Annotated in this window: 54 protein-coding genes and 1 pseudogene (1 of these 55 cut by a window edge); 30 read left to right on the plus strand and 25 right to left on the minus strand. The window is 59.7% G+C overall.

Annotated elements, in window-relative coordinates; translation table 11 throughout:
- Positions 1-8: 8 nt before the first annotated feature.
- From I5L03_RS07170 to rpsF, 4 genes are all read right to left on the minus strand, one after another.
- Entirely contained in the window at positions 9-605 is a 597-nt protein-coding gene (locus I5L03_RS07170; protein WP_197921051.1) for a phosphoribosyl-AMP cyclohydrolase, read from the minus strand.
- A 382-nt stretch (positions 606-987) separates the two neighbouring features.
- On the minus strand, positions 988-1,662 hold the full coding sequence (rplI, locus tag I5L03_RS07175; RefSeq protein WP_197921052.1) for a 50S ribosomal protein L9: 675 nt from the start codon (positions 1,660-1,662) through the stop codon (positions 988-990).
- A gap of 12 nt (positions 1,663-1,674) precedes the next feature.
- Positions 1,675-1,899, minus strand: a complete 225-nt coding sequence (gene rpsR, locus I5L03_RS07180; protein WP_197921053.1) for a 30S ribosomal protein S18 — start codon at positions 1,897-1,899, stop codon at positions 1,675-1,677.
- The gene (gene rpsF, locus I5L03_RS07185; RefSeq protein WP_197921054.1) at positions 1,899-2,261 is read right to left on the minus strand and encodes a 30S ribosomal protein S6; all 363 of its coding nucleotides are present in this window, start codon (positions 2,259-2,261) and stop codon (positions 1,899-1,901) included. The genes rpsR and rpsF overlap by 1 nt, the downstream gene beginning before the upstream one ends.
- Before the next feature lie 207 nt (positions 2,262-2,468).
- Here rpsF and I5L03_RS07190 point away from each other — a divergent pair, with 207 nt between their 5' ends.
- Both I5L03_RS07190 and I5L03_RS07195 read left to right on the plus strand, forming a co-directional pair.
- On the plus strand, positions 2,469-3,056 hold the full coding sequence (locus tag I5L03_RS07190; RefSeq protein WP_197921055.1) for a CbrC family protein: 588 nt from the start codon (positions 2,469-2,471) through the stop codon (positions 3,054-3,056).
- 62 nt (positions 3,057-3,118) lie between these two features.
- Complete coding sequence (locus tag I5L03_RS07195; RefSeq protein WP_197921056.1) at positions 3,119-4,087, plus strand: DUF808 domain-containing protein; 969 nt, start codon at positions 3,119-3,121, stop codon at positions 4,085-4,087.
- 6 nt (positions 4,088-4,093) lie between these two features.
- Here the strand turns inward: I5L03_RS07195 and I5L03_RS07200 are convergent, their stop codons facing one another.
- Positions 4,094-4,393 carry a hypothetical protein gene (locus I5L03_RS07200; RefSeq protein ID WP_197921057.1) on the minus strand — a complete coding sequence of 100 codons (300 nt, stop codon included), beginning with the start codon at positions 4,391-4,393 and terminating at the stop codon, positions 4,094-4,096.
- 78 nt (positions 4,394-4,471) lie between these two features.
- Positions 4,472-5,887 (minus strand): glutamate ligase domain-containing protein, encoded by a 1,416-nt coding sequence (locus I5L03_RS07205; RefSeq protein ID WP_197921058.1) that lies wholly within the window; start codon positions 5,885-5,887, stop codon positions 4,472-4,474.
- A gap of 58 nt (positions 5,888-5,945) precedes the next feature.
- On the opposite strand from I5L03_RS07205, the gene I5L03_RS07210 reads away from it, so the two are divergent.
- The 6 genes from I5L03_RS07210 (at position 5,946) to I5L03_RS07235 (ending at position 12,569) form a co-directional block, all read left to right on the plus strand.
- A complete protein-coding gene (locus I5L03_RS07210) occupies positions 5,946-6,758 on the plus strand; it encodes an LD-carboxypeptidase (protein ID WP_197921059.1) in 813 nt (270 codons plus the stop codon).
- A 52-nt stretch (positions 6,759-6,810) separates the two neighbouring features.
- Positions 6,811-7,743, plus strand: coding sequence for an ACP S-malonyltransferase (fabD, locus tag I5L03_RS07215; protein WP_197921060.1), 933 nt, complete (start codon positions 6,811-6,813; stop codon positions 7,741-7,743).
- 60 nt (positions 7,744-7,803) lie between these two features.
- The gene (locus I5L03_RS07220) at positions 7,804-9,741 is read left to right on the plus strand and encodes a beta-propeller domain-containing protein (protein ID WP_197921061.1); all 1,938 of its coding nucleotides are present in this window, start codon (positions 7,804-7,806) and stop codon (positions 9,739-9,741) included.
- Positions 9,742-9,816: 75 nt separating this feature from the next.
- Complete coding sequence (gene fabG, locus I5L03_RS07225; protein ID WP_197921500.1) at positions 9,817-10,581, plus strand: 3-oxoacyl-[acyl-carrier-protein] reductase; 765 nt, start codon at positions 9,817-9,819, stop codon at positions 10,579-10,581.
- A gap of 407 nt (positions 10,582-10,988) precedes the next feature.
- On the plus strand, positions 10,989-12,116 hold the full coding sequence (gene dnaN / locus I5L03_RS07230; protein ID WP_197921063.1) for a DNA polymerase III subunit beta: 1,128 nt from the start codon (positions 10,989-10,991) through the stop codon (positions 12,114-12,116).
- Between the two features lie 24 nt (positions 12,117-12,140).
- Positions 12,141-12,569 (plus strand): hypothetical protein, encoded by a 429-nt coding sequence (locus I5L03_RS07235; RefSeq protein WP_197921064.1) that lies wholly within the window; start codon positions 12,141-12,143, stop codon positions 12,567-12,569.
- Positions 12,570-12,584: 15 nt separating this feature from the next.
- Here the strand turns inward: I5L03_RS07235 and I5L03_RS07240 are convergent, their stop codons facing one another.
- Positions 12,585-13,901, minus strand: a complete 1,317-nt coding sequence (locus I5L03_RS07240) for an FAD-dependent oxidoreductase (RefSeq protein ID WP_197921065.1) — start codon at positions 13,899-13,901, stop codon at positions 12,585-12,587.
- 413 nt (positions 13,902-14,314) lie between these two features.
- Between I5L03_RS07240 and I5L03_RS07245 the strand changes: the two genes are divergently transcribed.
- The 5 genes from I5L03_RS07245 to I5L03_RS07265 all read left to right on the plus strand — a co-directional run bounded on the left by I5L03_RS07245 (position 14,315) and on the right by I5L03_RS07265 (position 23,202).
- Positions 14,315-16,789 (plus strand): EAL domain-containing protein, encoded by a 2,475-nt coding sequence (locus I5L03_RS07245; RefSeq protein ID WP_325100123.1) that lies wholly within the window; start codon positions 14,315-14,317, stop codon positions 16,787-16,789.
- A 120-nt stretch (positions 16,790-16,909) separates the two neighbouring features.
- Positions 16,910-19,132 (plus strand): EAL domain-containing protein, encoded by a 2,223-nt coding sequence (locus I5L03_RS07250; protein ID WP_197921068.1) that lies wholly within the window; start codon positions 16,910-16,912, stop codon positions 19,130-19,132.
- 118 nt (positions 19,133-19,250) lie between these two features.
- The gene (gene lepA, locus I5L03_RS07255) at positions 19,251-21,068 is read left to right on the plus strand and encodes a translation elongation factor 4 (protein WP_197921070.1); all 1,818 of its coding nucleotides are present in this window, start codon (positions 19,251-19,253) and stop codon (positions 21,066-21,068) included.
- Entirely contained in the window at positions 21,068-22,231 is a 1,164-nt protein-coding gene (locus I5L03_RS07260) for a hypothetical protein (protein ID WP_197921071.1), read from the plus strand. Before lepA ends, I5L03_RS07260 begins: the two co-directional genes overlap by 1 nt.
- A gap of 80 nt (positions 22,232-22,311) precedes the next feature.
- Positions 22,312-23,202 carry a hypothetical protein gene (locus tag I5L03_RS07265; RefSeq protein ID WP_197921072.1) on the plus strand — a complete coding sequence of 297 codons (891 nt, stop codon included), beginning with the start codon at positions 22,312-22,314 and terminating at the stop codon, positions 23,200-23,202.
- A gap of 1 nt (position 23,203) precedes the next feature.
- Here I5L03_RS07265 and I5L03_RS07270 read toward each other — a convergent pair whose 3' ends face one another.
- The 3 genes from I5L03_RS07270 to I5L03_RS07280 all read right to left on the minus strand — a co-directional run bounded on the left by I5L03_RS07270 (position 23,204) and on the right by I5L03_RS07280 (position 25,280).
- Entirely contained in the window at positions 23,204-24,070 is an 867-nt protein-coding gene (locus I5L03_RS07270; protein WP_197921073.1) for a DNA adenine methylase, read from the minus strand.
- Between the two features lie 115 nt (positions 24,071-24,185).
- Positions 24,186-25,013: a hypothetical protein gene (locus tag I5L03_RS07275; protein ID WP_197921074.1), complete on the minus strand. Its 828-nt coding sequence runs from the start codon at positions 25,011-25,013 to the stop codon at positions 24,186-24,188.
- A gap of 72 nt (positions 25,014-25,085) precedes the next feature.
- The gene (locus I5L03_RS07280; RefSeq protein ID WP_197921075.1) at positions 25,086-25,280 is read right to left on the minus strand and encodes a Flp family type IVb pilin; all 195 of its coding nucleotides are present in this window, start codon (positions 25,278-25,280) and stop codon (positions 25,086-25,088) included.
- Between the two features lie 496 nt (positions 25,281-25,776).
- On the opposite strand from I5L03_RS07280, the gene I5L03_RS07285 reads away from it, so the two are divergent.
- Entirely contained in the window at positions 25,777-28,719 is a 2,943-nt protein-coding gene (locus tag I5L03_RS07285; protein WP_197921076.1) for a TonB-dependent receptor domain-containing protein, read from the plus strand.
- A gap of 172 nt (positions 28,720-28,891) precedes the next feature.
- Here the strand turns inward: I5L03_RS07285 and I5L03_RS07290 are convergent, their stop codons facing one another.
- The 3 genes from I5L03_RS07290 to I5L03_RS07300 are packed head-to-tail and all read right to left on the minus strand — an operon-like array spanning position 28,892 to position 32,237.
- On the minus strand, positions 28,892-29,818 hold the full coding sequence (locus tag I5L03_RS07290; protein WP_197921078.1) for a class I SAM-dependent methyltransferase: 927 nt from the start codon (positions 29,816-29,818) through the stop codon (positions 28,892-28,894).
- Positions 29,815-31,521: a tetratricopeptide repeat protein gene (locus tag I5L03_RS07295; protein ID WP_234035133.1), complete on the minus strand. Its 1,707-nt coding sequence runs from the start codon at positions 31,519-31,521 to the stop codon at positions 29,815-29,817. The genes I5L03_RS07290 and I5L03_RS07295 overlap by 4 nt, the downstream gene beginning before the upstream one ends.
- Positions 31,503-32,237: a 2OG-Fe(II) oxygenase gene (locus I5L03_RS07300; protein WP_197921079.1), complete on the minus strand. Its 735-nt coding sequence runs from the start codon at positions 32,235-32,237 to the stop codon at positions 31,503-31,505. The genes I5L03_RS07295 and I5L03_RS07300 overlap by 19 nt, the downstream gene beginning before the upstream one ends.
- A 133-nt stretch (positions 32,238-32,370) precedes the next feature.
- Here I5L03_RS07300 and I5L03_RS07305 point away from each other — a divergent pair, with 133 nt between their 5' ends.
- Entirely contained in the window at positions 32,371-33,171 is an 801-nt protein-coding gene (locus I5L03_RS07305; protein WP_197921081.1) for an outer membrane protein assembly factor BamD, read from the plus strand.
- Here the strand turns inward: I5L03_RS07305 and I5L03_RS07310 are convergent.
- Together I5L03_RS07310 and I5L03_RS07315 are read right to left on the minus strand one after the other, a co-directional pair.
- On the minus strand, positions 33,168-33,497 hold the full coding sequence (locus I5L03_RS07310; protein ID WP_197921082.1) for a PilZ domain-containing protein: 330 nt from the start codon (positions 33,495-33,497) through the stop codon (positions 33,168-33,170). The genes I5L03_RS07305 and I5L03_RS07310 overlap by 4 nt on opposite strands.
- A gap of 68 nt (positions 33,498-33,565) precedes the next feature.
- Positions 33,566-33,913 (minus strand): hypothetical protein, encoded by a 348-nt coding sequence (locus tag I5L03_RS07315; protein ID WP_197921084.1) that lies wholly within the window; start codon positions 33,911-33,913, stop codon positions 33,566-33,568.
- A gap of 137 nt (positions 33,914-34,050) precedes the next feature.
- Between I5L03_RS07315 and recN the strand changes: the two genes are divergently transcribed.
- The 3 genes and pseudogenes from recN to ligA all read left to right on the plus strand — a co-directional run bounded on the left by recN (position 34,051) and on the right by ligA (position 38,231).
- On the plus strand, positions 34,051-35,715 hold the full coding sequence (recN, locus tag I5L03_RS07320) for a DNA repair protein RecN (RefSeq protein ID WP_197921085.1): 1,665 nt from the start codon (positions 34,051-34,053) through the stop codon (positions 35,713-35,715).
- 92 nt (positions 35,716-35,807) lie between these two features.
- Positions 35,808-36,178: pseudogene (locus I5L03_RS07325) on the plus strand (endonuclease domain-containing protein).
- Positions 36,171-38,231, plus strand: coding sequence for an NAD-dependent DNA ligase LigA (gene ligA / locus I5L03_RS07330; RefSeq protein WP_197921086.1), 2,061 nt, complete (start codon positions 36,171-36,173; stop codon positions 38,229-38,231). Before I5L03_RS07325 ends, ligA begins: the two are co-directional and overlap by 8 nt.
- 20 nt (positions 38,232-38,251) lie before the next feature.
- On the opposite strand, the gene I5L03_RS07335 is transcribed toward ligA, so the two are convergent.
- From I5L03_RS07335 to I5L03_RS07360, 6 genes are all read right to left on the minus strand, one after another.
- Positions 38,252-38,923, minus strand: coding sequence for an SDR family oxidoreductase (locus tag I5L03_RS07335; RefSeq protein ID WP_197921087.1), 672 nt, complete (start codon positions 38,921-38,923; stop codon positions 38,252-38,254).
- A gap of 74 nt (positions 38,924-38,997) precedes the next feature.
- Positions 38,998-39,717: a DUF2459 domain-containing protein gene (locus I5L03_RS07340; protein ID WP_234035134.1), complete on the minus strand. Its 720-nt coding sequence runs from the start codon at positions 39,715-39,717 to the stop codon at positions 38,998-39,000.
- Complete coding sequence (locus I5L03_RS07345) at positions 39,690-40,595, minus strand: 50S ribosomal protein L11 methyltransferase (RefSeq protein WP_197921088.1); 906 nt, start codon at positions 40,593-40,595, stop codon at positions 39,690-39,692. The genes I5L03_RS07340 and I5L03_RS07345 overlap by 28 nt, the downstream gene beginning before the upstream one ends.
- A gap of 42 nt (positions 40,596-40,637) precedes the next feature.
- Positions 40,638-40,931 carry a GIY-YIG nuclease family protein gene (locus I5L03_RS07350; RefSeq protein WP_197921089.1) on the minus strand — a complete coding sequence of 98 codons (294 nt, stop codon included), beginning with the start codon at positions 40,929-40,931 and terminating at the stop codon, positions 40,638-40,640.
- Between the two features lie 51 nt (positions 40,932-40,982).
- Positions 40,983-41,879, minus strand: coding sequence for a subclass B3 metallo-beta-lactamase (gene bla / locus I5L03_RS07355; RefSeq protein WP_197921090.1), 897 nt, complete (start codon positions 41,877-41,879; stop codon positions 40,983-40,985).
- Positions 41,869-42,579: an SDR family NAD(P)-dependent oxidoreductase gene (locus I5L03_RS07360; protein WP_197921091.1), complete on the minus strand. Its 711-nt coding sequence runs from the start codon at positions 42,577-42,579 to the stop codon at positions 41,869-41,871. Before I5L03_RS07360 ends, bla begins: the two co-directional genes overlap by 11 nt.
- 146 nt (positions 42,580-42,725) lie before the next feature.
- Between I5L03_RS07360 and sdhC the strand changes: the two genes are divergently transcribed.
- From sdhC to I5L03_RS07390, 6 genes are all read left to right on the plus strand, one after another.
- On the plus strand, positions 42,726-43,106 hold the full coding sequence (gene sdhC, locus I5L03_RS07365) for a succinate dehydrogenase, cytochrome b556 subunit (protein WP_197921092.1): 381 nt from the start codon (positions 42,726-42,728) through the stop codon (positions 43,104-43,106).
- Positions 43,107-43,115: 9 nt separating this feature from the next.
- The gene (gene sdhD, locus I5L03_RS07370) at positions 43,116-43,505 is read left to right on the plus strand and encodes a succinate dehydrogenase, hydrophobic membrane anchor protein (protein WP_197921093.1); all 390 of its coding nucleotides are present in this window, start codon (positions 43,116-43,118) and stop codon (positions 43,503-43,505) included.
- Positions 43,505-45,349: a succinate dehydrogenase flavoprotein subunit gene (gene sdhA / locus I5L03_RS07375; RefSeq protein WP_197921095.1), complete on the plus strand. Its 1,845-nt coding sequence runs from the start codon at positions 43,505-43,507 to the stop codon at positions 45,347-45,349. Before sdhD ends, sdhA begins: the two co-directional genes overlap by 1 nt.
- Positions 45,349-46,341, plus strand: coding sequence for a DUF4268 domain-containing protein (locus I5L03_RS07380; protein ID WP_197921096.1), 993 nt, complete (start codon positions 45,349-45,351; stop codon positions 46,339-46,341). The genes sdhA and I5L03_RS07380 overlap by 1 nt, the downstream gene beginning before the upstream one ends.
- The gene (locus tag I5L03_RS07385; protein ID WP_197921098.1) at positions 46,328-47,650 is read left to right on the plus strand and encodes a M20/M25/M40 family metallo-hydrolase; all 1,323 of its coding nucleotides are present in this window, start codon (positions 46,328-46,330) and stop codon (positions 47,648-47,650) included. Before I5L03_RS07380 ends, I5L03_RS07385 begins: the two co-directional genes overlap by 14 nt.
- Positions 47,651-47,782: 132 nt before the next feature.
- Entirely contained in the window at positions 47,783-48,505 is a 723-nt protein-coding gene (locus tag I5L03_RS07390) for a polysaccharide biosynthesis/export family protein (protein ID WP_197921099.1), read from the plus strand.
- A gap of 51 nt (positions 48,506-48,556) precedes the next feature.
- On the opposite strand, the gene I5L03_RS07395 is transcribed toward I5L03_RS07390, so the two are convergent.
- From I5L03_RS07395 to I5L03_RS07405, 3 genes are all read right to left on the minus strand, one after another.
- Complete coding sequence (locus I5L03_RS07395) at positions 48,557-49,189, minus strand: peptidylprolyl isomerase (RefSeq protein WP_197921101.1); 633 nt, start codon at positions 49,187-49,189, stop codon at positions 48,557-48,559.
- Positions 49,190-49,268: 79 nt separating this feature from the next.
- Positions 49,269-49,895 carry an NrsF family protein gene (locus I5L03_RS07400; RefSeq protein WP_197921103.1) on the minus strand — a complete coding sequence of 209 codons (627 nt, stop codon included), beginning with the start codon at positions 49,893-49,895 and terminating at the stop codon, positions 49,269-49,271.
- Entirely contained in the window at positions 49,888-50,439 is a 552-nt protein-coding gene (locus I5L03_RS07405) for a sigma-70 family RNA polymerase sigma factor (RefSeq protein WP_197921105.1), read from the minus strand. Before I5L03_RS07405 ends, I5L03_RS07400 begins: the two co-directional genes overlap by 8 nt.
- A gap of 159 nt (positions 50,440-50,598) precedes the next feature.
- On the opposite strand from I5L03_RS07405, the gene I5L03_RS07410 reads away from it, so the two are divergent.
- Both I5L03_RS07410 and I5L03_RS07415 read left to right on the plus strand, forming a co-directional pair.
- Positions 50,599-50,994, plus strand: coding sequence for a BlaI/MecI/CopY family transcriptional regulator (locus tag I5L03_RS07410; RefSeq protein WP_407647607.1), 396 nt, complete (start codon positions 50,599-50,601; stop codon positions 50,992-50,994).
- Positions 50,991-52,814, plus strand: coding sequence for a M56 family metallopeptidase (locus I5L03_RS07415; protein WP_197921108.1), 1,824 nt, complete (start codon positions 50,991-50,993; stop codon positions 52,812-52,814). The genes I5L03_RS07410 and I5L03_RS07415 overlap by 4 nt, the downstream gene beginning before the upstream one ends.
- Positions 52,815-52,923: 109 nt before the next feature.
- On the opposite strand, the gene ypfJ is transcribed toward I5L03_RS07415, so the two are convergent.
- Positions 52,924-53,769, minus strand: coding sequence for a KPN_02809 family neutral zinc metallopeptidase (ypfJ, locus tag I5L03_RS07420; RefSeq protein ID WP_197921110.1), 846 nt, complete (start codon positions 53,767-53,769; stop codon positions 52,924-52,926).
- A 95-nt stretch (positions 53,770-53,864) separates the two neighbouring features.
- Between ypfJ and I5L03_RS07425 the strand changes: the two genes are divergently transcribed.
- The 4 genes from I5L03_RS07425 to I5L03_RS07440 all read left to right on the plus strand — a co-directional run.
- Entirely contained in the window at positions 53,865-54,620 is a 756-nt protein-coding gene (locus I5L03_RS07425) for a 3-hydroxybutyrate dehydrogenase (protein WP_197921112.1), read from the plus strand.
- Positions 54,621-54,683: 63 nt separating this feature from the next.
- Positions 54,684-54,968: a GIY-YIG nuclease family protein gene (locus I5L03_RS07430; protein ID WP_197921113.1), complete on the plus strand. Its 285-nt coding sequence runs from the start codon at positions 54,684-54,686 to the stop codon at positions 54,966-54,968.
- A gap of 112 nt (positions 54,969-55,080) precedes the next feature.
- Positions 55,081-56,544, plus strand: coding sequence for an IMP dehydrogenase (gene guaB, locus I5L03_RS07435; RefSeq protein ID WP_197921114.1), 1,464 nt, complete (start codon positions 55,081-55,083; stop codon positions 56,542-56,544).
- A 9-nt stretch (positions 56,545-56,553) separates the two neighbouring features.
- A protein-coding gene (locus tag I5L03_RS07440) for a hypothetical protein (protein ID WP_197921115.1) crosses the window boundary here: on the plus strand, positions 56,554-56,593 show its start. The gene runs 218 nt beyond the window's last position; 40 of the gene's 258 nt are visible here — the first part of the coding sequence; the start codon lies at positions 56,554-56,556; the stop codon falls past the right edge of the window.

Genomic DNA, 56,593 nt, shown 5'->3' on the forward strand with positions numbered 1-56,593 from the left:
AAACCGGCTTACTGCGCGGAATAGGGCAGCGAGCTGTGATGCAGCACGATCACCAGATCGCCGGCATCATTACGCTCATAGCCGAATGTGTATTCCACCTTGGTTTCGTTGCCGTCAGTTCCGGTGAAGTAATAGTTACCCATGGCCATGGCGGTGTCGCCAGTGTCATCGATAAAGGTGCCTTCATTTTCCCAGCGCACATCGGTGTAAGGAGCGATTGCGAAGCCGCCATCTTCGGTACCTTCAGAACCGATGAAATAGCTGAGCGCGCCATCGAAATCGCCGCGGAACTGATCTTCGGCAGCAAGGGTCGGCTTGAACAGGATGTCCATGCCGTCTTCGTAGCCATAGAAATCATTGATGTGCGTGGTCGCCGCAGCTTCCACGTCGCCTTCATCGGTAAAAGTCTGGCCGATGCGAACGATGCCTTCGCCCCAAGCCTGCTGAGCGGCTTCGACATCGGCAGCGGTAATCGGATTGTCGGTTTCGGTTGCAGCCGTGTCTGTACCAGCGTCGGCGCTGGTATTGTCCGTCGCGGCTTCGCCACAAGCAGCAAGTGCCAGCGCAGCAACACCAGCCATCGGGACCATAATAATCTTCTTCATCTCAAGACTCCAAATCGTCATTCCCCCTGTTCCGGGGCAAAAAAATCGTGTTTTGGGTGATGCGCGACTGGAGCGGACGCTCGCCGAAAATCACCCTCTGCTACGTCCGACATCACGCATAAAGCATAGCTCCATGCGCCAGAGGGGCCCGGTACGCGATGTTATAATGCCACATCTGAAAATCAGTTCCCGGCAATCGGGAAAATTTTAACGCAGTGTTTTTCGTTACTGCGGATTTGGGCACGATGAACCGGCGCTCGCGACAATGTGAAATCAAATAAAATCAAGTCGCTACGCGGCATCTTGGCAATGACATTCGCGCAACAAAAAGGGGCGCCGCCATCGCTGGCAGCGCCCCGTTTTTCGTTTAGCCAAAGGTCGCTTACGCGTCCTTGTTGTCGCTATCTTCGGCGGTCGCTTCAGCCTGCATTTCTGCAGCTTCCTCGCCATCGGCCGGAGCTTCGACCTCTTCACCTTCGGCGGTGGGCAGGTCGCCCAGTTCGCGGTCCGGATCGAGTTCGTGCTGGAAGCCGGCTTCTGCGATGGCAGCAGCTTCTTCTTCAGCAGCCTGTGCGAGGATGTCCACGCCCTGGCTCTGCAGTTCGGCTTCGTCTTCCGAACGAGCGACATTGGCCTTGATCAGCACTTCCACCTCTGGGTGGAGGCGGATGGTCACGTCGAACATGCCGATCGTCTTGATCGGTGCGCCCATGATGACCTGCTTCTTGTCGATGTCGTGGCCCTTGTCGGTAAGACCGGCAGCCACGTCACGCACGTTGACCGAGCCGTAAAGCTGGCCAGCATTCGATGCAGCACGGATCAGGACGATTTCGGTGCCTTCGACCTTTTCGCCCTGCTTTTCAGCATCCGTACGCTTTTCAGCGTTTTCAGCTTCCAGCTTATCGCGATTGGCTTCGAAAACTTTCTTGTTGGCTTCGTTGGCGCGAAGAGCCTTCTTCTGCGGCAACAGGAAGTTACGGGCGTAGCCGTCCTTCACGGTGACGACATCGCCGATGGAGCCAAGGCCGCCAACGCGTTCGAGGAGAATAATATCCATATGTCTTCTCCCTTACTTCACGATGTAGGGCAGCAGGCCCAGGTGGCGGGCGCGCTTGATGGCCTTGGCCAGTTCACGCTGCTTCTTGGCAGAAACGGCGGTGATACGGCTCGGCACGATCTTGCCGCGTTCGGACATGAAGCCCTGCAGCAGGCGCGTGTCCTTGTAATCGATCTGCGGAGCGTCCTTGCCGGCAAACGGGCAGGACTTGCGACGACGGTAAAACGGACGAGCCATTAATTGTCTCCCCGATCAGACCGCTTCTTCTTGTCGCGGTCGTTCTTCTTCATCATTACCGAGGGGCCATCGTCATGTTGTTCGACAGCGATGGTCAGCCAACGGATGATGTCTTCGTTAATCCGGTTCTGGCGCTCGAGCTCGGACACCAGCGAGCCGGGCCCGTCGATGTTGAGCATGACGAAATGCGCCTTGCGGTTACGGTCAATCTTGTAGGCGAGGGATTTGAGGCCCCAGGTTTCGGTCTTCACGACCTTACCGCCATTGGCTTCCACGATTTCCGTGGCGCCGCTGGCGAGCGCGTCTACCTGAGCCTGGCTCAGATCCTGACGCGCGAGGAATACATGCTCATAGAGAGCCATGTCGCGCTTCCTTATACTATGCCGATCGCTGGCGATCCTGCGGCGAATTCCGCTGGGGCCCCTCCGGCTTTCTTCGAATTTCCGGCGGCAGGGCAAACGGCCCGATGCCAGCGGAAGGGGCGCACATAGCGGGAATGGGGTGAAATGCAAGGCTTGTTTGGTGCATCGTCGTGTTCCAAACGCGGGCGTCGAAAGGGAGAGAAGCCGATGTCATTCTGGAAGAAAGCACTGAACGGTTTCGATAACCGGATGACGGCACCTCCCCCGGAGCCGAAGCTACCTGCGCCGATCCGCCAGCGCGATTGCAGCGAAGATCCGAAGCCGCATTTCCGCTTCTATCCTCACGCTTACGAAGACGGTAATTTCGAAGAGAGCGATGCGAAATGCTGGCTGTGCGGCTGCCCCTGCGGTTGGCGGTATGTCGCATCGATCTACTCGGCAGATAAGCCCGAAGTCGTTTGCGCACGATGCCTTGCCGACGGCACGCTGGGAAGCGGCACTCACGATACCGTCGCTTCGAGCAAGGTAGTCGATAAAGAACTATGGTTCGAAGCGGAGTGTTGCACACCCGGCATCAGCTCGTTCAACCCGTTCTCCTGGCCCGTGGTGGATGGTGAACCGCTGGCATATCTCGGCCATGCCGATCAGCGCGACCTGGAAAAACGTGCGGAGGTCAAACAGGCGATGGCGGCACTCGCCAAGGAATTCGACTGGCCGGAGGTCGCGCCGCATTACGCCATGATCTTTCGTAGCCTGGACGGCAAGCACTGGCGCGCATCGATGGACCTTGACTAGAGACATTGGCGGAACCGGCAGCTAAGCCCCCGGTTGGAAAACGAAAACAGGGAGACCAACACATGCCATCCGGCCTTGCCGCGCTTCTCGACGACGTATCGATCATCGCGCGAACCGCGTCGGCCTCGGTCGATGACATTGCCGCTGCCGCAGGGCGTGCGGGCTCCAAGACTGCGGGCGTGGTGATCGACGATGCGGCGGTGACGCCTAGCTATGTCACGGGCCTTTCGCCGGCGCGCGAATTGCCGATTATCTGGAAAATCGCACGGGGTAGCTTCTTCAACAAGCTCGTCATCCTACTTCCCGCAGCGTTATTGCTGAGCGAGTTCCTGCCATGGCTAATCATACCCATCCTGATGCTGGGCGGCGCTTTCCTTTGCTATGAAGGCGCGGAGAAAGTGCTCGAAAAGCTCGGCGGAAAGAAGCACGGCAAGAACCTGGAAAGCCCGATCGAGGACCCGGAGCAGTTCGAAAAAGAGCGCGTCCAGGGCGCGATCCGCACCGATCTGATCCTCTCTGCCGAAATCATGGCCATCACGCTGAGCGAAGTTGCGACCGAGACGCTTATCACCCGGGCGGGGGTGCTCGCCATTGTCGGGATCGCGGTGACTGTCGTTGTCTACGGGGCGGTGGCGCTGATCGTGAAGATGGATGATGTCGGACTGCACCTCGCCAAGGAGGGGCGGACTGACGCGGGACGGAGTTTTGGCAGAGGGCTGGTCAACGCTATGCCGCATCTGCTCACCGCGCTTTCGCTGATCGGCACCGTAGCCATGCTGTGGGTCGGCGGCGGGATCATTATCCACGGGACGCATGAGCTGGGCTTCCTTCTGCCGGAGGAAGCGATTCATTCCGCGCAGCATTGGGTCGAAACCATTGCCGGCGGGCTCGGCGGCATTCTTGGCTGGCTTACTTTTGCCAGCCTCTCAGCCGTGCTGGGCCTGGCTTTGGGCGCGGTGATCGTGTTCGTGCTGCACAATTTGCTGGGGCTCGGCCACACCGAAGAGCACGGCGAGGCCGCAGCGCACTAAGCCTGATCAGGCCGCCGCGCGGTGGGTGCGGCGTTCATCCGCAATCCACGCATCCTTGTCCGTCCAGCTGCGCGCGTCAGAGCTTTCAACGCGGCCATCTGGATGGAGGACGAACCATACATCCTCGTCCGCCGCGCGCGGATCAAGCGTGATCGGGGTGAGGCGGCGATCCTTGCCAACCTGCCAGCCGAGCACGTTGGTGTAGATCAGATCGACCTGGTTATCGTCGAAATAGGCGGAGACCAGATAGGTGCCGGGATGCGCATCGAACATGCCGATGCCGCTTTCGCGATAGCTTTTCTGCACCTTTGAGCCTCCCGTGAATTGCGGTGAAGCGCCCGTTTACCCTGCAAAACCTTGCGAAAGGTTTATGCAGATTGTCGGTTAAAGCCGCGCCAGAAGATCTTCGGCGAATTCGGTCAGCGTATCGTCACGTGCGCCCATCACGACCACGCGATCTCCCGGCTTCGCGTTCTCGACGATGAAATCGCCGCAGCCTTCGCGGGTGTTGATGTGAAGCGCCTTTCCGCCTGCGTCGTGGATCATATCGATGATCCGCTCGCTGCCGGTACTGCGATCGACCGTGCCGCCAAAATAGACCGGGTCGCACAGGATGGTGAGATCGGTCTCATCCAATTCCTCGGCGAAGGTTTCGGCGAGTTCGTGGCCCATCTGGCGCAGAGGACCATAGCCGTGCGGCTGGAAGAAGGCGATCACGCGCCCATCGTGGCTTTTGAGGGTTTTAAGCGTCGCACGCGCCTTTTCCGGATTGTGCCCGAAATCGTCGATCACGGTCACCCCGCTCGCGCTTGTGCCGACGATATCGAAGCGCCGGGCGAGGCCTTTAAAGTCCGCCAGCGCGGTAACGGCATCCCCAACCGGCACGCCCGCAGCATTGGCAGCGGCGATCGCGGCGAGGGCATTGGAGAGGTTGTGCCGCCCCGGCATGGCAAGGCGCAGCGCATGCTCGCTGTCGTCGCGTCGGTCGATCACGAGCGCGGCCTGCCTGGTCGGCCCATCGGCAATACTGCCCTTTGCGATGCCAAGCGCGGCGCAGCTATTTTCGATCCCGAAGGTCAGCGGCTCATTCGCCTGTGCGACCAGGCGGAAGGCCTCGACATCATCCGCATTCACCACGCCGCGATCTGCGACGCTCAGGAAATTGCCGAACAATTCGCGCAGTTCCTCCATGCTCTTGTGATCGAGGCTGACGTTGAGCAGCAAAGCTACAGAAGGCCGGTAAAGCGCGATCGAACCATCGCTTTCGTCGACCTCGGACACGAAAGTGCTGCCGTCACCCATGATGGCGCTGGCAAAGGGGCGGTCCTTGGAGACGAAGTTCTTCATCACCGCACCATTCATGACGGTGGGCTTCTTACCCGTCGCTTCCATGATCCAGCCGAGCATGGCGGTGGTGGTCGATTTGCCGCTCGTCCCGCCAACGGCGAGCGAGCAGGGCGCTTGGTTGAACAGCCGCGCGAGCAATTCGGCACGGGTCAGGCGCTCGCAGCCCAGTTCCTTTGCCTTGGCGATTTCCGGGACGGTGTCCTCTATTGCGGCAGAGGCGATCAGGATCTGGTCGCCCGAGGTGATGCCGCTGCCATCCTGCGGGAACAGCCGGAAACCCTGCCGCTCCAGCACCGCGAATTTCTCAGGCGTGCGGCCTTGGTCGAAACTGCGGTCCGACCCGGCCACTTCGCCGCCAAGGCCTTTCACGATCTGCGCGAGCGGCAGCATGCCGGACCCGCCGATGCCGCAGAAGAAATAGGGATGGGCAATCACGCTGGAGCTATCATTCATGGGGGTTGTGCCTATGCGGATGGTGGCGCTTTGTGAAGCGGATGTTAGAGGTAAATGGATGACAACACGCATTGCCTGCCTGTGCCCCGGAAAGCCGGTCCTGCGTGATCGGGCGGACGCCGTCCTTGCCATGGCGCAGGCCGAATTTCCCGATGTGGAGCTGCGCTTCCATACGCAATGCTTCCTTGAGCAAGGCCATTTCGCAGGCGACGATGCCACAAGGCTCGATGCTTTGGTCTCCACCGCCAACGATCCCGGGATCGACGCGATCTGGTTCGGCATGGGCGGATATGGCTCCAACCGCATCGCTGGCGAGGCAATCCCGCTGCTGGGCGAGGCAGCGTGCGACAAGACATACCTCGGCTATTCGGACAATGGCTATCTGCTCGGCGCGCTCTACACGCACGGCATCGGCAAGCCGGTGCACGGACCGCTCGCTGGCGATATCAAACGCGAAGGCGGCGACGATGCGGTGCGCCGCGTCCTGAAATATCTATCCGGGCAGAATGTCCCGCTGGAAAGCGGCCTCGATGATCGCTCCACGGTCGCATTCAATCTGATGACGCTCGCGATGCTAGTCGGCACGGACTTGATGCCGGACCTCACCGATCACGTCGTGTTGGTCGAAGAAGTGGCTGAGCATCTCTACGCCGTTGACCGGCTCTTTTTCCACGTCACGCAGAACCTGAAAGGTGTCGCAGGTATCCGCCTAGGCCGCGTGTCCGATGTGCCGGATAACGACCGTCCGTTCGGCGCAACCGCAGAAGAAATCGCGCGATACTGGTGCGCGAAATCGGGCATTCCCTATCTCGGCCGCGCGGATATCGGGCACGATAGTGCCAACGCAATCGTTCCCTTTGGCAAACGCTAACGTTGCGGGACGAGCCGCAGACGCATAGGTGCACCCGCCAAAGGAGATTTTCATGATTGCATTCGTTTTCCCGGGTCAGGGCAGCCAAAAGGTCGGCATGGGGGCAGAGCTTGCCGAAGCCAGCAGCGCAGCGCGCGAAGTATTCCAGGAAGTCGATGACGCGCTCAACCAGAAGCTGTTCAACCTGATGGGCGAGGGGCCGGAAAGCGAACTGACGATGACGGCCAATGCCCAGCCCGCGATCATGGCGAACGGCATGGCGGTGGCACGCGTTCTGGAGGCGGGCGGAGTAAACCTGTCCGAAAAGGGTGAAGCAGTCGCCGGTCACTCGCTGGGTGAATATTCGGCGCTGGCTTCCGTCGGGGCATTCAGCCTCACTGACACAGCCAAGCTGCTGCGCACGCGCGGCATTGCGATGCAGGATGCCGTTCCCATCGGCGTGGGCGGCATGTGTGCGCTGCTTGGCGCAGATCTCGAAAAGGCGCAGGCGCTGGCCGATGCAGCTGCCGAGAGCGAAGTGTGCGAAGTCGCCAATGACAATGATCCCGGTCAGGTCGTGCTGTCGGGTCATCTCTCCGCGATCAATCGCGCGGTGGAACTGGCGAGGGATCACGGCATCAAGCGCGCAATCAAGCTGCCCGTCTCGGCACCTTTCCATTGCTCGCTGATGGAGCCTGCAACGCAGCGCATGAACCTGGCGCTCAATGACACCAAGCCGAACGCTTTCCGCCTGCCGGTCTATTCGAATGTCACCGCCGCTGCCGTTACCGATCCTGCTACCGAGCGCGATTTGCTGGTCGAACAGATTACCGGCCGAGTACGCTGGCGTGAAAGCGTGATGGCGATGAGCGATGCGGGGATCACCCACTTTATCGAGCTGGGCGGAAAAGTGCTCGGCCCGATGATCAAGAAGATCGCGCCTGATGCCACGATCACCAGTGTTGTGACGATGGAAGATATCGAGGCGCTCGCCAAAGAATTGTAAGCACTTGCAATTTGCTGCAAAGCCCTTCAATGTAACAATGTTACATAGGAAGGGTTGGGTATGCTGAACAAGGTTCGATTCGGGGCTGCGCTGCTTGTTGGAACACTCGCGCTGGCTGGCTGCCGCGCGGCCGATGAACTGTCGGTGCCAGACGGCGATGGCGCAGGCCTAGAGGCGTTCGCCAGCGAGGATGCTTTTGAGCGTTTTGCTGAGCGGATGGAGGAACTCCAGGGCAGCCAGCAAACGGAATATGTGACGACCGTAGACATCCAGGAGGACGCTGTAGCCGAGGCAGCTCCTCCGCCGCCGGTTGCACCGCCACCGCCTGCCGCTCTTGAGGCATCTGCTGCGCCGCGCGCAGAAGGCGAGCAAATCACCAACACGCAGGAGCAGGGCGTAGACGAGGGCGCGATCGTTAAGGATGCGGGCGATTATCTCGTTATCCTTCGACGCGGTCGCATTTTCACCGTGCGGCACGGCGGCAATATGCTCGATTCCGTAGATAGCAGCGATGCCTTTCCGCCCGGCGAATTCGTGCCCGGCACGTGGTATGATGAAATGCTGGTGCGCGGGAACCAGATCATCGTCGTCGGCTACAGCTACGGCGATTTCGGCACCGAGATAAACCGCTTCACCCTCGGTGATGATGGCTCGATTTCTTATCGCGACACACATTACCTGCGGTCTGGCGATTATTATTCGTCGAGCAATTATGCGAGCCGGATGATCGGCGATGAGCTGATCTTCTACGCACCCGTTTATATGAATTGGGCGGACTGGCGCTCGACCATGCCCGCTCTGCGGCGCGGCGGAGCGAATGGCGAGGTGGTGGACCTTGTCGAACCGGAAAGCATCTACGCCACTCCCGCCACTTTGCGCGGCAAATACCCGGTCGGTGTAGCCCATACCGTGACGCGCTGCGATCTCTCGGCAGCAGAGCTGGAGTGCGAGGCCGACGCGGTTCTGGGCGGCTGGGGTCGTGTATTCTACGTCAGCCCGCGCGCGGTCTATCTGTGGACCGAGCAGCCATACATGCCGGACGCCGAAGAACGCGATCCTGCGCAGCTTTATCGCCTCCCGCTTGATGGCTCGCGCCCCGGCGCCGTGCCGGTCGAAGGCGCGCCGGTGGATCAATTCTCCTTCAGCGAAGACCGCACGGATGACATTCTGCGTGTGATCGTGCGTGGGGATAGCAATCAGGGCGGCGAGGGCATGTGGGGCGCGGAATTCTCATCTGGCGATGTCGGCCTGCTGACCATCCCAATGGACAGCTTTACAGACGGCTCTGAACGCATCCCGCAAGAGGCGATGCGCGAATTGCCGAGCGTGGTCGGCTACCGTTTCCACAACCGCTTCGTGCCCGGCTATTTGCTCTACACTGCCGCGAACTATGGCAGTGAAAGCGACGGACGCTTTTTCTACGCCGTCCCGCTCGATGGGCGCGAGGCGCAGCGGATCGACTTGCAGCACGGCGTGACCCGGTTCGATATCATGGGCAGCGATGCAGTGGCGATCGGGCCTGCAAGCGGCGGCGCATTGGGCTTCTCAGCCGTGTCGCTGGGCGAGGATGTGACCATCGAAGACGTCTACCTGCTGCCGTCTGCCAGCGAAGGCGAACAGCGCAGCCAGGCGTTCTTCTACCGGCCCGATAGCAATTCACGCGGCGGGCTGTCCGGTACGCTGGGCCTGCCCGTCACTCGCACAAGCACAGGCAGCGGGGGCGAGTTCCTCGGCAATGCGTCCGCCATCTTTTTCCTCCGGCGCGAGGATCGCGAGTTCAGCCCTGCAGGCGATCTCGTCTCGCGCGCGAAAGCAGGAGTGGATGACAATTGCGTCGCGTCCTGCGTCGATTGGTACGGCAATGCCCGGCCCATCTTCCTGCGCGACCGGATCTTCGCCCTGATGGGATATGAACTGGTCGAAGGCCGTATCGAAAATGGCACAATCCGCGAAGTGCGCCGCACCAACTTCACCCCGCGCGGCCGCGGAGAACGATAGGCGAGACAGTTGACCCCGCAGCGTTCTGGCGCAACAGCGGTGGCCAATCGCGAAACAACAATGAAAGCACTCGCCATGTTCTCACTCGAAGGAATGAATGCCCTTGTCACCGGTGCCAGCGGAGGCATCGGTTCCTCGATCGCCCGCGCGCTCGCTTCGCAGGGCGCGCGGCTGGCGCTGTCGGGCTCGAATGGTGACAAGCTGAGGGCGTTCCGTGAGGAGCTGAATCACGAATTCGCCCATCACGATCATGACGGCCATGTCGAGGTGACCTGCAATCTGTCCGACAGCACGCAGGTGGAAGAGCTGGTGCCCGCTGCGGTCGATACGCTCGGCGGGATCGATATCCTCATCAACAACGCCGGTATTACGCGCGATAATCTCGCGATGCGGATGAAGGATGAGGAATGGGACGAGGTGATCCGCATCAATCTCGAGGCCGCTTTCCGCCTGATGCGCGCGAGTGTCCGCCCGATGATGAAGGCGCGCTTCGGCCGCATTATCAACATCACCAGCGTTGTCGGCACCACCGGCAACCCGGGCCAGATGAATTACACGGCGGCCAAGGCAGGTCTTGTCGGCATGTCCAAAAGCCTCGCGCAGGAAGTGGCAAGTCGCGGCATTACCGTGAACTGTGTCGCACCCGGCTTTATCCGCACGGCGATGACCGATGCGCTGGATGACAAGCAGAAAGACGCGATCAACGCCCGCATCCCGATGGGCCGCATGGGCGAGGGCGACGATATCGGTGCCGCAGTCACCTATTTGTCGAGCAAGGAAGCAGGCTATGTCACCGGCCAGACCATTCACGTGAATGGCGGCATGGCGATGTTGTCTTAGTTTTTCGAAGCCGCACCCGCGGCTTCGTCCTCGGTGCTATTCGCTCCGGCGGGACTTCGTTCCGCCTGCGCGGCACCTGTGGGCTTCGCGGTTGCTCGCTGTCGCTAACCTTCGGCCAGCGAGCTCTGCGCTCCCTACAATCGGTGTCGCGGAGCACGGGCGCGAAGCGGAGCGAAGCGCGTCTGGCGAGGACGAGCGCGCGGATGCGCGATCGCAAGACAAGCTACCCCGGATGTGGCTGCTTGAGACAAATTTTTCACTTTTCCCCAAGGAATCCCCGTCTGGCGCGGCCTTGGCTTGCCCGTATCACCGCCTCCGCTAAGGATGGTTCACGCAATTTACCGGCGTTGGTGGGCGATTCCGGCCTGTCCGGCACACCGCAGCGCCCGAGAAGGGAATGATTGTCCATGAAGGTCACCATCGAACGCGCAGAGCTGCTTCGCAGCCTCTCCCACGTCCAGAGCGTGGTGGAACGCCGCAACACGATCCCCATCCTCTCTAACGTGCTGATCGAAGCTGAGGCTGGCGGGCATGTGCGGATCATGGCGACCGACCTCGATTTGCAGGTTGTCGATAATCTGCAGGCCAATGCGGTGGACAGCGAAGGCTCCATCACCGTGTCGGCGCACCTGCTGTTCGACATTGCCCGCAAGCTTCCCGATGGCAGCGAAGTCAGTCTAGAAACGGGCGACAATCGTATGACGATCAAGGCCGGGCGCAGCCGCTTCTCGCTGCCGACCCTGCCGCGCGACGATTTCCCGGTGATTGTCGAAGGCGATCTGCCGACAAGCTTCTCACTGCCAGCAGCAACGCTGGCCGAAATGATCGACCGCACGCGTTTTGCCATTTCGACTGAGGAAACGCGCTACTATCTCAACGGCATTTTCTTCCACGTAGCGGATGAAGATGGCGGCGTGCTGAAGGCTGCGGCCACCGATGGTCACCGTCTTGCCCGCTTTACTCTCGCTCGCCCGGAGGGCGCCGAGGGCATGCCCGACGTGATCGTACCACGCAAAGCCATTGCCGAGCTGCGCAAGCTGCTTGAAGAGGCCAATGAAGGCAACGTTCAGGTCGACCTCAGCCCGAGCAAGATCCGTTTCGCGCTTGGGGGAGAGGGCGGTGTCGTCCTCACCAGCAAGCTGATCGACGGGACTTTCCCCGACTACAGCCGCGTTATTCCCACAGGTAATGATAAGCTGCTGAAAGTCGACCCGAAGAGCCTGTTCGCCGGCGTGGACCGTGTGGCGACAATCGCCACCGAGAAAACCCGCGCGGTGAAAATGGGCCTCGATACGGACAAAGTCACGCTGACGGTGACCTCGCCCGACAATGGCAACGCTGTTGAGGAAGTGTCCTCGCAATATGGCTCGGACGCTCTCGAAATTGGCTTCAACGCCGGTTACCTGAAAGACATTCTCGCGCAGCTGAGCAATGACACCGTGGAGCTGCACTTCGCCGATGCCGGTGCACCGACGCTGATACGCGAAGATGAGAAAAGCCCAGCGCTTTACGTGCTGATGCCGATGCGGGTCTGACCCTGGCTTTCCAGAGACGCTGTTATGCCGCTTTGGACTTTCTTTCTGCTGCCCCTAGGCTTCGTCGCCATCTGGCTCGCGACAGGCTTTTTTCTCGCTCATTTTTCCGGCTGGAACAGCCTCGCGGAGACATATCCTGATCGCCCGATCGCTGCACACAAACGACTGGATTGGGTAAGCGCCGTCATCAGGCGCCAAGGACGGCGCGGCCTGCGCTTTCAGAAGAGCCTCGCGATGGAGGCCGGCCCCGACGGGATGCGGATCAAGCCGCCGCGCTTCCTCATGCCCTTTGCAAGTGCTGTCACGGTGCCAGGTGCCGAGATTGAGGCTGCCGAGAGCGGAAAACTTATTTATCCGATGGTCTTGAATATCGGGCGCGATCAGGACTGGCAGATCGGCCTGCGTCGCGGCAGTTGCGATGCTATCATGTCTGCTTTGAAGTCAGCGGCTTAACGCTCAGCTCGCCAATCAGTTGGCCGCGCGGATCATCGCCTCGATATCGACGAATTTCTCTCGCGGTGCGTCTGCCTGTGCGGCGGCAAGTTCAGCCTCTTCGATCTTCTTCCAATCCTGAAATGTGACGGGATCGAGATCCCTTTTGGCAGCCAGCGCATCGAAACCCTTGCGCCCAGTCTTTTGTCCTCGTCCGAGCACGCCGGTCTCGATATCTGAGACGATGTGGTCGGCAATGCCAAAACCGTCAGGCTTGTTGGTGCCGATAGTCCCTGACGGGCCGCGCCGGGCCCAACCGACGCAATAGAGGCCGGGCAGGATGCGGCCATCATCGTTGTGAAAGCGGCCAGCGCGCTCATCGAAAGGGACGCCGGGAATCGGAACGCTGCGATAGCCGATACAGCTGATGACCATACTCGCTGAGATGGTGCGGGTCTTGCCGGTGCCGACCGCGCGACCCTTTTCCAGCCTGGTTTCCTCGATTGCGAATTTGGAAACCGTGCCGTCTCCGCTCAGCGCTTTGGGCTGCGAGAAGAATGCAAATTCGATCGCAATCGGTTGCTCGGCGCGAATATGCTCAGGAATTGCGGCATATTCGCGTATCAGGTTGACGGACTTTCGCAGTCCCGGCTCCAGCATGGCGTCCTCACCGATATCCGGCAGGTCATCGGGATCCACATGCGGGGCGGCGCGATGAAGCTCGCCAAGTTCGCCAAGCTCCTTCGGTGTCATCATGATCTGATGGGGTCCGCGCCTGCCAAGGATCACGATGCGCTCGATCTTGCTCTGGCGCAGCGCTTGGCGAGCATGGGCGACCAGATCGCTGCCTGAAAGCTCCTCCGTCGTTTTCGCCAGCATGCGCGCTACATCGAGCGCGACATTGCCCATTCCGATGACGACAGCGGTATCACCGGAAAGATCGGGATCGAGATCGGCGAATTGTGGGTGGCCGTTATACCAACCGACAAATGCCGCGCTGCCGAAGACATTGCCCAAATCCTCGCCCGGCAAGCCCAATTGGCGATCTTGCGGAGCGCCTGTAGCAAGCACGACGGCATCGTAAAGCTCTCGCAATTCATCGACAGAAATGTCGCGCCCGACCGCGATATTGCCGACGAAGCGCACATTGTCCGTCAGGGCCGTCTTCTCATATCTCAGCGAGACCGCCTTGATGGACTGGTGATCGGGTGCAACGCCGGTACGGATAAGCCCGTAGGGGACGGGAAGCATGTCAAACACATCGACACGCACGTTTTCGCCCAGCTTCTTCTGCAAAGCCTCGGCGGTGTAGTAGCCCGCAGGGCCAGAACCGATAATCGCGATATGCCGCATGGCCTCTCCCGATGGATGCTCAGCATCAATCTCGGTTCGACTATTAATCCAATGTCAGCGCACGGCAATCCGGCAAAAGCAGCTTTGCCCCACCGATTTCGCGCCAATTTGGCTCTCCGCCGATTAACCGTTTTTCAAAGAGGAAATGCCATGTCGGCCAAATGCGACGCGCGACCGGTCCTGCCGATACGAAAAATGCGCCCGATTCCGCTCCTGTGAGCCAGCGGAACGGGAGGCCTATGCGCGCCGACGCTAGGCGTAAGGCAGCTTCAACACCAGCGAAGGATCGCCGAAAGGGGCCGCGCCGGGTCCAGCAGGTAGACCGGGCGGCGCAGGCTCCATCGGTCGATAATAATGCGAAAAATCCATTCCCGCGCCGATGGAATTACCTCATCCTCGCGGTACTGGCCGCAGTGGCAATTTCAGGCCTTTTCGCAGAGCGATTGCCTTCGTTGCTGACCGTCGCCTTACTTGTATTCGGCTTCTTGAGTCTGCTGCAAATCGGGCAAGTCTATGATCGTGTATTGCATCGGGGAGCGTGGGGAAAAGCGATTGGCCTGATCGCCGCAGTCGTGCTGCCGCTCTTCACAATTGCGGCGGCACTGGGGCGCTGGGCAGCGGATGGCGGACTCCCCTGGGAAGCGATGCTGGCCAGCCTGCTGACGCTCACCGGCGTTGCAAGCGCGTACCTGCGGCGGCAGCCCTTCGCCATTTTTGCGGCGCAATTCGCCATCTGGGTCGCGATCGTCGTCACGCACTTTTCAGTCGTCGGGATGGTCGCGCTGGCGGTGGCTTCGATTGTGGCCGTGCTCGTCAGCCGCGAACAATTTATCGAGCAGATCAAGGAACGCGATCGCCGTGATGCACAGGATCGGGTCCAGACGCGTGCTCGAGACATTTTGGCTGATTATGAAGAAACGGGCCAGGGCTGGTTCTGGGAAACCGACAGACGCTCTTTGTTGACCTATGTCTCACCTCCGGTTGCAAAGGCTCTCAAACGCAATCCTGACCGTTTGATCGGCCAGCCACTGACTTGCCTCTTCAATCTCCAGGACAATGGGAGTGAAGGTGAGCGCACACTGATGTTTCACCTTTCCGCGCGGTCTGGCTTCACCGAGCTGCCGGTTCGCGCCGCTATCACGAAGGAAGAGCGCTGGTGGTCGGTATCCGGTCGTCCGATTTACAGCCAGAATGATGAATTCGTTGGTTTCCGTGGGTCGGGCACCGATCTGACCGAGCGGAAGCGGAGCCGCGAGCAGGCCAACAGACTGGCAAGCTATGATGCTTTGACGGGACTCGCCAACCGCCTGCAAATGTCACAGGGGCTGGAAAAAATCCTTACGGCGCGGACAGAAGATGCTCGCCAATGCGCCATCATGCTGCTCGATCTCGACCGTTTCAAGCAGGTGAATGATACGATGGGCCACCCGGCAGGCGATGCCTTGCTGAAACTGGTGTCCCAGCGGCTTGAAAGAGCGGTCGGCCAACTGGGCCAGGTGGGCCGATTGGGCGGCGATGAATTCAAAGTCATCGTGCCGAGCCAGAGCAGCGACGATGTCCTCCAGGCTCTTGCCCGCGACATCATTCACTCGCTCTCGCAGCCATATTCGATCGACGGGCAACGCGTGGTTATCGGCGCATCGGTGGGCATCGCAGTCGCTCCGCAACACGGCCGGAGCTCCGAAGAGCTTATCCGCAATGCCGACCTCGCGCTTTACGCCGCAAAGGACGGGGGAAGAGGCCGCTTCCACGTCTATTCCGAAGACTTGCATGCCGAGGCGGAAGCGAAAGCGAAGCTGGAAGAGGACCTGCGCGACGCGGTCGCCAAGGAAGAGCTTGAATTACATTACCAGCCAATAGTCGCCCTCGCGACGAGCAAGATTTCCGGTTTCGAAGCGCTGCTGCGTTGGCAGCATCCCGAGAAAGGCTGGATCTCGCCAGAGCGCTTTGTCGCCGTTGCCGAGGATAGCGGCCTCATCCAACAGATTGGCGAATGGGCATTGCGCCGCGCCTGTCAGGACTTGGCGCAATGGCCCCACCAGGTTTGCGTGGCGGTGAATGTTTCTCCGCTGCAGTTTGCCAATACCGCTCTGCCACGCATTGTCGCCAGCGCTATTTCCGATGCCGGCGTAAGCGCAGGCCGCCTGGAGCTTGAAATCACAGAAAGCGTGTTTTTGGGTGATGACAAGGGCACCGACGCGATGTTCGCCGAGCTTAAGCGGATCGGTGTACGTCTGGCGCTGGACGATTTCGGAACAGGCTATTCGTCGCTCGGCTACCTGCGGACCGCACCCTTCGATAAGATCAAGATCGACCAGAGCTTTGTGCGCGGCATGACTGAGGAGGGGAGCCGCAATGGCGCGATCATTTCCTCGATCACGAGCCTCGCCAACGCATTGGGAATGCATACGACGGCAGAGGGCGTTGAGAACCACGATGAGCTCGATCTCATCCGTGCGCACGGCTGTAGCCATGTCCAGGGCTATATCTATGATCGCCCTTTGACTTTCGAAGCTGCGAGCGCCCGCGTTGCCGGAAACCTGTTTGCCGAGCCAAAAGGGCCGAAATCCGCCCGTGCGACGCGCCACAAAATGCTTCGCAAAGTCTTGTTGGATCACAGCGGGCACAGGTATAACGGCACAGTTCGCAATCTCTCGGTCACGGGAGCGATGATCGAAGGCCTGTGGAATGTGCCGAATGGCACGACTTTCCAGCTGCAATTGGCGACGGACTTCACGATTAGCTGCACCGTACGTTGGTCGATGGATGACCGAATGGGCGTCCAGTTCTCCAGTCCGCTGCAGAAGGATCGGGACGGACAAATGGCCGCGCTTAAGGGCGCGCCTCCCGATCACCTCAACATCGACGAGCTTCGCAAGGCGAGTTGACGTAAGAACGCCTTGTTAACTTAGGTCTTTGGTAATCCGTTTAAGCTACAAAGCCTCATTCGCCGATCATTCGTGCTTGGCAGGGTTTGGAAGGAAGGCATTTCCATGGGCGTGCGCGGCATGTTTAGGAATCTTGGCGGCAATGGTGCCGAGCAGGTTCGCGTGCCCGATGCAGAAGCTGCCGCGCGGGACATCAGCCCGATCGCCACCAAGGATCGACTGGCCATACTCGATGCCATCGAAGGTGAAGGTCTCGCATGGTTCTGGGCGAGTGATTCGGATGGCCATCTGACGTATCTTTCGCACGGCGCACTGAAAGCGTTCAAACAGCGCCAGCATGTCATCGGCGAAAAACTGAACGCGCTGCTGGAAACCACGAAAGACGGCACTGGCGAAGGTCACGATCGGCCGTTATCCTTCTTGCTCAGCAAACGTTCCAAGATCGTCGATCAGCCAGTCCGTGTGCTTGTCGGAACTGATGCTGATGATAATGCGGATGAGGTGTGGTGGTCCATCACGGCCAATCCGCAATTCGATGCGAATGAGAAGTTTACCGGTTATCGCGGTAGCGTGAAGGACATTACGGACGAGCATCGCGAGCGCCAGAACTCCTCGCGCATGGCGGAGTATGACTCGCTCACCGGACTGGCCAATCGCCACCGGATGACGCGGCGCCTCACGGCAATTCTCAATGCGTACAGGGTCGAAAAGCGTAGCTGCGCGCTCATGATGCTGGACCTCGACCGTTTCAAGCAGGTGAACGATACGCTCGGCCATCCGGCTGGCGACGAATTGCTCCGCCAAGTCTCGCAGCGCCTCGAACGCATTGTGCCCTCAGGCTCCGAAATTGGCCGCCTGGGTGGCGATGAATTTCAGGTCATCATGCCCGATCTCGATGATCGCGGGGCCCTTGGCGAACTTGCCAATCGCATCATTTCGATGATTTCGCAGCCTTATTCCATCGAAGGTAGCCGCGCGATTATCGGGACATCCATCGGCATCGCAATCGCGCCGTATGATGGCATCGAGCCAAACGAATTGATCAAAGCGACCGACCTTGCGCTTTATGCTGCCAAAGGTGGTGGGCGCGGACAGTTTCGATTCTATTCCAATGATTTGAAGGAAAGTGCTGAGGATCGACGCGAAATCGAAGAAGACCTTCGCGACGCATTGCAGCGCAGCGAGCTGGAAATGCATTACCAGCCCGCCGTGGACAGCAAGACGCACCAGGTCAAAAGTTTCGAAGCGCTGATGCGCTGGGATCATCCGACGCATGGCTCGATCAGTCCCGGAACATTCATCCCGATTGCCGAGGACAGCAACCTTATCGATGCGCTTGGCGAGTGGGCTCTTCGCCAAGCATGCGAAGATGCGGCCAAATGGCCCGGGGAAATCACCGTTTCGGTCAATGTCTCCGCCCAGCAATTCGTCAGCGACAATCTGCCGACTGTGGTCGAAAATGCCCTGTCCAATTCGGGTCTTCCGGCGCGCCAGCTCGAGCTGGAAATCACCGAAAGCGTGTTCATGGGTGACGTGACCGCGACCGATGCAATGTTCCGCAAGCTGAGCAAGCTTGGCGTTAAGTTGGCGCTCGATGATTTCGGCACCGGCTATTCCTCGCTCGCCTATCTGCGCCGGGCGCCGTTCGACAAGATCAAGATCGATCAGAGCTTCGTGCGCGGTTGCACGCAGGAGGGGAATTCCAGCGCAGCCATAATCACCGCGATCATCAGCCTTGCGCGCGCCATGAAGATGTCCACAACCGCCGAGGGTGTCGAGGCGATGGATGAGCTTGAAAAAATCGCCGCTCTCGAAGCTGATATGGTCCAGGGGTTCATCTTTTCGCGTGCGGTGCCGCAGGCCGACGTGCTGGAAAAATTGAGCACTGGTGAGATGCATTACGAGCCTGTCGGCCCGGCCAAGCACCGCGCCGATCGCCGGACGCTATTCCGCCGCGTCAGCGTGATCCATGAAAATCACCATTACACGGTGATGCTGCGCGATCTTTCCAGTTCCGGCGCGCGGATAGAGGGGCTGGTGGATGTTCCGGTGGGAACGCAGCTAGTGCTCGACCTGGGCGAGGGGCAGCTGGTCGTTTGCACCGTCGTTCGCTCGCAGGATGCGACGCAGGGCCTGTCTTTTGAGGAGCCGCTCGTCAGTGACGGGGCAGGGGGCCTGTGCACCAGGCACCGCGTATCGCCTTACATGCTGGCTGCTGCGGGCATGCCACTGCAAGCACTGCCGGCGGGTAATTATTCGCTGCCGAAAGATCATGGCGGACCGGCGACGACCCCACGGTTCATGCAGGTCGATGTGAGCGCCAGGTCCGCTCGCGCTGGTTGACCATCGGGTGCAAAAGTCGCCGTCTTCTCGGCTCTCTTTCAAGTGCCTCAGAAATCGCACGGTATGGCCTACAAGACATGCTGACATTTGCTGCGGCCACAGCTAATGGCACTCGCAAATGACTGACCTTTCCAAAATTCGCAATTTCTCGATTATCGCGCATATCGATCATGGCAAGTCGACCCTCGCCGACCGGCTGATCCAGGTTTGCGGCGGCCTGACCGAGCGCGAGATGTCCGAGCAAGTCCTGGATAACATGGACATTGAGAAGGAGCGCGGCATCACCATCAAGGCGCAAACCGTGCGCCTCAACTACACGGCCAAGGATGGCGAGACCTATGAGCTGAACCTCATGGACACGCCGGGCCATGTCGATTTCGCGTATGAGGTCTCCCGCTCTCTGGCGGCGTGCGAGGGCGCCCTGCTGGTGGTCGATGCGGCGCAGGGCGTTGAGGCGCAGACGCTCGCGAACGTCTATCAGTCGATCGAGCATGATCACGAAATCGTGCCCGTTATCAACAAGATCGACCTTCCTGCAGCCGAACCCGAACGGGTGAAGGAAGAGATCGAAGAGGTCATCGGCCTCGATGCGTCCGAAGCGGTGCTGACCAGCGCCAAATCGGGCATCGGCATCGAAGATGTCCTCGAAGCGATCGTGGCGAAAATCCCCGCGCCGGGCGGAGACCGCGATGCGCCGCTGAAAGCGATGCTCGTCGATAGCTGGTACGATCCCTACCTCGGCGTCGTCATCCTGGTGCGTGTGATCGATGGAGTCCTCAAGAAAGGGCTCGACATCAAATTCATGCAGGGCGGGACGCAGCACCTGGTGGACCGCGTGGGCTGCTTCAATCCCAAGCGCGTCGATCTTCCAGAAATCGGCCCGGGCGAAATCGGCTTCATCACCGCGCAGATCAAGGAAGTCGAACAGGCCCGCGTGGGTGACACCATCACCACGGTGAAGGGCGGGGCCGAGACCGCGCTCAAGGGCTATAAGGAAGTGCAGCCGGTGGTGTTCTGCGGGCTTTTCCCGGTGGACGCGGCAGACTTCGAAAAGCTGCGCGAAAGCATCGGCAAGCTGCGTTTGAACGATGCGAGCTTCAGCTACGAGATGGAAAGCAGCGCCGCGCTCGGCTTCGGTTTCCGCGCCGGATTCCTCGGCCTGCTGCACCTCGAAATCATCCAGGAACGGCTCAGCCGCGAATATGATCTCGACCTGATTACTACTGCACCATCAGTGGTTTACCGCGTACACCTCGCCCACACCAAGAACGAAGATGCGGAAACGCGGGACATCCATAACCCTGCCGACTGGCCGGACGTCAACCGGATCGAGATGATCGAAGAGCCATGGATCAAGGCGACGATCTACACGCCTGACGAATATCTCGGCGCGATCCTGAAATTGTGCCAGGACCGGCGCGGCGTGCAGACGAACCTCACCTATGTCGGCGGGCGCGCGCAGGTCACCTATGAATTGCCGCTCAACGAAGTGGTGTTCGACTTTTACGACCGCCTAAAATCGATCAGCCGGGGCTACGCCTCCTTCGATTACGACCAGATCGGCCTTCGCGAAGGCGACCTCGTGAAAATGAACATCCTCGTCAATGCGGAGCCGGTCGACGCGCTATCGCTGATCGTCCACCGCTCCGTCGCCGAAGAACGCGGCCGCGGCATGTGCGAACGCCTGAAAGACCTCATCCCCCGCCACCTCTTCAAGATCCCCGTTCAGGCAGCCATCGGCGGCAAGATCATCGCCCGCGAAACAATCGCCGCTCTGCGCAAGGACGTGACCGCAAAATGCTACGGCGGCGATATCTCGCGCAAGAAGAAGCTGCTGGAAAAGCAGAAGAAGGGGAAGGCGCGGATGAGAGAATATGGCAATGTTTCAATTCCCCAAGAAGCGTTTATAGCTGCTCTGAGAATGGGGGAAGAGTGATGGCCGCCGAGCAAGCTGACGGATCCGAACAAGAATGGTGGCAGGAGTTGCCGCTCAACATGAGCGTGCCAATCGATCCGAATAAGCTAGCCTTCGACAAGAAGAACCCTCGGTATACAGGCGACAAAGGTTTGCCTCATGATACTGAGGCTGAAATTATAGAGTTTTTGAATGAGACTTCCGACTTAGGAGAACTCCTTCAATCAATATCGACCAGCGGATTTGTCGATATTGAGCCACTAATAGTTATGGGACAGGGCGAAGAGCTTATTGTCTTGGAAGGCAATCGCCGATTGGCGGCGCTGCGCGTGCTTTCAGGTCACCCTTCCGCGTTAGAGGCAGGTCTCATTGCTCCCCCTATGAGCGCGGACGTCGTAACGTCGCTCGAAACTGTGCGTGCATATCGCGTTCAGTCTCGTCCCGACGCCCGCAACTTCATTGGTTTCAAGCACATCAACGGGGCACATCGATGGGACTCACTGGCTAAGGCGCGCTTCGCTACAGAGTGGTTTAAGGAGGAAAAAGCCAAGACCGGCGGCCTGAGCCTCCAAGATATTGCGAAACGCATGGGCGACAGACACTCAACGTTGTTACGGATGGTACATGGTTTCCTGGTTCTGGAGCAGGCAATTCAGACTGGCAATTTTTCAATAGAAGACCGCGAGAAGGGGAGGCAGTTCGCCTTTTCGCACTTGTACACGGCACTCACGCGCCCGGGATACCGAAAGTACCTAGGCCTACCTGAAATGAACAAGGAATTTGAACCAACGGAAAATCCTGTCGCCGAGGAAAAACTTCCAGCGCTCAAACAAGTCATGTTGTGGCTATACGGTTCTGAGTCGGACAGTACCGCAGCAATAATACGCTCACAGAATCCGAACGTGAAACAACTTGGCGAAGTGCTGGAGCGTCCAAAAGCTTGCAGAATTCTCCTTGAGAGTGGCGACTTAGCTCGTGCCTATCAGGAAGTTGATACGCCACTCCGACAATTCGAGCGACGCATTGTCGAGGCCCACGGAGCTCTCGAAGAGTCCTTAAAGAAGGCATCGGCCTTCGACGGGAGCGACGCTACGCTTATGGATCTTGCCGAAGAAATAGATGCAAATGCAGACAATCTGCTTTTGATCATGAAGTCTCGTGCTGATCGGGTTGGCCAAGCTTGATCCTAGGGCCTTCTATAGATGACGGCGAACTCAGCCTAGTCGATTGGCTGGAATTGAGTGCGTTCTTTGCTGACGAGCGAATGGTCCGCCTTGATGAAATCGAGAATGCATTGGACATCGAGCAAGAAACCGAACTCGAGGATATTTCAGAAGCCGATAGTCTTGAGGAAGATCGAGCCGCACTGCTCGCCAATGAGGTTGGGCGACGGACCAATGTGCTTGCCGACGCTTACCCATTCTCGATTTCCGAAAACGGGGAAAAGCTGAGCTTCTTGCCGGAACTAAATTTCGGACGGCTCAGTTACCTTATTTGCTTAATTCTCAACAATTCTTGGACTTCCGGACGTTTGCAAGCTCCACTACGTCTCACAAACGAAGAGCTACGGTCGGCCCGTGATATCTTTGAAGTGGTGTCATTGTTTGCTGCGCTAGGTCGAACAGGGGGGCCGGGATTTCTGCTCGGAACAAATCGAGCTGGTGCGGAGGCTTTGCTCAGGAGACTGCGAGACGTTTGCGAGAAGGTAGGCGAAGGGCGAGCACGAGATGCGGTCCCAGCTGCCGCTCCGCCTGCTGCAAATGATGACGGTGTCGACATAATCTCGGTTGAGTTGGAGCCGGACGGTCCGCCGATGCGTGTGTTCTCTTTTGGTCAATCAGCATCGGGACAGAACTTCAAAGACAAGCCAATAAAGAATCTAGTCGAGGGCTTTTTGGACATTTGGTTCGACACTCAACCTCAGAACACCGAAGCTGCAATGTATATACCAGCAATTCTTGATCAGAATGATCTGCGCTATTACAACGGACGACTTGGTCTGATGATCCACAGACCAAGGCTGGCTGCTTATGCCCAACGCGGGTTTGAGTTATATCTGCAGAACCAAGAGTTGGTCCACTACGTTGACGACGTTGACGCGCCGCAAGCATTTTACAACGCTTATCTTCGAAGAATCGAAACCGATGTTGCCTAGTTCACGTGGGTCTAATAAGCAGCTCAGATTCCAGTCGTTTCTCACTCAAGCTGTATTGCAATGGATTGTCATTGATTGACGCAAAGCTATACAGACGGCGAATGAGATCAGCACGGTCGTAGGTAATTAACCAACCTCCCAAAGAGGTCTTCTTTCGAACGAGCTGCGCCAGCTTCTTATGAGCGATTTCCTCCATTGAATTGAAATAGAGACGACCTCCCATTTGGACGTACGGCGGATCAATGAAGAAGAAGGTGCGCTTTGCATCCTTGGGCAAATATGCGCGTATGAATTCAAGCGCGTCGAGATTTGTTAGCCTGATTGAGTCTCGGTGGGCCCCAATCCACTCAACTCTCTTTGCAATCGTTTCGCGATAGAACCGAGCATCAAGCTTCCAGGCCCCTTCTTGAGCATAACCGCCAATCGGTCCAGCCCCAGTAATGATTCCCGACCTATTCGTTCTGTTCATGTAGAAAGTGGCGAAACCGAGTTCGAAGGTCGACCGACCTGTTTTGGGATTGTCTACGACCTCTTTCATTGCGTACCAAGTCTCGAGGTCAAGAGGGGTCGTCCTTATGCGTTCAGCGAAGCGGTCTGTTTGTTCGAGAATTGCCTGCCATGCCGAAAAAATTCTTATGTCTGCATCGTTAAGAGCTATACTCTCAACGAATTCGCCCGCTAGCAATTCAATCGCGGCCCCCGCTCCACCAGCGAATGGCTCAGCATAATCCGTGATTTCAGCTGCAAGTGACTTGATGGTTTCGGCGATCTCGGGAAGCATAAATGCCTTCCCGCCGGGATAGCGGAAAGGAGATTTGCCAAAGTTGTCCTTGGCGAAGTTTCTGGAAACGCGCGAGATTGCGATCACCTAGGCTTGGTTTCGCTGACGGATCTAGTGTCAAGGAAAAAAATGGTCAATTCAAACGGTCGTACCTCTTGAAACGAGCGGCCGGACCATTGCATTCTTGTCACAGCGTTATCGCCTACCCCCAATCCTCATCCTTCAGCCTTCTCACCCTCGGCGCATCCTCCTCACCCTCCGGCTCTTCTTCCCGCCAGCCCGGCAGGAGCTTTTTCATCTCCTCGCTCGGGCCGAGCACGCCCATGTCGGGGTCGTCTGCGGGATCCGCGCCGGGTGAGGCGTCCGCGTCGTCCATCCACGCATTGGGTTCGGCCTGGTCGCGTTCGAAGCTTTGTTCGTAGGCCTCTTTCAGGCGGCGGGTTTCGGGGCTCATCATGGCTTCGCGGCGCTCGCGCATTTTGTCGATCTTGGCATTGATGCGGGCGATTGTGTCGCCGCGGTTCTTGCGGTGGGCGGCCACGCGTTCGCGCTCCCACTCCTTGCGCCATTCCTTCTTCTCTTGCGCGAGGCGGTGCTTGTCGAGCGCATTCAGGCCTTTCGCTCCATCCGCCGCGAAGCGATTGGGGGCGCGGTTTCTCAGCATGAACATGAGCAGGCGATCGTTGTAGATCGTGCGTTTGCCCACCAGCTTGCCGTAGGAATAGACGGGCACGTCCACGCCGTTCAGCGCACGGTCCATCGCCACGTCCTCCACCCGTTGCATGCCGAGATCGAGCGCGGCCTGCCACGCCTTGCGGAAGGTCTTCGCCTCCGGGTGGCGGCGCAGGAGGTAGGCGCTCTCCGGCGTCATCCCCACGCTGTTCGCCGCCGCGCGGACGGAGCCGTAATCGGCCAGCGCTTCGATAAAGAGCTGCTGGCGCTCGGGTGTCCAGCCGTCGTGCCGCTGGCACTTGCGCGGGACGGGGGTGAAGGCGGGAAGGGTGGTCTTGGGTTTGTTGGGTGAGGGCATAGCAAAGGGCTCCGGATGGCGAAAAACCCTCCGGTGCCCGTGTGACCATTATGTAGGAAAGAGCGCGCCTGTTCAGCCGCCGGTCGAGGACTTGTTCGCCTCGACATATTCGCTTTCGATCGTGTTGTATTGCGTCTCGACTTCGTTGCCGAGCGAGAGCATCACGCCTGCGACGGCTACGCCGATAAGCATGGCAACCACACCGTATTCGACTGCGGTCGCACCGGCTTCAGCCTTTGAAAGGCGCTGGATAAATTTGCGAAACATGCGGCAAAGCCCTTTGGCTGGATGAATAGTGGCGAAAGCTATGCCGTAGGTTAGTAAACATCGCGTTTACGCTGACGGCTAGAGGCTAACCGCGGGTCAGGGATGACCGCTTCGTTTGAAATGGACAAAAGGCCGATATGCTTGCACCCGCGCCAACGAGCGCGATTTGCAAACTTATCACACTTGTGACTGCTTTTCTCACTGGGATTTGCTGGAGAGACAGCGTGACACGCCCTGCAAGCAATTGAGAATCCGATGAAAAATGGCCAGAGCAACCTGAATTTCAATTTTACGGTAGCTTGTCACAATTGTTTCAAAAATGTCACACGAATTCGTCGCGTGTGAAACTTGTGCGCTCTGCGATTGTGCGTTGCGATGCGAAATGCTTTGGGGCTTTGTCAGGAAGGAGGATTTAGGTTGCCAGTCCAGATGATCGAAGAATCCGCGGTCCGGTGCCTCTTTCCATCAGTTTCTCCCACTTACCAGGAGCACATGAATGTTTAATCGTAAAACCAAGGCTTCGCTGCTCGCGTCGTCGGTGATCTTCGGATCGCTGGTCGCAGCACCGGCGATGGCTCAGGACGATCAGTCCGATGATCCGACGATCGAGTCGGGCGCCGCTGACGAGCGTATCGTCGTTACCGGTACGCGTATTCAGCGCCGCAACGTCGAAACCGCAGCCCCGGTCGCTGTTGTCGACAGTGAAGAATTCCAGCTGGCTGGTGCAGTCAACGTCGAGAACGTTGTGAACACGCTGCCGCAGGTTGTTCCGGGCATCACCTCTTTCTCGAACAACCCGGGCAACGGTACCGCATCGGTTGACCTTCGCGGTCTCGGCGCGACCCGTACCATGCTGCTGGTCAATGGCCGCCGCTGGATGTTCTACGATACAAACCAGGTCGTCGACCTCAACACGATCCCGCAGTTCCTGCTGGAATCGGTTGACGTTGTGACCGGTGGTGCTTCGGCCGTTTACGGTTCGGACGCTCTTGCTGGTGTTATCAACTTCCGTCTGCGTGATCTCGACGGTGCCGAAGTTGGCGGTCAGTACTCGATTACTGAGCGCGGCGATGGCGATCGTTGGCAGGTCCACGGCGCAATCGGCACCGATTTTGCCGGTGGCCGCGGTAACGTGACCGTTTTCGGTGAGTACTTCAATCGTGAAGACATCTTCCAGGGTGACCGCGATTTCTCGAACTTCGCCCTCGGCGGTTCGCCGCTGCAGCAGCTTGGTTCGTCGCTCCCGCCTGAAACCCGCCTGACCTATCTCGGTGACGGCGATGAAACCGGCACTTCGTTTGATGGTCCGAACTCGGGTCTCGCGATCTTCGGTTCGCCGGGTTCGCTTCGCGAATACCAGACCCCTGGTGACTTCTACAACTACGCTCCGGTAAACTACCTGCAGCTTCCGCAGGAACGTTACCTTCTGGGTGGTTATGCAAGCTACGAAGTGGCTCCGGCTCTCGAACTTTACACGGAAGTGACCTACGTCAACAACCGTGTGGACTCCGAGTTGGCTCCGACGCCGATCCTTGTGAACACCTCCCTCGATATCGACTCGTTGGTGGCCAATGGCTTCATCGATGCAGCTACCGAAGCTGAATTCCGCTCGCTTGACGCGACGGAAACCGGCACAGACCAGAACGACGGCCTTATCGACGTTCAGGTCCGTCGTCGTCTGGAAGAAGCTGGCGGTCGTCGTAACCTCGACGAGCGTAACTCCTTCCGCGTTCTGGCCGGTGCTCGCGGTGATATCACCGACTTCCTGAGCTACGACGCATACTACCTGTATTCGCGTACCCGTAACTCAAACATCCAGCAGGGTAACGCTTCTGTTTCGCGTTTCACCGCTGCGATCAACGGCACGGGTGACGAGCAGATCAACATCTTCGGTGCAGGTACCCTGACGCCGGATATGGTCGATGTGTTCCGCATTCAGGCACAGAACGGCGATATCTCCGATCTGCAGGTTGCAAACGTTGCCCTGTCCGGCTCGTTCGGTGATTTCGCTCTCGGCGTTGCCGAGCCGGTGGGTTTCGCTGTCGGTGCTGAATACCGCGAAGTGAACTCGCGCTTCATTCCTGACGAATTCCTCGCTTCGGGCGACGTTGCCGGCTTTAACGCTGGTGAGCCGACCGACGGTGGTTACAACGTTCAGGAAGTGTTCGCCGAGCTTAACGTGCCGTTCGAAACCGAAAGCGGTATGCGCTTCGAAGCAAACGCGGCAGCGCGTTATTCGGACTACTCGCTCGACACTGTCGGCGGCGTGTGGACCTATGCTGGCGGCCTGCAGTTCGCTCCGATCGAAGACATCCGTTTCCGCGTGCAGTATCAGCGCGCAGTTCGTGCCCCGAACGTGGCCGAACTGTTCCAGGGTTCGGCTATCGGCTTCCCGGGTGCAAACGATCCGTGCGCAACCACAGCTGCTTCGTCCGGCACGCTGCGCACGCTTTGTGCCGCTAACGGCGTAGACACCGACCTGCTCGACGATCTCGGCTCAAGCGATCCCGCAGTGGTCGCTGGCGCTCAGAACCAGATCCAGCCAGACGGCCAGATCGCGGCTCTGTTCGGCGGTAACCCGAACCTGGCGGAAGAAACCTCGGACTCCTGGACCTTCGGCGTCGTGCTGCAGCCGTCCTTCATTCCGGGTCTCACGATCACGGCTGACTACTTCGACATCACCGTCGAAGATGCGATCACCACGATCAGCCTGCAGCAGGCTCTGGACATCTGCTTCAACGATGTGCAGGACCTCTCGGCTCCGCAGTGTGCCGGCTTCGTCGGTCGTCGTGACACAACCGGCTCGTTCGGTCGTCCGCCGCTGCCGACCCCGAACCTCGGTGGTGCGAACATCGCAGCCCTGACCGTTTCGGGTATCGACCTTCAGATCAACTACGGCATTGACCTCGGCTTCTCGCTGCTGGGCAATGGCGCTTCCGATCTGGATCTGTCGTTCCTCGGCACGTGGAACGAAGTTGCGAACTTCTCGCCTGACCAGGCGGATCCGACCAACGTCGTCGAATGTGCTGGCCAGTTCGGTCTGAACTGTGGTGAGCCGACCCCGTCCTTCAAGTGGACTGCTCGTGCGAACTACATCGATGGCCCGCTGACCGTCTCGACCCGCTGGCGTCACCTGTCGGCTGTCGATGATGACGATCCGTTCACCGACTACTTCGTTGAGCGTATTGCAGCTTACGATCTCATCGATCTGACGCTGTCCTACGACTTCAACGAAACCGTGACCTTCACGGTTGGTGTGAACAACCTGTTCGACACGTTGCCGAGCTCGCCGGAGTTCAACTCCGACGGCCAGGTCATCAACGACACGAACACCCTGCTTTTGGGTGACTTCAACAACGCTGAGCAGATGAACACCTACCCGTCGACCTACGACGTGCTTGGTCGTGACTTCTTCGCATCGGTCGTGGTCCGCTTCTAAGCTGACCTCACCGGGCGAAAGCTCACACAGAAAAATGGCGGGGGACCTTCGGGTCTCCCGCCTTTTTCTTTGCGACGATCAGATTGTCCTGTGAGTTACGTCTCACGAGCGCGCAGGATAAGTCTCGCGGCAAAGCTGAGGTGCCGCGATGCGGACGCTGATGGGCAGCAGGTCAGCTGCTCAGAGTATAAACGTGAAACGTGGCGAACGGATCGGGTGATCGACCGTCAGTCAGCATGGCTTCCTGATTATAGACGAAGCCCGCATCCTCGAGCACTTTAGCAAACTGGTCGCCATCGCTTGCGACCGCAGAGGCGCGTTCGAGAGAAGCTATCCGTCCCAGTTCGTTGCGCGCCTGTGCTTCGATATCATCCAGCACTGCCAGGACCTGGTCGGGCGTATCGTTGCGACCGAAATGGAGGGTCTGGCGAATGGCTTCGGCGATTTCCCAAGCAGCGGATTTTTCACCGTGTGCAGCGATGCCTCTTCGCGGTGCTTCGACGATCGCCTGCGGTATCGCGGCAATCCCGGCATCGCGCAGGCCGAGACTTTTCCTGGCGATAGCGAGGAGTTCGTTTTCTTCGATCGCCCAGGCGATCTGATCGCGTCGCTTGCGATTATGCGCGACAATCGGACCGCTCAAGCGATGCGTGATCAGTCCAAGTTTTCCGCCGGGGGAAAGCACGCGCGCAGCTTCTCGCGCACCCGCTTCGATGTCGCCATATTCGAACCCGAACTGGCTGGTGATCGCGGCAAAGTCATCATCGGGGAAGGGCAGGTCTGCGATATCGACACCGCCACGCAAAGTAACGCCTTTCGGCGCATCAGGCAGCGCAGTTGCGCGGTCAACGCCTGTCAGGTCGAGGTCGCGGCGTTTTTCCTTGATCTGCTGCAACACCACGCCGCCGCCCGTTGCGAGATCGAGTATTTTTGCGCCTTTCGGAAGCGAGCGAGTAAAGCTTTGCCAAACGCGTTTCTGTGTGTCGGCAATGCCTTGCCAGCCGCTCGGCAGGCAGCCAGTGCCCTCTTGCGATTGGCCACCGCGATCCTGTCTTTCCCAGAACGTGTTCCAGGCTTCGCTGTCTTCTTTCCCTGTCATATCGCCTCACTAGGCGCGGTCACATCGAATGCAACGGTCATCCGCCTACCGTCGGCAAAGGGCCGCGTTCCATGATAAAGCGTGCTCGGGAACAGGGCGAGCGCCCCCTCGCGGGGTTGGAGTGTGAAAAGTGGATCCAATTCAAGGGGCAAATCGATAGGAGGCCGTCCCAGCTCAATCCAGCCTTCGTGTCCCTCCGTGGCGCCGACTTCGTCCGGTAATTCGCAGTAAAGCGCGCTCGAAATGATCCCTTCAGGATGGATATGTGTCGCATGGCGGTCTCCGCCGCCGCCAAGCCTGACAGACCACGATCCCGAGACGGTCCACCGTGCAGTCCGGTAGCGCAGCAGCGGATGAGTTTCATCGACTGCAGGAAGGCTGGCGCGATACTCTTCCAACGTTGAAAGCACCGCATCGCGCAGCGCCTGAAACTCCGGCTCATGGCGATCGAACAGATTGCCACGGGTCTGCGTTCCGCCTCGCAGCGACTGGCCTATCGGCATGGCGGAGCGATCATGCAATTGCTTCAGCCGGTCTACAGCGGGCGGGAGCACGGTATGCGCGTCATGCAGGTCGACCATGGCGACGAGGCCCCGTTGACCGTGAAGCCAATCTGCGCGTGGATCGTCGGCCATGCGCCACAGAATGCCGCGAATGGCCCATGCGGTGACGCTGAACGGATTATGGGCCAGGGCTCGCTCTATCGCTTTATCTGCACGTCCATGCTCGCCCAGGCGCACGGCGTGCCGCGCTTCTTGCGTCCAGCGCTGCTCGTTATCTGGGCGCATTTCTTGAAAAAGGCTTTCGGCGTGGTCCAACTCGCCCAAAGCCCCAGCATAGGTCGCTTCCATAAGCGTAAAGTGATCGACCTTGGGGAAATGCTTTCGTGCCCGTTCGACGACTTCAAGTGCTTCGGGATAATCCTCGAGACCCGCCAGCAATGTCGCATGCTCGTAAGCAATGTTGGGATCTTGTGGGACCTTTGCCGCGGCCTCCGCATAATGCGCAGTATAATCGGTCTCGCCTACAGCCAGACGCAATTGCGCAAGCAGTTTGAGCGCATCGGTCCATTGCGGAACCTGTTTCACCAGCATTTCGGCTATCTTGCGCGCTTCGTCGGTGCGACCCTCTGCATCGAGCGCTTGCGCTTTACCATACCACTGATAGGCATCGCTGCGGTCCCGGGTAAGATTGGCATCGAAGCGAGCCACAGCATCGGGCTCGCCCCGTTCGAGAGCGACGGTCGCCCGGCCGTGCAGTGCGCGTATACGTTCCGGTTCGAGCGAGAGCGCCTTGTCATACCAATGCGCAGCAGCAGCAAGATCGCCGGAGCCGCGCTCTGCCAAGCCGCGTGTCGAGCAGTAAGCCGGACTGTCCTTTGCCTGATCCTCTATCTTTTTCAGCACCGCTATCGCTTCGCGAAATTGCTTTGCCGTACTCAGCGCGATCGCTTGATCTATCGCGAAGGGGATATTCTCCGGAGCAAGCTGCGCGGCTTGACGGAAATGCTCCACCGCACTCCCGGCGTCTGTCTGGCTCAGATACCATTTGCCGAGCGCGTGATGCAGGCCCGGCTCTTTCGGATGCTTCTCAAGGCCTGCCAGCAATATCGCACGCGCAGCGTCGCGATTGCCGGAGCGCTCAGCCGCCTGCGCCTTCATGAAGATATTGCGCGCTTCCTCGCTCACCGATCGCGCAGCCATCCACTGATTGCATAGCGCCCTTTCGGTGCGAAGGGCGGGACGTAAGTGACCGCGTGATCCTGCGGGACGGCGAAGAGGTTGAGCGTATTGAACTCAGGCTTGAAGCCGACTTCCACATTGCCGGCATCGTCGAAAAAAGTGAGATAACCGCCCCAGTCCGGATGCCAATTATCTATCGTCAGATTGAGCACGTATGCAACGCGCCACCCCTCTGCGACATGGCTGTCATTATGTTTGCCGAGAAAGTGCTGCGCGGCAAAACAGCTGGCATGTCCATCGGCCTTTGCCAGCTCGGCAATTCCGGTGATGTCGCGCATAAAGCCGAGAAATTCTTCGGCATTCAGATGCTCGAGCAGCACTGCGTACGGCCCACCCTCGTCCCACCCTTTTTGCAAGCCTTCCACCATGGAGTAACGCAGCGCGCGATATGCGTAATCGCCCTTGGCCGCTGCCTGATCGGTTTCCCGTCCCATCTCCATGGCCTGCCGCTGGATTGCCTGGTCGCGCAGTTCCGCGGGGCGAAAATTGCGCGGCTTCGCAGTCGATCCTGCTTGCAGCGCGATGCCCCATTCGGTGTGCTTTTCCATGATCTCGCGCAGTTCGCGCGCTGTTTCCTCAGTCAGGAAATCGCGCACTTGCAGACGCTGCTTCTCGGCGAATTCCTTCGCCAGCGCCGCGCGATCAAGATCGGGATTGAGCTCAAACAGCTTCTTCATCGTGGCATGGGCTATAGAAAGCAGAGACGAAGAGTGCCACCCATTACAGCGTGCGCGGAGCTGCTGGGGAAATTGCGCCCAGCCCACGCTACTTCACTTGGCGTTCAGGCCTGCTCTAGCTATAGGCATGGGCATGAGCGTTTCGAAACCCGTCCGCGCTGCAATGGCTGCAGCTGTATCATCCCTCGTTCTGACCGGCTGCGCAGGTGGCAGCGCGAATGAGCCGAATGATCTCGCCTATGTCGCGCGGGACGTGGAATCGCTGTACAATGCGGCAAAGCAGCGCCTCGATCGCGGCGACTTGCAAGTGGCTGCGGCCCTGTTTGACGAAGTGGAGCGCCAGCACCCCTATTCGCCTTGGGCGCGCCGCGCACAGTTGATGAGCGCTTTCAGCTATTACGCCGCGCGCGAATATAACCAGGCGATCCGTTCCGCGGCGAACTTCCTGTCGATCCACCCGGGTAATCGCGATGCGCCCTATGCCTACTACCTCATTGCGCTCAGCTATTACGAGCAAATCAGCGATGTGGAGCGGGATCAGGCCATCACCCGGCAGGCGCTCGCTGCGCTGAACGAAATCGTGCGCCGTTATCCAGACAGCCCATACGCTGCCGATGCGCGGGTCAAGATTGACCTCGTCAATGATCACCTTGCCGGCAAGGAAATGGAAATCGGCCGCTTTTATGAGCGGACCGGCCAATGGCTCGCCGCGCAGCTGCGGTTCCAGAACGTGATCGAGCAGTACCAGACCACCAGCCACGCGCCTGAGGCGCTCTATCGTCTCGTCGAAACCAGCCTTTCGATCGGCGTGCCGGAAGAGGCGCAGCGCTACGCAGCCGTTCTCGGCGCAAACTATCCGGGCAGTGAATGGTATGAGCGCGCCTATGAGCTGATGCAGGAGCACCAGCCTGAACGCGTCGCATCCGGCGGTTAAGCGACTTTCGCTTGCGCGGGTTCTTCGCCGCGCGCTGCAGTAATGATCTCGAGCAATTCGGCTTGATATAGGGGCCGCGTAAGACGCAGTCCGGCACATCCCTTGCGCGACCAGCGAATGATCGCGGGAAAGGAGTGCCCATCGCCCGTGGTCAGCGTGACTTCGTCGTCAATTTCGAATTGCGCATCGCCAAGGTTGCTGACCCGCGCGCCATCCTGCGACAGCTCTATCAGCAAGCACTCAAGTGTTCGCGCGCCGGTTCTTTTCATCTTTGACGGGCTGCGCACAGCAAAGCGCTGGTGAGCCCTGATTGTGAGCACCGCCATGGTGCAATCCCCCTGAAGCGAGAGCCCATACCGTCATAAATTGGTTAAGAATCGCTAAGCGCAGCGGTTTACGACGCGTATTCGAGCTCCGGCCCGTCACTCGACAGGCGCCGGGACGCCAGCCAATCGGTCAGCTCCTGTAGCCGCAAGGCTTCTTCGAAACGCAGTCCCGCAATTGTTGCGCGCGTCCAACGCACACGGGCCGTACGGCTTTTCCCGCAAGGCGTCGTTACGGTGACGATATCGCCGGGCTTATAGGTTTCGCATTCCAGCTGGCTGACGCGGGCGCACTCCTGCGAAATCTCGATCAGCAGGCCAGCGGCCTTGGCTGAGTCTGCCAGCATTTCGGCAGGTTGGAGTTCAATCGGAAGATTGTGTGCGTAGCGCCGATGCGCCCGCGCAAAGAATTGCGCCATTCGTCCCGTCCCATCTCGACCCCCGTCTGTATTTATCCACAAGTTAACGGAGGAATCGATTCGAGTCGAATCGGCATAGTCGGTCGCTGCGCGTTGCGCCGCCCGATGCAGCGTCGTAATGACATGGCAGACACATCATGCTGACCACGCTTTCCATCCGTAATATCGTGCTGATCGACGCGCTCGACCTTGAGTTCGGGCGCGGTCTCGGCGTGCTGACGGGGGAGACGGGCGCGGGTAAATCCATTCTGCTGGATGCGCTGGGGCTGGTGCTGGGCGCGCGGGCGGACAGCGCATTGGTCCGCGGTGGGGAAGAGCAGGCGAGTGTTTCCGCAAGCTTCGAATTTGACGCGATGCCCTCTGCAATCACCGAAGCCCTAGCAGATGCAGAGGTCGAGCTAGAGCCGGGCGAGCCGCTGATCATCCGCCGCCGGTTAAAGGCCGATGGTGGCAGCAAGGCGTGGGTAAACGACCAGCCCGTGGGCGTCGCGCTGCTGCGGCAATTGGCTGGAGCGCTGGTGGAACTGCACGGCCAGCACGATGATCGCGGTCTGGTCAATCCGAAGGGGCACCGCGACTTGCTCGATCGCTATGCCGGAGCGAATGTCGCGAAGGTCGCTGCCGCGTGGAACGCATGGCATACGGCGCGCAAGGCGCTGGAAGTGGCGCAGGCGGATATCGAACAGGCGAGGGCCGATCAGGACCTGCTGCTCGCGCACCTATCCGAACTGACCAATATCGAGCCGGTCGAGGGCGAGGAAGAGCAGCTCGCCGGCGCGCGCTCGGACATGCAGAAGGGGGAGAAGCTGGCGGGCGATCTGGAGGAGCTGCGGCTCGTCTGGGATGGGTCGGAAGCGCCGCTCGCCCGGCTACGCAGCGCGGCGCGCAAGCTTGACCGGATAGCGCCCGAACACCCTCTGCTGGCCGATGCTCTGGCGAGCCTGGACCGCGCGGTGATAGAGGCGGGCGAAGCGGAGGAGAAGCTGGAAGCCGCCGCCGAGGCGCTGACGCATGACCCGCTGGAGCTCGACCGGATCGAAACACGTCTGTTCGAACTGCGCGCGCTCGCCCGCAAGCACGATTGCCAGGTGGACGACCTGCCCGAAGTGATGCGGACCCTGCGCGCAAGGCTCGACGCGATCGAGCAGGGCGATGCCGATCTCGCCGATCTGGAGAAAGCGGAAAAAGCGGCGGGCGAAACCTATCGCAAAGCGGCGGAGGCCCTGCACAATGCACGCGTGAAGGCAGGCGGAAAGCTGGACAAGGCAGTGGCATCAGAGCTCGCGCCGCTCAAACTTGATGCCGCGCGTTTCCAGACTTCGGTTACTGTGCTGCCCGAAGAACGCTGGGGCGCGAGCGGCATGGACGCGGTCGAATTCCTGATCGCAACCAATCCGGGCGCGGACTTCGCGCCGCTCAACAAAATTGCATCGGGCGGCGAGCTCTCGCGGTTCATCCTGGCGCTGAAAGTGGCGCTGGCAGAGCAGGGCGGGGCGGCAACGGTGATCTTCGACGAAATCGACCGCGGCGTCGGCGGCTCGGTGGCGAGCGCGATTGGCGAGAGGCTGGCGCGGCTGGCAAGCGATGGGCAGTTGCTGGCCGTGACCCACTCACCGCAAGTCGCGGCGCGTGGCTCTACGCATTATTTGATCGCGAAGTCGTCGAGCGGGACTGTTACGAAGACGTCCGTTGCACGACTCGATGCTGAAGGTCGGCAGGAGGAAATTGCCCGGATGCTCAGCGGGGCCGAAGTTACTCCCGAAGCGAGAGCACAGGCGGATCGTTTGCTGGAGGGGGTGTGAGCATGCGCTCGCCAGTTTCCCCCTCCTCTTCAGAGGAGGGGGCAGGGGGTGGTGGCACGCAAGGAGATGCCCTTCGAAAGCGTGCCTCCGAAATGCGCCAAAACCAGACCGAACCCGAGAAGCGCCTTTGGTCTGAATTGCGGGGGAAGCGATTGTCAGGATACAAATTTCGCCGCCAGAAAGTGATAGGCAATCGCATGTCGATTTTTTCTGTCCAGCCAAGGCGCTCATCATCGAAGTCGATGGCGATACCCATGATGCTAGCGTCGATAAGCAGCGAGATTCCGATATGAAACGGCGTTACGGGTATCGCACGGTGCGCTTTTCCAATCACGAGGTGATGACAAATATGGAAGGCGTCTTGACGCATTTGCTCGAGAAGCTCCGGCAGTGTGATGACCGCTGGCGCGGTCGCAACCACCCCCTATCCCCCTCCTTTGAAAAGGAGGGGGAAAATGCCTGACATCACCGAAGCCGAAGCCGCCAATGAGCTGATGCGGCTCGCCAAGGCCATCGCCAAGCACAACGCGCTCTACCACGCCGAGGATGCGCCCGAGATTTCGGATGCAGAGTATGATGCGCTGGTGCGGCGCAATGCGGAGTTGGAAGAGCAATTCCCGCATCTGGTGCGTGAGGATTCGCCGTCCAGGCAAGTGGGCGCAGCGGTGGCTGCATCGCCGCTGTCCAAGGTGACGCATGATGTGCGGATGCTCAGCCTCGATAATGCTTTTGACGATGCAGAAGTGGCCGATTTTGCGGCGCGGGTGCGGCGGTTTCTCTCGCTTGGCGAGGATGAGCCGGTGGCTTTCACCGCAGAGGACAAGATCGACGGGCTTTCCTGCTCGCTGCGCTATGAGAACGGCGAACTGGTGCTCGCGGCGACGCGTGGCGACGGGTCGGTGGGCGAAAATGTCACCGCCAATGTCCGTCACATCGCCGATATTCCGGAGCGGTTGGAGGGCGACTCTGCGCCTGAGCTCTTCGAAATTCGCGGAGAGGTTTACATGGCAAAGGCCGATTTTGCCGCGCTCAACGCTGCGCAGGACAAGGCGGGCGGCAAGATCTTCGCCAATCCGCGCAATGCCGCCGCCGGATCGCTGCGCCAGAAGGATGCGAGCGTCACTGCGCAGCGGCCGCTCAGATTCTGGGCGCACGGCTGGGGCGCGCATTCCGAAGTGCCGGGCGAAACGCAGGCCGAAGTGGTGCGCGCTATCGAAAGCTGGGGCGTGCCGGTCAGTCCGCTCTTCACGCGGGTGGAAAGCGTCGAGGCGATGCTCGCCCATTATCGCGAGATCGAAAAAGCGCGGGCCGATCTGCCCTATGATATCGACGGCGTCGTCTACAAGGTGGACCGGCTCGATTACCAGCAGCGGCTCGGCTTCGTGGCGAAGGCTCCGCGTTGGGCGCTGGCGCATAAATTCCCCGCTGAACAGGCGCAGACGACGCTCGAGGCGATCGATATCCAGATCGGGCGAACGGGCAAACTGACGCCCGTCGGACGCTTGAAACCAGTGACGGTAGGCGGTGTGACCGTCACCAATGTCACGCTCCACAATCGCGACGAGATCGCGCGGCTCGGCGTGCGGCCGGGGGACCGGATCGTGGTGCAGCGCGCGGGCGATGTGATCCCGCAAGTGGTCGAGAATTTGACGCGCGACGAGGATCGTCCGGCGTTCGATTTCCCCGATCACTGTCCCGAATGCGGCAGCGAAGCAGCGAGCGAGGAAGGCGAAGTCGATGTCCGCTGCACCGGCGGCCTGATCTGCCCCGCGCAGCGCACCGAGCGGCTCAAGCATTTCGTCAGCCGCGGTGCGCTCGATATCGAGGGGCTGGGCGAGAAGACCATCGACCAGTTCTTCGCGCTCGGTTGGCTGGAAAGCCCCGCCGATATTTTCCGCCTCAAGAACCGCCGGGAGGAGATCCTGGCGCTGGAGGGATGGAAGGATAAGTCTGTCGATAATCTGTTGGCTTCTGTGGAAAGCAAGCGTGAGCCTGATGCGGCCCGCCTGCTGTTCGGCCTCGGCATTCGTCATGTCGGCGCGGTGACGGCGCGCGATTTGCTCAAATATTTTCACGAGCTGCCGTTCTTGCGCGAGACTGCCGAAAAGGCGCGCGCGGGCGACGAGGAAGCGGCCATTGCACTGACCAGCATCGATGGGATCGGCTCAGCCGTGGTCGAGGCGCTGGGCGACTTCTTCCACGAAGAGCATAACGTCACCGTGTGGGAAGACATCCTCTCCGAAGTCTCGCCGCCGCGCTACGAGGTCGAAACACTCGACAGTCCCGTCGCCGGTAAGACGGTTGTGTTCACCGGCAAGCTCGAAACCATGAGCCGCGATGAAGCCAAGGCGCAGGCCGAACGCTTGGGCGCAAAGGCCAGCGGTTCAGTCAGCGCGAAGACCGACCTTCTCGTTGCCGGGCCCGGTGCGGGCAGCAAGCTCAAAAAGGCCGAGGAGCTGGGCATTGAAGTGATTGACGAGGCAGGCTGGGCGGCAATCGTGGCGGCGGCGCCGTAAGCTGCATCGCCTGCCATTTGCTAATCGTTCGGCATGATATGCACTTCGCGCACCGCTGCCGTATCCGGCTGGTTCAGCGCGAAGACCACCGCATTGGCGACATCTTCGGGCTGGATCTTACTCGGCTTGGGCTCGTCGAAGAAGGGCGTATCGACCATTCCGGGCGAAATGACGGTGCAGCGGCCCTGCCACTCGCGCATTTCCTCTGCCAGGTTTCCGGCAAAACCATGCACGAACCATTTGGTCGCTGAGTAGATCGAGCCCTTGAAATGCTCGCGGCCTGCCTTGGAGCCGGTGACGATGAAATGGCCCTTGGTTTTCTTGAGATGCGGCAGGGTGGCGTGCGCGGCGTAAAGCACGGCGAGGATGTTGATGTGGATCATGTCGTGCCATTCATCCGGATCTCCATTCTCGACGCCGGGATGTTCAACACCGGTTCCGGCATTGGCGAAAACGCCATCGAGCGCGCCGAATTTCTCGACCGTGGCGTTCACCGCGTCGGTGAGCTGGTCGCGCTTGGTGACATCGGTGGGAAGGGCAATTGCAGAGTCGCCGATCTCGGCTGCGAGATCATTCAGCTTGTCTTCCGAGCGAGCGAGCAGCGCGACGTTCCAGCCAGCATTTGCCGCAGCGCGCGCGGTGGCGGCGCCGATGCCGGTGGATGCGCCTGTGATGAGGAGGGTCTTGGCCATGGATATTCTCTTTGATTGCGAGTGAATGTTCGCTTCGAGAATGAGTGAGGGCCTGCTGTAGTTCCTACCCTGGCTTACGAACCTTGCGTTGCCGCAGGCGCAGGAATCCATTTCATCACGCCGCCTGCCATCGGGGTCCACAATCCCATCGGAATGCCTGCCTCGGCCAATTGCGCGCCGACCCAAGTATTGCAGGTCATGCCCATCGTGTATTCGCCCAGCGCCTCATAATAGGCATCTTCGGCATAGGTGCCGGTCAGGATTTCGCGCTCGCCCGCAGGTGTTTCCGGCAAATGCGATTCGATCGCGCCGATGAGGCGGGCGTATTGCTCTCGGCTAATGGTGAGCGGGCGGTGATAATCACTGGGGGCAGGGCGCACGTAATGGCTGACGCGCACGAGTGAGTCTCCGCCAACAGTGGCAATGCGCAGGGCCGTTGCCGCCTCAAGATCGCCCCATGTCGGCACGTTGAGGAAAACCTCGCGCTCACCATAGCCGATGGCGAGGTGAGTCGGCGTTCCATAGGGGGTGGGGAGCGAAGCGCTGGGAAAGGTTTCGCGCCAGTCCTTCTGATCGGTGACAACGGGTACGATGATCGAGGTGTGGGTGCCGTTCGTCTCCACCATAATGTCGACGCCGTCCGCAGGCGGGGCCCAATCTGCATTTTGTGGGATCGAGCTGCCCACCCATGCCGCGACCGGATACCCGACCACTACCATGGCCAGCATGGCGAACAGGCCCAATGCGACGCGAAGCGCGTAGCGGCCTAGGTGGAACTGTTCTGCTTTAGCCATAGGATCGACCAGTCCCCTGCCGTCAGCCGGTCATGCAACACGCATCCGGCATCGCGATAGGCCTTGGTTACATCGGCCTCCTGCGTGGTCAACAGGCCGGATAGCAGGATGTCCCCCCCCGGCACGACAGCGCCAGCAAAGTCCTGCGCCATATCGATCAGCGGTGCCGCGAGGATATTGGCGATCAGCAGGTCGAACGGCGCTGCGGATTGCAGTGCGGGATCGTCCATCCCGTCCGCCACCAGCATGGTGAGTGTGCCTTTGCCACTGCCCATCGCGATTCCATTGCCCTCCGCATTGCCGATGACGGCAGGTTCGCAGACCGGATCGATATCGGACGCAGTGGCAATGGTCTCGGGCCAGAGATGCAGCGCCCCGAAGGCGAGCAGGCCTGTCCCGGTGCCGATATCGGCGGTGCTTTGCGGGGAAAGGCCCTGCTGCTCCATCCTGTCGAGCATCACGAGGCAGCCCCATGTGGTCTCATGATGACCGGTGCCAAAGGCTTGAGCAGCGGGAATGCAGAAATTGCGAATGCCTGCCGCATCGCTCGGCGCGTGATCGGGCGTGTGGACATAGAACCGTCCGGCAGTGATCGGTTTCACCCCGCGCTGGCTTTCGGTGACCCAGTCGGTCTCGGGCAGCTCTTCTTCTTCGAGTTCGGGCTGGTTGTCCCCGAATAGCGCAAGCACCGCGCGGCGTTGCCCGGTGCCCGGTGCATCCTCCAGATAGGCATCGAGCCGCCATGTGTCGGGCTCTTCGGGATCTATCTCGAAGCCGGTCAGTACGATATTGGCATCCCAAAACGGATCCTCATCGCGCGCCTCGAGCGCGGCTTCGACACGTTCTTTGGCGGCGACGGCGGAGAGCTTCCAGCTCATGCCAACCTACCGTCATCCCCGCGAAGGCGGGGATCCAGCTTCTTACAGGAGCACCAGATCGTCATAGCGATCCTCCCAATCCGGATTATGCTCTTCGATCAAGCGAATTTTCCAATCCCTTTTCCACTTCTTCATCGCTTTCTCGCGCGCAATCGCATCTTCAATGCTTTCATAAGCTTCGGCGTGAACCAGTATCTTGCAGCCATACTTTGCCGTGAATTTGCCGCCTCTCCCTTCGCGATGTTGCGTGATCCGCTCTGCAAGGTGAGCCGTCACTCCGATATATATCGTCCCGCGATAGCGATTGGCCATGAGATACACCCAGCCTCCAGCCATGTCAGGAAGAGAGCTGGATCCCCGCCTTCGCGGGGATGACGAGTCGAGTGATCATTCGCCGACTTCGCTAGCAAGCCGCGCCTCAAGGTGTTCGAGCCGGTCGGCGGCGTAGGCAGCGCAGTCCATGCCGCTGGTGAGGTCGTCTGCCATCAGTTTCTGACGCATACCGCTCGCCGAAGGGTGCGGGGTGATCAGGATATCGCAATCGAGCGCGGCGAGGCGCGCGATGCCGTTGCGATAGGCCTGCACATATTCGGGGTGATCGGAGAAACGGTAATCGTCTGCGCTGACGGCCGAAAGACTGTCTGCATAAACTATTGTGCGGCACAGATCGCCCTCGCAGCTTTCCCACTGCCAGGTGGTCGCCCCGGGCGTGTGGCCCGGTGTGGCAAAGGACCGAAGCTGCGTGGGCCCGACAGCCATCGCGTCGCCATCATCATGCACAAAATCCACGCGCACAGGGGTGAAAGGTTCATGCATTCCGTGTTGTGGATCGGCGGGATCGGAGTTGCCTGTGCGCATCACCTCAGCCCCTGTGGCGAGCGAGACGAGCGAGGCACCGCTCATTTCTTGCAGATAGGCCATCCCGCCGACATGGTCGAAATGCTCATGGCTGTAGCCAAGCAGCAGGATGTCCTCGGGGTTCACACCGACGCGCCGGATATTGCGCTCCACGACGCGGGCACCCGCTTCGGTGCCGCTATCGAGCAACACATGGCCTTCATCATCGACGATCAGGATTGCCGCTATGCCGCAGGTGCCGACGTAATAGGTGTCTCCGAAAATGCGGAAGGGATTGGCGGGCTTGTCCCACTCGTCCCATTCCTCGCAATCCTCGGCAAAGGTGATCTGCTCGTTCCAGACCCTCTCTTGCTCCTGTGCGGCCATGGGTGTCGCAGCGCAGGCCGCGAGACATAGCGGAGCGGCAAATAGCAGCTTAGCGGACAAAGCTGGCTCCATTCGCATCGATCACAGCACCGGTCATGCTGGCGGGCGCGTCCATTGCGCAGAACACGGCGATGTCGGCGATTTCCTCAGGCTCTGCCACCCGGCCCAGCGGGATGTCGGCGAGCAGGCCTTCACCGCCGCGGCTGTCGAGATAGTCGCCTGCCATGCTGGTGTCGGTAAAGCCGGGACAGATGCAGTAGCTGAGGATATTCTCGCTCGCATAGGCGCGGGCAATGGTCTTGTGCATGGCGACCATGCCGCCCTTAGCCGCTGCATAGTGCCAATGCGCCGGCGAATCGCCGCGATAGGCTGCGCGGCTGGCGATATGGACCATGCGGCCCTTGCTGGCGCGGTCCTGCCAGTGGCGCACGGCAAAGCGGGAGAGCTGCGCGGCGCTGGTGAGGTTGATACGCATCGTATCCTCCCACCTATCCAGCCACTCGATATCGCTCGCATGCATCGGGCTCTGCTCGAACAGACCGGCATTGTTCACCAGCACATCTATCCGCCCGTCGAGCCGATCGAGCGCCTCCTGCCATAGCATCTGCGCGGCGGGTGGATCGGCGAAATCGGCAGCTATCGTGCGGTCATCCAACGCGCGCGTGGCATGGCCGATGACGTTGCAACCGCGCTCTGTCAGCTGGTCCGCAATCGCCTGCCCGATACCGCGGCTGGTGCCTGTGACTAGTATATTGGTCATAGGTGAAGGTCATAGCGGCGCGGCGTTACGGGGGAAAGCCTTAGAAAAAGCGCAGAATACGGCTGAAGGTGCGCTTGTCTCACGCGCATGATCCGCTAAGTGGGTGGCAATGTTCGTAATGACGATTGTGTTGTCCGGGGAATACCATGGCTGAGCGTCCGCTTTCACCGCACCTTTCCATTTGGAAATGGGGCCCGCACATGGCGGTCTCCATTCTCCACCGCGTGACGGGCGATGGCATGGCCCTTGTCGGCCTGTTCACGCTGCTGTGGTGGCTGGGAGCGCTGGCGAGCGGGCCGGAATATTACGCCCAGTTTGCAGACTGGATGGGATCGCCCGTCGGCTACATCATCCTGATCGGCCTCACATGGGCCTTCCTCAACCACGCATCCTCCGGCATCCGCCATTTCGTGCTGGATACAGGTGCCGGGTATGAGCTGGACACCAATCGCAATTTCTCTTGGGTTTCGATGCTGTTGCCGGTCGTGCTGACCGCCGCCATCTGGGCCTTCATCCTGCTGCGCTAGGACTGGATTATGGGTAACGGAACTTCCATCGGCCGCGTGCGCGGCCTCGGCTCGGCCCACGAAGGGCCGCATCACTGGCTGGTGCAGCGCTTCACGGCAGTCGGCAACCTCGTCACTGTGCTGTTTCTCGGCATTTCGCTCTTCATGCTGCCGAACCTCTCTTATGAGACGGTGAGCGGCTGGATCGCAGAGCCGGTGCCTGCCTTCATGGTGGCGCTGCTGATCATCACCACTTTCTGGCACGCACGGCTTGGCCTGCAGGTCCTGATAGAGGACTATGTGCACGAATCCGGCAGCAAGTTCGCCGCCCTTCTCATTCTCAACCTTTTGACTTTCGCAGGTGCAGGCTTCGGCCTGTTCTGCGTGGCGCGCCTTGCCTTTGGCGCAGGAGTAGCCTGATGGCCCGCACCGAAACTTTCGATATCAACGGACGCGCTTACCCGATTATCGATCACACCTATGATGTGGTCGTGGTGGGCGCAGGCGGTTCCGGCCTTCGCGCGACGATGGGTGCTGCCGAGGCGGGCCTGCGCACGGCGAATATCTCCAAGGTGTTTCCGACCCGCAGCCATACCGTCGCAGCACAGGGTGGCATCGCTGCATCGCTGGGCAATAACACGCCCGATCACTGGTCCTGGCACATGTATGACACCGTGAAGGGTGCAGACTGGCTGGGTGACCAGGACGCCATCGAATATCTCGCACGCGAAGCTCCGCAGGCCGTGTATGAGCTTGAGCATGCCGGCGTTCCGTTCTCGCGCAATGAAGACGGCACGATCTACCAGCGCCCCTTCGGCGGCCACATGCAAAACATGGGTGAAGGCCCGCCGGTGCAGCGTACCTGCGCCGCGGCGGACCGTACGGGGCACGCCATGCTCCACGCGCTCTATCAGCAGAGCCTGAAGTATAGCGCCGATTTCTACATCGAATATTTCGCCATTGATCTCATCATGACGGGTGAAGGCGCAGATCGCCGCTGTGTCGGCGTGATCGCCATGTGCATGGACGATGGCACGATCCACCGCTTCCGCTCGCACGGCGTCGTGCTGGCGACGGGCGGCTATGGTCGCTGCTACTTCACCGCCACTTCCGCGCACACCTGCACGGGCGATGGCGGCGGCATGGTGCTGCGCGCCGGTCTGCCGCTGCAGGACATGGAATTCGTGCAGTTCCACCCGACCGGCATCTACGGCGCGGGCGTGCTTATTACCGAAGGCGCACGCGGCGAGGGCGGTTATCTCACCAACTCCGAAGGCGAGCGTTTCATGGAACGCTATGCACCCTCGGCAAAGGATCTCGCATCGCGCGACGTCGTCTCCCGCTCCATGGCGCTGGAAATGCGCGAAGGGCGTGGGCAGGGCGAAAATGGCGATCACATCCATCTGCATCTCGACCACATCGATCCCGCCGTTCTGGCAGAGCGCCTTCCGGGCATTACCGAAAGCGGCAAGATTTTCGCAGGGGTCGACCTGACTCGCCAGCCGCTGCCGGTGACGCCGACGGTGCATTACAATATGGGCGGCATCCCCTGTAACTATCACGGCGAAGTCGTGACTATCGGGCCGGACGGCAATCCCGATCACGTGGTCCCCGGCCTGTTCGCCGTGGGGGAAGCAGCCTGTGTGTCCGTCCATGGCGCAAACCGCCTTGGCTCGAACTCGCTAATCGACCTCGTGGTGTTCGGCCGCGCGACGGGCTTCCGCCTGAAGGAACTGATCACGCCGGATCAGAGTCATGACGAGCTTCCCGCCGACAGCGCCGACATGGCACTGACGCGCCTCGATCACTTCCGCCACGCCGATGGTAGCTCCAACACCTCCGAAATCCGCAAGGAAATGCAGCAGACGATGCAGGCCCACGCCGCCGTGTTCCGCGACAGCGAGTTGATGGCTGAAGGCGTGAAGAAGCTGACCGCGACGAACAAGCGACTTGAGGACGTGAAGGTCCACGACCGCTCGCTCATCTGGAACAGCGATCTTATCGAAACGCTCGAGCTCGACAATCTGATGGCGCAGGCCTGTGTCACCATGTCGTCGGCAGAAAACCGCAAGGAAAGCCGCGGCGCCCACGCGCATGAAGACTTCCCGGACCGGAACGATGCCGAGTGGATGAAGCACACCGCAGCCTGGTTCGAAGGCTGGGGCGGCAAGGGCGGCGATGTCAAAATCGACTACCGCCCGGTCCACGAATACACGCTGACCGACGACGCGGAGTATATCGAGCCGAAGAAGCGGGTTTATTGATGGATGATTTTTCGCTTGGTCGGCTCGAGCGCGTTGAATTGCGCGACATTTGGGCGACCGAAGCGGTGGACTTCACTCCTTGGTTGGCCGGAGACGATAATCTCCGGCTGCTCGGCGATACTCTCGGCATAGATCTGGAGCTTGAGGCGCAGGAGAAAGCTGTAGGCCCATTCAGGGCTGACATCCTCTGTAAGGATTTAGGATCGGACAATTGGGTCCTTATTGAAAATCAGCTCGAACGGACTGACCATCTGCATCTCGGTCAATTGCTCACATACGCTTCAGGACTAGAGGCTGTAACGATCGTTTGGGTTGCAGCTAGATTTACCGAGGAGCACCGATCCACCCTCGATTGGCTTAACAAGATTACGAACGAGACCTTCCGCTTTTTTGGATTAGAGGTAGAGCTATGGAAAATTGGGGATTCCCCGGCAGCGCCTAAATTCAACATCGTTTCGAAACCAAACAACTGGTCTCGATCAGTCGCAAAAGCGGCGCGCGAGATAGACGATTCAGCTTTATCTGACGTAAGGCTCCTACAGGTAAATTACTGGACTGATCTGCATAGCGTGCTTGACCAACTTAGCGGGCCGGTCAGCGGTGCGAGGAAACCGCAGGCACAATCTTGGATGAACTATGCAATCGGGAGAGCCGGATTCAGTCTAGCGGCTGCCATGAAACGTTGGCGAAGCCGAGTTCAGGTTGAGCTCTATATCTCATGTACGGAGGCTAAACCCTTTTTCTATCTTTTAAGGGAGCAGCGCGAGTCAATCGAGGCCGATCTCGGGTATCAGTTGGAGTGGGAGGAGCTACCTGATGGGCAGGACAGCCGGATCTTCGTAGCCCTTGACGAAGTAGATCCAGACGAACGAGAGCATTGGCCAGTTCAACATGAATGGCTAGCTAAGAAGCTGAACGAGCTGCATTCGGTGTTTTCGAAGCGGGTCCGTGATCTCAAGTCAGGAGATTGGGTTGACCATGAAGATCGTTAGTAGGATAATTGCGCTCTTCGCCGCGCTTTCGCTCACCTTCACCACGCCAGCCATGGCGCAATTCTCGCCTGCCGAGGAGGCGATTACCGAAAGTGTGGTCGAGCATCACGAGGCCGACATCGCCCTGCTCGAGCGGATCGTGAATATCAATTCGGGCACCTATAATCTCGAAGGCGTGCGTGCGGTTGCCGATGTGCTTGCGCCGGAATTCGAGGCGCTGGGGTTCGATGTCGAATGGATCGATCAATCTGAAGCGAACAGGGCCGGGCATCTGATCGCGCGGCGGACCGGAGAGCCCGACAATCCCAATATCCTGATGATCGGCCATCTCGACACCGTGTTCGAGCCTGAGAGCCCGTTCCAGACATTTAGCCGCAATGGCGACATCGCTATCGGACCCGGGGTCACCGACAATAAGGGAGGCATCATCGTCATCCTGTCCGCGCTGCGCGCGATGGAAGCGGCGGGGACGCTGGACGCTGCCAATATCACCGTGGCGCTGACTGGCGATGAAGAGGATGCGGGCGAGCCGCTCGAAATCTCTCGCGCCGACCTTTATGCGCTGGGCGAATGGGCCGATATCGCGCTCGGCTTCGAAGGTCTCTCCGTCATCGATGGCCGGGATTATGGCGTCGTGGCGCGGCGCAGTTCGAACAGCTGGCAGCTTGAAACGACCGGCCAGTCCGGCCATTCCAGCGGCATCTTTCGCGAAAGCGTCGGCTATGGCGCGATTTACGAGATGACACGAATTCTCGATGCATTTCGGGTTCAACTGCCGGAGGAAAACCTCACCTACAATGTCGGCTTCATGGCGGGCGGCACGCCTGCGGTGATGGGGGATGACCTGCTCTCAGCCAGCACCAGCGGCAAGACCAATATTATCCCTTCCACCGCCGTAGCGCGCGGCGATATCCGCACGCTGTCGGTGGAGCAATTCGACCGCACCGTCGCCGCCATGCAGGCGATCGTCGATGATAACCTGCCGGGGACGGATGCGACGATCACTTTCGACACCGGCTATCCGGCGATGGCGCCCACAGATGGCAACCGTGCGCTTCTCGCGGAGCTCAATGAGATCAATGCCGATCTGGGGCTCGAGCCTATGGAAGAATTCCCGCCCTCGCGCCGCGGTGCTGCCGATATAAGCTTCGTCGCTCCTCTTGTGGACCAGGCGCTCGCCGCCATGGGTCCGAATGGCTCGGGCAGTCATGCCGAAGGTGAAAGCGTCGATCTGGGCAGCATTATCCGGCAGGCGCAGCGCGCGGCGATACTGATGTCGCGGCTTTCGGAAGGTCCAGGAAGACCATAATTCCTGCAGACTTTCCGACTCTGTCCATAGCTGAAATAGGGCATCTGATTGCGCAAGGACTTGCGGATTGAGGGCGAACTCCATAGTCCCGCCAAAAGAGGGCGTTTCGTGCCTGATCAAGAGGTTTATTCTGTGCGTATCATTCGAAATTCCGCCGTCGTTTCTGCTGCCGCTTTGCTGGCAGCCTGTGGCACTCCTGCTCCTGTAGGCGGCGCGCCCGGCGTTTCGGTGGCGCAGTCTACAGCCATGCCGATCCCCGAATTCGCCGACGTTGTGGTAGACGCGCAGACCCAGCTTATCCGCCCGCTGGACGTGATACAGGTCGATGTTTTCGGCGTGGCCGATCTCAGCCGAGAAGTTCAGGTCGGCTCCGACGGTACGATCGACTTCCCATTGATCGGCTCGGTCGAGGCGATGGGCCGCACGCCGCAGCAACTGTCCTTCGCGATTGAGCAGCGCCTGAGCGACAGCTTCGTCCGCGATCCCGATGTCACGTCGCGTATCATCGATCGCGCGACGACCTTGTTTACAGTGGGCGGTGAAGTGACCCGTCCGGGGCGTTTCCCGATCGAGGGACCGATCACCTTGATGGAAGCGGTTGCGATCGGCGGCGGCGTCGATGAATTCGCTGATGAGGAAGAAGTGCTGATTTTCCGCACCGTGGGCGATGAGCGTTATATCGGTGTCTACAACCTGGAAGGCATCCAACGCGGCAATTATGCCGATCCGCTGGTTTATCCGAGCGATATCGTGATGGTCGGCGATTCGCCGGGTCTGCGCCGACTGCAGCGCATCCTGGAAGTGACTGCCGCTGTCACATCTCCGCTGATTCTGGTCGAGCGCGTCTTGCGCTAAAATTTACGTGAGCGGTGACACGCAGAAGCAGGGAAGCTAATTTTCCTGTGCTTACTCTGCGCGCCGAGCGTCGACAATAACCACGGGCTCGGCCAGCATCTGCCCCTGCATCCAGCCTTCACCGGCTTCCGGATCGACGGGGCGGGCGTGGATCGCCTCGACCACGTCCATGCCGTTCACGACATAACCGAACACCGCATAGCCGTTGCGCCAGACCGGGTTCTCCGCATCGGGATCGGCATCGAGGCCAGACTGATCGCCCAGCATGATCGAAAAATCGCCATTCGCCGTGCCGGGCTCACCCATCGCCATGCTCAGCGCGCCGCGCGTGTGGGAAAGCCCGGTTTCGTTCGTTGGTTCATGCTCTATGCCCGGCAGGACGCGATCCGGATCCCACTGCGTGCCGCCCTGGATCAGGCCGTTGGGCTGCTCACCCCAGTCGAGTGACATGGCGCGGTAGAAAACCGTTCCATCGAGACGATCTTCATCGACATAACGCAGGAAATTGGCCGCCGTGATCGGGGCGCGCTCGATCTCCAGCGCGATCGTGATGTCGCCGAGGGTGGTTTCGAGCACTACCTCGGTTGTCGCGAATTCCGCTTCTGCTTCCGCATCCTGCGCGGAAACGGGAAGAGACAGTGCAGATGCGGTAACAAGAGCGGCCAACGAGAATTGCTTGAACATGCAAACAGTTGAGCCGGAGATCACGCCGAAGTCCAGCCTTAAGCGCGCAATCCGCCAGCCGCGGCGGAAAACCCACTCATCACCAACGCAGCAGACGCGGTCCGGAAAACCAGCCGATCGCCGCCATGGCGAATATCGGCAGGCAGTAGAAGACCGCCATGTAGCCCATGCCGATTTCCGGACAGAAAGGCGCGTAAGCCGTCATGGCGACTGCGCCGCCAAACAGGCCCGCGACAAGCCCCGCTCGGTTCAGATGTGTAGGCGCAAGCGTGCGCATGGCGAGTATGGCTCCGGCAAAAGCGATAGGGCTCATCACAGCCATGGCAGTAAGGCAGTTTGCCCAGGTTTCTCCGGCAACCAGCAGCCCTGATATAGCCATTTCGAAAATCAGCAGAGCTGCGACTGGAATGAATGGCAGGGCGAGCGCAGCCACAGCCCAGCGCGACCGCCGGCCCGGTTTGCCGAGGATCCACAAGGCCGGAACGCACAGCAGCAAGAGCGCGATGGAAAAGCCCCATTTCACCAACATTGGTCCCCAGCCGTAGAGATCGACGCTGAGGAAAGGTTCGCTGAAGACCAGCGCGACGCCCATCCCGCACAGCGCCATGATGGCGATCACCGGCAGGGCGAATGGCACGACGGGACTGCCCACAGGGCGCGCAGGATCTTGTGCCAATTGATCGATCAGGGATTGGGTGTCAGTCATTTTCGCGTTCTTCTACAATATCTTTCAGGCGGTTCATGCCGCGATGGACACGCAGTTTCATGGCCGATGTGCCGATACCGATGCGCTCTGCCGCCTCCTTGTTCGTCATCCCCTCGATATGGGTCATACGGATGGCCTCCGCCTGCGCCTCGGGCAATTCATCAAGCAATGATGCCACGTCGACATCGGCAAAATTGTCCGCGTCCACGGCCATGTCCGCTTCATCATCCAGCACCATCTTGCTGCGTCCGCGTTTGCGCCAGTGATCCACCAGCTTGTAATTCGCGATCGCATACATCCAGGGCCCCACCGGCCGACCGGGGTCGAGCGTATGGCGCTTTTGGTGCAAGGCGATCAGGCATTCCTGCAAAACATCTTCCAGTTCACTGTCACTACCGATCTTGCGCGCGAGCATCGCACGAACGCGGCCAGACGCTTCGGCAAGAAATTGCCGATAAGCACCCTGATCGCCTCCACGCGCCGCCTGCATCAGGCTGTCGAGCGCATCGGCAGTATTGAGCTTCTGGCCTGCATTTCGTTGCATCGTGGGAAACGGTTACATGAAAATTGAAGAAATTCGATAGAAAGACATCGTTGCTTGCACAGATGCTTGCGCGTGAGCCGCAGGATGGTTGCATTCACTCGGCATTCAGATTACAAGTGTAATCGATAGCGATAACAGATGTCGCCAAGGGAGAGTGACGTGACGTCCAAGAGTGATTCCAATTCCGGAGTGGAGCGCATCAGCGATGCTGAACACGCGGTGATGGAAGTGCTTTGGAGCGACAGCCCACTGTCCGCGGCCGATGTCTGCGATGTGGTTTGCAAGGAACGCGGCTGGTCGATCCCGACAGTCAAAACGCTGCTGTCACGCTTGGTTACGAAGGGCGCGCTGGACACCACGCCCGACGGTCGCCGCTATCTCTACACCCCTTTGATCGAACGCTCTGCCTATGTCGGCACGGAGAGCAAACGTCTTGTCGAACGCCTGTTCGGCGGCCGCGCTGCGCCGCTGTTTGCGCATCTTGCGGAAAGTGAAGCTTTGAGCGCGGATGACATCGCCGAAATCGAACGCCTGCTTCAGGAAATGAAAAAATGAGCTTGCTTGGGGGAGCTGCCATGTCGGACTGGATGGTCGATACATTTATCTACACTGCGCTGCTGATCGGCTTCGTGCTGCTGATCCGCCGTCCGGTGATGCGGCAGTTTGGCCCGCAAGTGGCCTATGCGCTTTGGGCATTGCCACTTCTCCGCTTTCTTATGCCGCCGATCGTACTTCCCGCCTGGATGGCGCCTGCTCCGGAGCCTGTGGCTGCTGCTGAGCCGGCTGCCACCGGTTCTGGGAATATCATGTTCATTCTGCCGGAAGGCGCGACAGATCATGCTGTTGAGACCCTCTCCGCGGATGCCTCGGTAGCGCCGATCGAGACCAGCGGCTTTGCCGGCACGGATCTGCTGCTGCCGATCTGGATCATCGGCGCAGTGATCTTCCTCGGCTGGCGTATCCGGGAATATCGACGCATGCGGCGTGACTTGCTGGCAGACGCGCGTCCGATGGGCGAATCGGGCGATATCCGTCTTGTGGAAACGCCCGCTGTCTCGGCCCCCGTTGCCTTCGGTGTGCGCGACAAGGTGGTTGCACTGCCCGTCGATTTTATGACGCTGCTCGATGTGAATGCTCGCGACATGGCGATTGCCCATGAGCTGGAGCACCATCGCGGCCACGATCTTCTCGCCAATATTGCGGCCCAGCCGCTATTGGCCTTGCACTGGTTCAATCCGCTCGCCTGGTGGGGCTGGCGAGCGATGCGCAGGGATCAGGAGGTAGCGTGCGACGCGCGCGTTGTCGCCGGCCGCGCGCAGTCGGAAAGAGCTGCCTATGCCGAAGTGATTGCGGGCTTTGCCGCCGGTGAACACCTCGCTCTGGCCGCTCCCATGGCCTGTCCCGTGTTGGGTGAGAAGAGCATCGTCCACCGTTTAAGGAGCCTCACCATGTCCGACATTTCCAGCAGCCGTCGCAAAATCGGCATTGCTGCGATCACTACAACCGCGCTGGCGCTGCCACTCACGGCCTCTATCAGCTACGCCGCGCCTGACGAGAACCCGCAGGACCGTGAAACCATCGAGACGATTGATCCCGACATCGATCAGCAGACCTACTCGGAGGAGGACACAGTCGTCTGGGTGGATGAGGATCAGGATCTCGAAGTCGAGGTAGATGAGGACGGTCAGCGTCATGTCATCGTGCGACGCATCACCGAACCTGATGGCGAGGAGCGTATCGTGCGCCGGGTCATCCGCGTTGGCGAAGGCCAGGAATGGGATGAGGAAGAGCTCGCCGAAGTCATGGCCGAAGTCGAAGCCGAAATGGCTGAACTGGACGTGGAGCTCGCCGAACTCGACGTAGAGATTGCCGAACATGTCGAAATGGCCATGGCCTATGCTGCCGAAGCGCGCGAAATGGCTGGCGGCGTGGTCATCGTGCGCGAAGGCAATGGTCGCAGTTTCAATTTGAGCTGCGACGGCAGTGAACCGGTGGTCGAGCGCGAACTTGGCGATGGGCGCACGGCAATCATGATCTGCAGGTCGCAGGTCCGCGCCATTGCGTTTGAAGGCCTCGAAGAAGCGATCGATGAAATCGCCAATAATCCCGATATCCCGGCCGAAATGCGCACCCGCATCATGCGTCAGCTCGAATCCGCGATTGCCCGTATGCGGGAGCAACAGGCCTCACTGGCTCCGTCGGCGCGGCCAATCGCCAAGCCTATGCGTGCAGTAGCCTACCCAGCGCCCCGCGCCAGCAATGGTGTCAGCGCTGCGGCTGCAACGGTCCGTCCCATTTCAATGGTCAGCCCAATTACGGGTGAGGCTCTCATCGCCCCGCATGATGAGGACTGCGAGCATCCGGCTACGGCTTAAGGCTAGCCAAAGCTTGAGGGCAGTACCCCAATTCTGCCCATACGAAAGGGGCGCGTGTTCTAGTCCACCACGCGCCCCTTTTTGTATCTCTAAGGTATCTCGAACGCCATTAATTCGGCGAGAAATAGCGATTGTCACAGGCGATGTCATCGCCGGTGCGAATGCCGAGTTCGAGCGCTTCCATACGCTGCTGGCTGGTGCCGTGGGTGAAGCTTTCTTGGCTCACCCGACCACCGGTCAGGCGATCGTCACCAATCGCAGCTGCGGCTTGCATGCCTTCCTCGAAATCACCGGACTCGATCAGATTGCGATTGCGACCGGCCCAAACGCCAGCGTAGCAGTCGGCATGCAACTCCAGCAGCACGCTCAGCTGGTTCGCACGGCTCGGATTGGCCTGCTGCGCGCTGCGGATCTGGCCGGACAGGCCCATCACCGTCTGCAAATGGTGCGCATATTCGTGGGCGACCACATACAATCGCGCGAAATCCCCGCCATTGCCGGACATGCGAGCAAGCTGATCGTAAAAGCCAACATCGATGTATATGGTTTCGTCAGCCGGGCAGTAAAAGGGGCCCATGCCGACATTCCCCGTTCCGCAGCCGGTGCGGAATTGTTGTGCGGTCGCGAATTCGAGGCGTGGCTGGCGAAACTGGTCGCCATATCCCTGTTCGTCGAAGACGTTTTCCCATGTCTCGTTGAGAGACGTAAGGGCAGAGCAAGTCTCGTTGGCGTATTGGTTGGAAGAGCAAATGGCCTGTTCGTCATCGCTTGCGGTGACCTCTTGTCCGCCTCCGCTACCGCCCATCTGGCCAATCATCTGCGCCGGGTCGGCTCCGAAGACGAATACACCGATCAGCACGACGATGATGCCGCCGCAGCCGAGCGACTTGCCCCCAAGGCCGCCGCCGGTGGTACCGACGTTGATCTTACCTACGTCGAACGGATTGAGCCTCATACTTCCCTCTTTTCCCACCATGCTGAAATTATTGTTTGGACGCGCGGTAGCACAGCATTAGGACACGTCACGAATTCAAACTTCTGGAGACCCAAATGTTCCTAAAAGGCAAGCGTGCACTCGTCACCGGTTCCACTTCGGGCATCGGCCTCGCCATCGCTCGCGAGCTATCGGCTGAAGGGGCGGAAGTGACGCTGAATGGCTTTGGCGATGCAGACGAGATTGCGAAGCTGTGTGACGAATTGGGTGCGACGCATTCAGGCGCGAACCTGCTGAAATCCGACGAGATCGAAACGATGATGGCTGAGGCAGGGCCGCTCGATATCCTCGTCAACAATGCCGGGATGCAGCACGTATCGCCGGTGGAAGACTTCCCGGTCGATCGTTTCGAGATGATAATCGCGCTCAACCTCACAGCTGTGTTCCACACCACGCGGCTCGCAGTGCCGGGCATGAAGGAAAATGGCTGGGGCCGCATCATCAACACAGCCAGCGCGCACTCCAAGACGGCGAGCCCGTTCAAGAGCGCCTACAACGCCAGCAAGCATGGCGTGGACGGCTTTACGAAAACCATCGCGCTCGAACTCGCCCAGACCGGTGTCACCGCCAATTGCATCAGCCCCGGCTATGTCTGGACTCCGCTGATCGAGGGACAGATTCCAGACACGATGAAGGCGCGCGGCCTCACTGAAGAGGAAGTCATCAATGACGTTCTTCTCGCCAAGCAGCCGACCAAGAAGTTCGTCCAGGTCGATGAAGTGGGCGCGCTCGCCGCGTTCCTTTGCCGCGAGGAAATGGGCAATGTCACCGGCGCAAACTGGAGCATCGACGGCGGTTGGACGGCGGAGTAGCTTTAATCGCACCGTCATCCCAGCGAAAGCTGGGATCTCTCCGCATCAACCCGAGGCGAATACATGGGCGGTTGGGTCTATATCATGACCAACAAGCGCGATGGTGTGCTCTACATCGGCGTGACAGCAGACCTTGCAGCTAGAGTCTACCAACACAAAACAGGGCAAGGCTCTGCATTCTGTCGCCGATATGGGCTGGATCGACTCGTCCACGTTGAAGCCCATTCTGATATCTCAGAAGCGATCCAAAGAGAGAAAGCCATGAAGGCCTGGAAACGGGCGTGGAAAATCGAGTTGATCGAGACGATCAATCCTGATTGGGACGATCTTTCCGGGCAGCATTTGTAATCCACAGATCCCAGCTTTCGCTGGGATGACGGGAGCGGACGAAAGCGCCGCAACGCTTTATCTCTCACCAAACACTCTTGGCGAATCACCCCCTTTTGTGACAGAGGGCCGGATGGCTCACACAACTGACATTCGTACCGGTCTCACTTTCGACGATGTGCTCCTCCAGCCCGCCGAAAGCGACATCCTGCCGTCGCAGGCTTCCACCAAAACCCAGCTGACCAAAGGCATTGCGCTCAACATCCCCGTGCTCAGCGCGGCGATGGATACGGTGACGGAGGCCGAGATGGCCATCGTAATGGCGCAGATGGGCGGCATGGGTGTGCTGCACCGCAATCTCACCATTGAAGAACAATGCGCGGCTGTGCGTCGGGTGAAGCGCTTTGAAAGCGGCATGGTGGTGAACCCGATCACGATCACGCCCGATGCGACGCTGGGCGATGCACAGGCGCTGATGGACCAGCACAATATCTCCGGCATTCCAGTGACCGCGCCCGATGGCAAGCTGGTCGGCATCCTCACCAATCGCGATGTGCGCTTTGCCGACAATCCGCGCCAGCCGGTGAAGGAACTGATGACGAGCGAAAATCTCGCTACCGTGTCCGAAGGGGTCAGCAGCGCCGAAGCGCAGCGGATCCTGCACCAGCGCCGGATCGAGAAGCTGCTGGTCGTCGACAGCGATAATCGCTGTGTCGGCCTGATCACGGTAAAGGACATCGAAAAAGCTGTCCTCAACCCCGATGCGACCAAGGATGCGGGCGGCCGCCTGCGCGTTGCTGCCGCATCGACAGTGGGAGACAAGGGCTTTGAGCGGACCGAGGCGCTGGTCGAGGCTGAATGCGATGTCATCATCATCGATACCGCGCACGGTCATAACAAGGCGGTGGGCGAGGCGGTAAAGCGCGCCAAGGCTCTGTCCGACACGGTGCAGATCGTGGCAGGCAACGTCGCCACGGCAGATGCGACCAAGGCTCTGGTCGATGCAGGCGCCGATGCAGTGAAAGTAGGGATCGGTCCGGGCTCAATCTGCACGACGCGCATTGTTGCCGGTGTCGGCGTGCCGCAGCTGACCGCAATCATGGATGCAGCCAGTGCGGCTGGCGATGTTCCGATTATTGCCGATGGCGGCCTGCGCACCTCCGGCGATGCGGCAAAGGCGCTGGCGGCCGGTGCATCCTCCGTCATGGCCGGATCCCTGCTGGCTGGCACCGAAGAGGCTCCCGGCGAGACATTCCTCTATCAGGGGCGCGCCTATAAGGCCTATCGCGGCATGGGCAGTGTCGGCGCGATGGCGCGCGGCTCGGCAGACCGCTATTTCCAGCAGGACATCAAGGATTCGATGAAGCTGGTGCCCGAAGGGATTGAGGGGCAAGTGCCGTTCAAAGGTCCGGCGCGCGATATCGTCCACCAGCTGGTCGGCGGCGTAAAGGCAGCCATGGGCTACACCGGCAGCGCAACGATCAAGGACCTGCAAGAGCGCGGCCAGTTCATCCGCATCACCAATGCCGGCCTCAGCGAGAGCCACGTGCATGATGTCGCGATCACCCGCGAAGCTCCGAATTACCCGACGCGCTAGGAGCTGACCATGATCGAAGTCATACCCATGATGCTATTCATCCTTGGAT

Origin of the sequence: Aurantiacibacter sediminis, from assembly GCF_016019885.1 — a bacterium.
GTDB classification, from domain to species: domain Bacteria; phylum Pseudomonadota; class Alphaproteobacteria; order Sphingomonadales; family Sphingomonadaceae; genus Alteraurantiacibacter; species Alteraurantiacibacter sediminis.

Excerpts from the sequence above, each read along its gene's own strand:
- I5L03_RS07340 (WP_234035134.1), bottom strand. The coding sequence starts at position 39,717 with ATGGCTAAAGCAGAACAGTTCCACCTAGGCCGCTACGCGCTTCGCGTC.
- I5L03_RS07275 (WP_197921074.1), bottom strand. The coding sequence starts at position 25,013 with ATGCCCTCACCCAACAAACCCAAGACCACCCTTCCCGCCTTCACCCCC.
- I5L03_RS07310 (WP_197921082.1), bottom strand. The coding sequence starts at position 33,497 with ATGGCGGTGCTCACAATCAGGGCTCACCAGCGCTTTGCTGTGCGCAGC.
- I5L03_RS07205 (WP_197921058.1), bottom strand. The coding sequence starts at position 5,887 with ATGAATGATAGCTCCAGCGTGATTGCCCATCCCTATTTCTTCTGCGGC.
- I5L03_RS07430 (WP_197921113.1), top strand. The coding sequence starts at position 54,684 with ATGGGCGGTTGGGTCTATATCATGACCAACAAGCGCGATGGTGTGCTC.
- sdhC (WP_197921092.1), top strand. The coding sequence starts at position 42,726 with ATGGCTGAGCGTCCGCTTTCACCGCACCTTTCCATTTGGAAATGGGGC.
- rplI (WP_197921052.1), bottom strand. The coding sequence starts at position 1,662 with ATGGATATTATTCTCCTCGAACGCGTTGGCGGCCTTGGCTCCATCGGC.
- I5L03_RS07385 (WP_197921098.1), top strand. The coding sequence starts at position 46,328 with ATGAAGATCGTTAGTAGGATAATTGCGCTCTTCGCCGCGCTTTCGCTC.
- lepA (WP_197921070.1), top strand. The coding sequence starts at position 19,251 with ATGACTGACCTTTCCAAAATTCGCAATTTCTCGATTATCGCGCATATC.
- rpsR (WP_197921053.1), bottom strand. The coding sequence starts at position 1,899 with ATGGCTCGTCCGTTTTACCGTCGTCGCAAGTCCTGCCCGTTTGCCGGC.
- sdhD (WP_197921093.1), top strand. The coding sequence starts at position 43,116 with ATGGGTAACGGAACTTCCATCGGCCGCGTGCGCGGCCTCGGCTCGGCC.
- I5L03_RS07250 (WP_197921068.1), top strand. The coding sequence starts at position 16,910 with ATGTTTAGGAATCTTGGCGGCAATGGTGCCGAGCAGGTTCGCGTGCCC.
- fabG (WP_197921500.1), top strand. The coding sequence starts at position 9,817 with ATGTTCTCACTCGAAGGAATGAATGCCCTTGTCACCGGTGCCAGCGGA.
- I5L03_RS07425 (WP_197921112.1), top strand. The coding sequence starts at position 53,865 with ATGTTCCTAAAAGGCAAGCGTGCACTCGTCACCGGTTCCACTTCGGGC.
- rpsF (WP_197921054.1), bottom strand. The coding sequence starts at position 2,261 with ATGGCTCTCTATGAGCATGTATTCCTCGCGCGTCAGGATCTGAGCCAG.
- fabD (WP_197921060.1), top strand. The coding sequence starts at position 6,811 with ATGATTGCATTCGTTTTCCCGGGTCAGGGCAGCCAAAAGGTCGGCATG.
- I5L03_RS07400 (WP_197921103.1), bottom strand. The coding sequence starts at position 49,895 with ATGACTGACACCCAATCCCTGATCGATCAATTGGCACAAGATCCTGCG.
- I5L03_RS07380 (WP_197921096.1), top strand. The coding sequence starts at position 45,349 with ATGGATGATTTTTCGCTTGGTCGGCTCGAGCGCGTTGAATTGCGCGAC.
- I5L03_RS07285 (WP_197921076.1), top strand. The coding sequence starts at position 25,777 with ATGTTTAATCGTAAAACCAAGGCTTCGCTGCTCGCGTCGTCGGTGATC.
- I5L03_RS07350 (WP_197921089.1), bottom strand. The coding sequence starts at position 40,931 with ATGGCTGGAGGCTGGGTGTATCTCATGGCCAATCGCTATCGCGGGACG.
- I5L03_RS07240 (WP_197921065.1), bottom strand. The coding sequence starts at position 13,901 with ATGCGGCATATCGCGATTATCGGTTCTGGCCCTGCGGGCTACTACACC.
- I5L03_RS07220 (WP_197921061.1), top strand. The coding sequence starts at position 7,804 with ATGCTGAACAAGGTTCGATTCGGGGCTGCGCTGCTTGTTGGAACACTC.
- I5L03_RS07345 (WP_197921088.1), bottom strand. The coding sequence starts at position 40,595 with ATGAGCTGGAAGCTCTCCGCCGTCGCCGCCAAAGAACGTGTCGAAGCC.
- recN (WP_197921085.1), top strand. The coding sequence starts at position 34,051 with ATGCTGACCACGCTTTCCATCCGTAATATCGTGCTGATCGACGCGCTC.
- I5L03_RS07415 (WP_197921108.1), top strand. The coding sequence starts at position 50,991 with ATGAGCTTGCTTGGGGGAGCTGCCATGTCGGACTGGATGGTCGATACA.
- sdhA (WP_197921095.1), top strand. The coding sequence starts at position 43,505 with ATGGCCCGCACCGAAACTTTCGATATCAACGGACGCGCTTACCCGATT.
- I5L03_RS07395 (WP_197921101.1), bottom strand. The coding sequence starts at position 49,189 with ATGTTCAAGCAATTCTCGTTGGCCGCTCTTGTTACCGCATCTGCACTG.
- I5L03_RS07290 (WP_197921078.1), bottom strand. The coding sequence starts at position 29,818 with ATGACAGGGAAAGAAGACAGCGAAGCCTGGAACACGTTCTGGGAAAGA.
- guaB (WP_197921114.1), top strand. The coding sequence starts at position 55,081 with ATGGCTCACACAACTGACATTCGTACCGGTCTCACTTTCGACGATGTG.
- I5L03_RS07210 (WP_197921059.1), top strand. The coding sequence starts at position 5,946 with ATGACAACACGCATTGCCTGCCTGTGCCCCGGAAAGCCGGTCCTGCGT.
- I5L03_RS07315 (WP_197921084.1), bottom strand. The coding sequence starts at position 33,913 with ATGGCGCAATTCTTTGCGCGGGCGCATCGGCGCTACGCACACAATCTT.
- I5L03_RS07335 (WP_197921087.1), bottom strand. The coding sequence starts at position 38,923 with ATGGCCAAGACCCTCCTCATCACAGGCGCATCCACCGGCATCGGCGCC.
- I5L03_RS07360 (WP_197921091.1), bottom strand. The coding sequence starts at position 42,579 with ATGACCAATATACTAGTCACAGGCACCAGCCGCGGTATCGGGCAGGCG.
- I5L03_RS07305 (WP_197921081.1), top strand. The coding sequence starts at position 32,371 with ATGAGCGTTTCGAAACCCGTCCGCGCTGCAATGGCTGCAGCTGTATCA.
- I5L03_RS07235 (WP_197921064.1), top strand. The coding sequence starts at position 12,141 with ATGCCGCTTTGGACTTTCTTTCTGCTGCCCCTAGGCTTCGTCGCCATC.
- I5L03_RS07195 (WP_197921056.1), top strand. The coding sequence starts at position 3,119 with ATGCCATCCGGCCTTGCCGCGCTTCTCGACGACGTATCGATCATCGCG.
- I5L03_RS07300 (WP_197921079.1), bottom strand. The coding sequence starts at position 32,237 with ATGAAGAAGCTGTTTGAGCTCAATCCCGATCTTGATCGCGCGGCGCTG.
- ligA (WP_197921086.1), top strand. The coding sequence starts at position 36,171 with ATGCCTGACATCACCGAAGCCGAAGCCGCCAATGAGCTGATGCGGCTC.
- I5L03_RS07295 (WP_234035133.1), bottom strand. The coding sequence starts at position 31,521 with ATGGCTGCGCGATCGGTGAGCGAGGAAGCGCGCAATATCTTCATGAAG.
- I5L03_RS07280 (WP_197921075.1), bottom strand. The coding sequence starts at position 25,280 with ATGTTTCGCAAATTTATCCAGCGCCTTTCAAAGGCTGAAGCCGGTGCG.
- I5L03_RS07170 (WP_197921051.1), bottom strand. The coding sequence starts at position 605 with ATGAAGAAGATTATTATGGTCCCGATGGCTGGTGTTGCTGCGCTGGCA.
- dnaN (WP_197921063.1), top strand. The coding sequence starts at position 10,989 with ATGAAGGTCACCATCGAACGCGCAGAGCTGCTTCGCAGCCTCTCCCAC.
- I5L03_RS07265 (WP_197921072.1), top strand. The coding sequence starts at position 22,312 with ATGGTCCGCCTTGATGAAATCGAGAATGCATTGGACATCGAGCAAGAA.
- I5L03_RS07405 (WP_197921105.1), bottom strand. The coding sequence starts at position 50,439 with ATGCAACGAAATGCAGGCCAGAAGCTCAATACTGCCGATGCGCTCGAC.
- ypfJ (WP_197921110.1), bottom strand. The coding sequence starts at position 53,769 with ATGAGGCTCAATCCGTTCGACGTAGGTAAGATCAACGTCGGTACCACC.
- I5L03_RS07260 (WP_197921071.1), top strand. The coding sequence starts at position 21,068 with ATGGCCGCCGAGCAAGCTGACGGATCCGAACAAGAATGGTGGCAGGAG.
- I5L03_RS07190 (WP_197921055.1), top strand. The coding sequence starts at position 2,469 with ATGTCATTCTGGAAGAAAGCACTGAACGGTTTCGATAACCGGATGACG.